The following is a 51503-nucleotide window of genomic DNA, read 5'->3' as shown; positions in this document are numbered from 1 at the left end:
TCTCTTCCCCCCCCCCCCCGAGAAGCGTCTCGTATTTTTGCGTCTCATCGCCCGCCAGCCCCTTGCGATGAAAATTAGATCGGGCTCTACCAGCCGCAGGCGAGCCTCAAGCAAGACTCGGCATGCGTCGATAGGGTGGCAATCAGCACTCACGGTATCGTCCCGATAATTGAGGCTTGCGCAATCTAACCTGGTCGAGCTGGCAGTTCGATGTCAACAAATGCGTCCACCCGACTCGGAGCAGCTGTTCACATTTTATTCGCTACGGATACCAATCAATCTTTCATCCTGTAAATGCTCATCTGGCACCTGCTTGCTGGAAAGTTCGCAAGAAAGATAGCCCTACATTTACCTGAATACTTACCGATTCTTGCGGGTGGTACCGATTTCCGTTTCGCCTTTATGCGCTGACCACAACGGATTGTCTCGGTAGCTGGTCAAATGGAATGCAATTGATTGGTCAGGTCGAATGCGAAGGCTCATGCGAAGTCGCAGCACCGCTGGGACATGATGATCTTTTTGAGTTGATTATCAGGCAAGCGGGGATGTTTGCCACGGAGAAATCAACGATCTATCAAGACCCCTTCAAGTCCAAAAACTGGATGAGGAGATGGCCAGTGCTCACGTTTGCGTCGGCGACGCTACCTCGCATCCCTTCCATCAAGGCGACTTAACCGTACGCTTACCGCTTGGCGACGTGAAATGGCTGAGTATGGAGTCAAGCAGCCCTGGAAAGCGTATTTCAGCTCATCCTTACGAAGAGAGTTCATGTGGGTTGCACCAACGTTGCGAGTGCGCATCAACCCCGCATCACGTAGAACTCTGAAGTGGTGGGAAGCGCTTGGTTTAGGTCTAACTCACTACAGGTCGCTTCACTGACGCCAGCAAGGTGGCGAATAATCTCCATGCGCACAGGGTCGCTTAAAGCATGGAGAACAAGCTCAAGAACGAACTCCTTAGCTTCCGGATGTCTGAATGCCCTCATGAACAGCAATCTATAGCGTAAGATTTACAAGTTGAGTATTTGCTGTTGGAAGCAACTGTCTATTAAGCGATGATGCTCGGTTGGGATAGTCTAAGTTTGCACGCTCGGTCACGCGTTCATGCCTTTGGCTAACCTGCTATATCAACACTTCGATTACAGCTATTCTATTAAATAATATGTGGCTGCCGAGAATGAGCTAAATTCGGCTGCTAAATATTGGCCGCACCTATTTCTTGAATATATCAAGGTTCTCGCGAAGCCAGACGGACAGCGAACGCGGCGGAGTACCGGTGAGGTCTTCAACAGTGAAGGTTCGTTCTGTCAGTACGGAATCATGGAAAATGCGATCAAGGCCCACAAGAATCTCAGCTACAAACGGGGAGAGTCCCTCGGCAACCAATGCAGAGCGATGTTCGGCGGGGGAGCGATGAGTATAGGTGACTGTGTAGCCTAACAGACTGGATAATTCCTCAGCAATTTGCGGCATTGTCCAACTTCGAGGCCCTGTTAGGTGATACGCACGTTGGGAGCCTTCTGCTACCTCTTCCAGTAATGCTATGCGTGCAGAGTCCGCTACATCTCGAGTGTCTACCAGATTTACACGTCCATTGCCTGCGGCGCCGGCCCAAGTGCCCGTAGCAACAGCGTTGCCAGCACGCTTGAGTACGTCCATGAACGTAGTTGGTCTCAATACAGTAGATGCTATAGATTGTTGACCCAGATGTGCTTCTATCAATGAATGCCAAGCAAATGGATTAAGAGGGGTCGATGGCCCCATAACCGAAAGCTTTACGATGTGCTGCACGCCAGTTTCTACGGCAGCGTCAATGAGGGCAATCTCGTTAGCGACTTGTTGCGGGGAAGTGCCGTGAGCAATGAACAGTTTCTCGACACCTACAAGCGCTTTTCTGAGCGTTATCGGCTGATCAAAATCCAACTCTGCAGAGGCCACCCCTTCCGGGAAGGACGTGGATGATTTCTGACGTGTGAGTGCAAGTATGCTGACCGGGTCTTGCACTAACTGACTGATCAACCGCCTTCCTACGCGGCCTGTCGCGCCGGCAATGGCGATGCTGATTGGTTGCGCCCGATTAGTCGATTGGTTGAGCATAGTAAAATCTTCCTATATCATGGAACGATCATTCCATCTATCTTGGTCTGATCGTTCCAGGTTATCAACGGAGGATTTATGAGCGGTAAACCGCAATATGACGAAAATGCAGTACTAAAAGCGGCGACGGGTGTTTTCTGGCGTCATGGGTACGCAAATGCATCTGTTAGCGATCTGACCGAGGCAACTGGACTGTCTCGATCAAGCTTATACCAGCGGTTCCAAGATAAGGATGGGCTCTTCAACGAGTCTCTTCAGCTGTATACCGACCGCGTATTGACGCGAATGAGATCGACCCGAGCACAGAACTCCAAAGCGAGCGTAGAAGCACTGCTACGTGAGTTTCTTCCGAGGGAATCTGACGTAAAGCGCCCCTCTGGTTGCCTGATATCTCGCAGTAACGCTGAGCAAGAAGACCTCACTGCCGCAGGAAAGAGAGCCGCGAACGCAGCAGCTTGCCAGCAGCGGCAGATTTTTTTGGAGATTCTGACTCATGGGCAGTTGGAGGGTGAGATCGAGCAGCATGTCGATTTGGATCTGCTGGCTTGGTATTACTTTGGAGTATTGCAGGCCATCGTAAATCTGCCTTCAGTCGGAGCTCCTAGCCAGACACTTGCCCATCTCATTGACCTTGCAATGTTGACGTGGCCTCAAAGTCATATATAAACAATAGCCGCGTATAAGTTGGGTGACTTAACCTTTATCGCTTGGTGACGCTTGGTGAAGAGGCGTGCGGTGATATCGTTAAAATAGCCTGGTACTTTCCATGGTGCCAACCATCGCTTGACGCTATGGGAGAGGGCGATTCATCCGCCAACTGAGAGAGAGCATTGCGCAATAAATATTATTGACCAAAAAATTTAGCGGATGCTCTTTCGACGCTAAAGAAAAGCTCTGCATCTGGATATTTTACTTTCATGCGCTTTTGAAGCTCTGTGCGGGAGCTTGATTTTGAAAGTTCTTCTTCAAACACTAAAAGATATTGTTTTGTAAAATCAATTGCGCTATGGGCGTCAAGTTTTTTATTTGGGGAATTATGACCTGGGATGACAATATTAGGCTTTAGTTGTGCAAGCACATCGAGATTTTGAACCCAGCGTTTTCGGCTCTCAGGAGTCGTTTCCACGGTATAGACGTGCATTTGGTCATAGGCCATGTCACTCACCACTGCGACGCGCTCTTTTGGAAACCAAAGGTAGGAGTTCTCATCAGTGTCCCCTTGGAGATGTTTGTGAATCTCGATTTTCGTATCTTCAAGGCTGAGTTGGTTCCCATCAAAACTAGTTATGGGAATTTCGCGAGTGGCTGCTTTTGACCCCAGTACGTCATGCCATTTTTCAAGTTTAGCCTTATATACTTCATCGATACGGCTCGCGACCTTAGAATTGGCTAAAATCTCCACATTTGGAAAAGCGTCCTTAAAAACTTCCAATCCTAGGAAATGGTCAGCATGCTCGTGAGTAATATAGATTTGTTTAAGATCTTTTTTAAGTGATCGTATCAAGTTTAGGACGTTAAGCGCGTTCGCTCGGGTAAGTTGCGCGTCAATTAGCAGGAGTTCTTTATCTCCCTCAACAACCACCGAGTTATCAAAAAATCCATCGTCCTCGGAGGTGAATACATGGAAATTTAGATTAAGAACTTTGGCTGATTGGTTGGCGGAAACTGTTCCCGCTCCGAGCAGAAGGGCGCAAGTTAATACTAACTTTTTAACAATTGCTGTTTTTTTCATGTGCAATATGCCTTTCGCTGTATCATCGCTTTCATCAAGACACATGATGGAACGATCGGTACATGATGTCAAGGCCTTGTCACATCGATGACCATGTCGTCCGTCTGGCTCACCTTTTGCGACTCTAAAGGGAAGGCCACCACTACAATGCTGATTCATATCTAGGCAGGCGAGGGTGGCAGGCAACCCACCCACCTAGTGATGGTTCGGTAACATGGATGGCAGCCCGCCATTCTTCGACATCATGTGGACATGGAGACCGGAAAATTATGCGACCCCCATCAGCTCGATCTGAAAAAGACAACGGCGCAAATCCCAATTGTTAGCTGCTTAGGTGTCGGATTCAGCTCGGTGGCTCGAATCATTCAGGCGTCGGCGCAAGCGTCAAAAGCGCACCTCCTTGCCGAGCCGAAGCGTAGGCCGCGTCCATGACCTGCATGATTGCCTCGGCGTCGCGTAATGATGCAATTGGCTTGGCCCCGTTACGGCATTCAGCAAGCACTTGCTTGACGAACAGTGGGTAATAGACGTCAGTGTCCAGTTGTAGTCGGCGGCTTCGAGTGCCGGCGGCAAGGTTCCGTCGATCCCTTATTTCGATTCGGTCGGGACCGGATTTGGCATACATGTGATCGGATGAAAGGGTGAAGGAGAACTCGCGCTGCTCGTCGGCGGTACTGGGGAAACTGTATCCCGTTTCCACAACACCGATCACGCCATCTTCAGTCTGCAGGGTCAATAACGAATAGTCTTCGACGGCCCCTCGATGCGTGAGTGAATTCATGACGGCTGAGACTCGCGAGACCTCCTTACCGGTCAATAGTCTGAAGAGATCTATGAAATGCGTAGCCACGTTGATCGTCGATCCACCTCCTGAAAAAGCGGGATCGATGGCCCAGCCTGAGCCTGCAGTTTCATAGCGAGCGGGCGGACCTACGATGAACCGGAAAGACATGTAGTTGAAGTCCGCGGCCAAACGCCCCTCAGCATCTTGCAGAGCACTCAGCAGTTCACTCATGCGGAAGATCAGCGGTACAGCACAGTAGAGATTGGCTTGTTCGGCCAGCTCGCGTAGCCGTGTGACCTGTGCCATGTTGATGCCGCAGGGCTTTTCCAGGGCAAAGGGGATGTTTCGTGCGATCACGGCCTCTGCCAGCGACGGCATTTGCGAATGCCTGCCGAACACGAAAGCAAAATCGACCTCCTCGCGCTCAAGCAACTCATAGGATGAGCTATACAGCGCACATTTGAATCGCTCAGCAATGGCCTCGCCCTTCACGTGCTCTGAATCCGACACGGCCACCACTTGGACCCCATGGGTCTCAAGGGCATTCAGATACAGTGGGACATGCCAATGGCTGACTTCCAGTAACGCAACTTTCATATGTACTCACTCCTGGCGCGGTGCTGTTACGTTATCGGGGTGGTAATCGAACCCAAGGAAGCGCAGTGCAAGCAGCGCCTGACCTTTGTGCATGGGGCCCCCGTCCTGGGTACGACAACCTCGTTGACGCGCAGCAGTGCAAAGCGGTGTCGAGTCCGGCGAGTTGATGATATCGACGACGAGGGTGCCGGGTTCGAGCCGCTCGGGATCCACAGGCATAGGATCATTCTTGCTCATGCCAAGCGGCGTGGCATTGATCACGATTTCATAGTCATGTGGGTCGGGAGGGCCGGAATGCGTTATGCAACCTGTTTCGGCAGCAACGGCTTTCGCCAGTTCCTCGGCTCGCTGTTCGTCGACATCGGAAATAGTCAGCGATCGAGCGCCCGCCGACGCGACGGCAAATGCGATCGCTCTGCCTGCGCCTCCAGCGCCGACCAAAAGAACGTTTTTGTTCGCTGGATAGTAGCCTTCCCATTGCATACCAAGCACACAGCCGAGGCCATCGAATACAGCGCCGACCCAGCGTCCGTCTGTCTCGCAACGAATGACGTTGATTGCACCGACTTGACGCGCAGTCGGATGAAGTTCGTCGACAACCGCCAGCATCCTTTGCTTGTGAGGCATGGTGACCAGGATGCCAGCGAGATTGTTCAGTGCCCTGGCACCCGTCACGAACGAGGGCAGGTCATCGGCCTTGACCTCCAATGGAACACAAACCGCGTCTGCCTGCTGTTCTATGAAGAGTCGGTTGAATAATTGCGGAGACTTGGCAGCCGTCAGCGGATGGCCGACCAATCCATAAAGCCGAGTTGTTCCTGTGATATGTGAGGCCATGGTTGCCTGATATTTGATGATGGCAGGGGGAGCAGACTTGCTCGGTTTTAGGGAATCTACAGCGTCCGCGATTAGGCATGGGTAATCACCTGACCTATGACGCTGCTCTGCTCGTCCAACCTGTAGGGGGGCGAAAACCTAATGTCGCCCCAACATGATCGCCGGAGTCGTTAGGAGTGCGCTTGGCTAGCCAAGTCTTTTGGCGCGCCTGTCTTGGGCGCCTCCGACATCGCTGCGGCCCGCATACGATCATATTCATCCTTGGCGATAGGCACCGCGCCGCGCTTGCCAAGATCCTCAAGCCGAATCCGGTATGTTTCACGTGTAGTGAGCGCCGCGATCACAGCGACAACACAGATACCTAATGTTAGAGAACCGATTTTCAGTGGGATGTTGTCGGAGCCTGGGGGCGCAACAGTGACGAAAAGTGCCGGAAGAAACGCAGTCATTGCGGTTCCGATGTTCTGTCCGATGGCCATGCCAGTTACACGCACCCGAGTACGGAACAATTCGGGAAAGAGGCTTGGAAATATAGCGTTATAACCCTGATAGGCGACGCCCCACATGAGTACGGACAGAACCAGCGAAAGCCATAGGTTATGGATGCTGATAGCGTACAGATAGGCGTACGAGAGTATCCCTGCGCAGAGCACGCCAACAATGAGTGGGGGCCTGCGGCCGATCTTATCTGAGAGGTTACCAACGAAGGGGATTAGGATCACCGCGCACATGTTACCCAGCAGAGGAATCCACAAATAGACGCCTGCAGGGAAACCGATTCCATAGGCCGGTTGAACCGCATAGGTAGCGCCGAATACCGAGGCGACAATGGCGATCACCGCAGCAAGTGCCATGCAGATCACACGCAAGAGATCACCCCAGCTCTGCCGGATGACTTCGACAACTGGCAGGACAGTAGCTTCGCCTTGCTTTTTTTGTTTGGCAAATACAGGTGTCTCGTCGACCTGGCGGCGAATGATATATCCCATGATGACGACAACGACGCTGAGCAGGAACGGAATCCGCCAGCCCCAGGATGCGAACTGATCCGCAGGCATAAAGTGAGCGAGAGGCAAGAAAACTGCCGCCGCGAGCAACTGCCCGGCCTGAACCCCTTGGAGAGTAAAGCTCGCGAAGTAACCACGGCGACCGGACGGGGCGTGTTCGAGAATCATGGAACTGGCGCAGGAGATCTCCCCGGCCACCGCAAAACCCTGAATCAGGCGCAACGTCACAAGCAGCACCGGCGCCCAGATCCCGATCTGCTGGTACGTTGGCAGAAGTCCGATGCACATCGTAGAGAAGCCCATCAGGAACATGCAGTAAACCAGAACCGTTTTACGGCCGTGGCGATCACCCAAATGCCCTAGGACGACAGCGCCTATCGGTCGAGCAATATAGCCCACACCAAAGCTGGCCAGAGAGGCAATGATGCCGACCGCTGGGTTATCAGACGGAAAAAAGAGCTGTGGAAACAGCAAGGCCGCCGCGGTCGCATAGATAAAGAAGTCGTAATACTCCAGTGCCGAGCCGATCCAGCCGCTGGCTGCGGCTTTCTTTGACTGGCTTTTGGAATGAGCGTCGATCGGTATGCTCTGCTTCATAACGTGTCTCCGGTTTCTCAATTGTTGTTATTGTAACTACGTTCCATCAGTAATTCTGTTACCGAGATTACCGCCCTGTCAAGGGGAGTCGTTCCTTGGTCGATCAAGGGGGACGCAGGTTATTTGTGAGGTGTTGAGGACGTCCTCGCCAAGCCGAGCGAGCACGCTAAAGCCCGCTCGTGCAATTGAGCGAATAGGGTGTAAGAGGAGCAGGGTGACCTTAAGGCGCGCTAGCCCGCGCGCCTTAATCAATCCGTCTACATGCCGTCTTGCACGTTTGCCAACCTACAAACTATCTCGCGAGGGATAACCGTCGACGAGCCTCGAAATGCTCAACGGATTCGCGTTCTTGAGCGCATCGGGAAGCAATGCATCGGGGTAGTTCTGGAAGCAGACGGGTCTCAGGAAGCGGTCGATGGCCACGGTGCCGACCGAGGTGCCGCGACTATCGGAAGTCGCAGGATAAGGGCCGCCGTGCACCATTGAATCGCAGACCTCGACACCCGTTGGGTAGCCATTGATGAGGATGCGACCGACCTTCACCTCCAACAAAGCAGTCAACTCTGCGAATTGCGTTAGGTCTTCTGGTTCACCAATCAAGGTTGCGGTCAACTGTCCGTGAAGGGCATTGATGGCCGCGTTGAGCTGCGCCTGGTCAGTGACCTCGATGAAGATAGATGTAGGGCCAAAGATTTCCTCTTGAAGGACCTTGTCGCCTTTTAGCAGCAACTCTACGTCGGCTTTGAACAATTGTGGTTGGGCCTGGTGCCCCTGTTGGTTGCTGCCAGCCAGATGCACGATGCCTGGGTGCGCGTGCAGGTTCTGCAACCCAGAAGCATAGCTACTCAGGGTGCCTGCGTTGAGCATTGTCTGTGCCGGTTGGTCGTTTATCAACGCTGTCACTCTATCCTGAAAGGCACTGAATGCATCCGAGCGAAGGCCAACCACCAGTCCTGGATTAGTGCAGAACTGCCCACAACCTTGAACCACTGAGGCGGCAAGATCGTGAGCGATACTGTCGGCCCGACGCGAGAGTGCCTCGGGCAGGATCACTACCGGGTTGATGCTCGACATCTCGGCGAAGACTGGAATGGGCTCGGGGCGAGCGGCGGCCATGTCGCACAATGCTCGACCGCCTTTGAGCGAGCCGGTAAAACCAACGCCCTTGATGAGCGGGTGTTTTACCAAGGCTTCGCCTACGCCACTGCCATAAATCATGTTGAAGACACCGGCGGGCATGCCGCTGCGTTCGGCCGCCCGGATAATCGCATTGGCGACCTGTTCCGCAGTAGCCATGTGGCCGCTGTGGGCTTTGAATATCACCGGACAGCCAGCCGCGAGCGCGGAGGCGGTATCGCCGCCGGCCGTGGAAAAAGCCAACGGGAAATTACTGGCACCAAATACAGCAACCGGACCGATTGCGGTGCGGTACTGGCGAAGGTCAGGGCGCGGCAACGGCTTGCGAAGTGGTAATGCCTGGTCGATGCGAGCGCCATAGAAGTCACCACGCCGCAGTACGTTTGCAAAGAGGCGCATTTGACCGCTGGTACGTGCACGTTCGCCCTGGATACGAGCTACAGGCAGTGCTGTTTCACGGCAAACCAGGGCAAGGAACTCATCGTCCAGAGCTTCTAGCTCTTGGGCAATGGCATCGAGAAATTCAGCCCGTCTGCTCGCGCTCAGGCTACGGTAGCTAAAAAAGGCGTTGTTGGCTGCATGGGCCGCGTCCTCGACTTCTTGCGCGGTCGCCTGGTGGAAGGCATAGGGTAAGGTTTCCCCCGTGCTGGCATCCACGCTCTTGACGATGATGGTACCGGCGGCGCTGCGCTGGCCGCCGATAAAATTCTGGCCGGTGATGAGGGACATCGTTGTCTCCAGGATGAATGTGCAAGAGATAGCTGGGCAAGGCATTCCCAGGATTGAAAATCAGGTGACGGCGCCGATCTGCCAAGGCACGAACTCATTTTGTCCGTATCCGTGTTGTTCGCTCATGCTGCGCTCGCCCGAGGCAATGCGTAGCATGGTTTCAAAGATCGCTGCACCGCACGCTTCGATGGTCAACGTGTCTTCGGCTATTTCGCCGCAGTTGATGTCCATGTCTTCTCGTTGACGAGCCCATAAGGCGCTATTAGTCGCCAGCTTGATTGATGGGGCAGGGGCACAGCCATAGGCCGACCCGCGACCGGTGGTAAACGCAATCAGGTTGGCACCGCCAGCGACCTGGCCGGTTGCGGAGACCGGGTCGTAGCCAGGGGTGTCCATGAAAACCAGCCCGTTGGCAGTGACGGTCTGGGCATATTCGTAGACATCCATCAGGTTGCTCGAGCCGGCCTTCGCCACGGCGCCCAGTGACTTTTCCAGAATGGTGGTCAAGCCACCTGCCTTGTTGCCGGCAGAGGGGTTATTGTTTAATTCGGCCCCCATACGCTCGCAGTAACGTTCCCACCAATGAATTCGAGCGATCAGTTTTTCGCCGACTTCACGGCTCACAGCCCGCCGCGTCAGTAAGTGTTCGGCACCGTAGATTTCAGGGGTTTCGGAAAGAATCGCGGTACCGCCGCAGGCGACCAGGCGATCCACTGCATTACCCAACGCAGGGTTGGCAGTAATACCGGAGTAGCCATCCGAGCCGCCGCACTGAAGCCCTACGATCAGATGGCGAGCGCTGACCGATTCACGCTGAATCCGATTGGCCTCGCCAAGCAATTCCTTCACATGGCCAATGCCACTGGCGATGGCCTTGGACGTACCGCCACTGTCCTGAATGTTGAACGTGCGCAAGGTATCACTACGGGTGAGTCCTTGCGTCGTGAGTAATGAGTCGATTTGGTTCGTTTCGCAGCCCAACCCGATCACCAACACGGCCGCAAAGTTGGCATGGGTCGCATATCCCGCCAATGTCCGGCGCAACATGCTCAAACCGTCGCCCGCGGGATCAACGGCGCAGCCGGCGGAATGCGTCAGAGCAACAACACCGTCGACGTTTGGATACGCTTGCAGTGCGGCGGGATTGATGTCCCGACGAAAATGGTCTGCGATGGCCCGGGCTACTGTGGCAGAGCAATTCACTGACGTAAGAATGCCGATGTAGTTGCGCGTCGCGACACGTCCATCCGGGCGTACGATACCCATGAACGACGGGGCTTCACTCGGCTTGACGTTGGGCTTCGCGTCGACGCTGAAAGCATAATCTCGAGTGAATTCCCCCATCGCCAAGTTGTGCACATGGATGTGCTCGCCTGCTTCTATGTCGACAACAGCAAAACCAATGATTTGCCCATAGCGCCTCACCGGTTGACCGGCTTCGATACGGCGGGAGGCAACTTTATGGCCCGGGACGATCGCTTGCCGGATGGTCACGCCTTCTTGCTCAAGGATTTCGCCCGCGAGTAAAGGTCGGCGTGCAATCAGCACATCGTCCAGCGGATTCAAACGCAGCACAGCTGCTGCGCCGGTTTTCATGATCAGTTCCATCGCATCCTCACGGGCTGCTGGGGGGTGGCGCGATCGCTAATAGCGCCGCACTTGTGTGCCGGCACTATAGGATTCATAGAAATGGCTGCCTAATGAGAGCTTTCGATTGCTCGATAACTTTGCCTCATCGACTTTTACTGGGATCGCTGCAGTGCCTCTTCTCTGTAGCAGTTTGCCGCAGTCTGGCGAACTCTAATAAGGTCGCAACAAACATCCGCGTTGGCTCTGACAGGGGCTCATCCTTGCGAGTGATAACCCCGTAATCCTGAGATTCAACTTTGAAGGGCGTATTGAGGATTTGAAGCTGCCCATTTTGCAGTTGCGACTGGACCATGGACTCGGGGAGCATGGCGAGCATTGGCCCAGACTGCAGCAACTGCAGGAAGGTTTGCATCGAAATGGTCTCAACGGTGTTGGTTGGCGGGGCGATCTTGAACAGTGTGAACGCGCGCTCCATGCGTTGTCGGATCGGCGTATTAAAGGGATACATGACCCATGGCCATTCGCTGAGTGCTTCGGTGGGGACTTCCTTCAGTCGGCACAGAGGGTGTGTGCTGTTCACCACAAGACAAAAGGGTTCAGGTCCCAGCGATGTAAATTCGAAAGACTGACAATCCTCATCCGTGAAGCGCGCGATGATCAAATCAAGTTTTTTTTGTTCGAGCATTTCCAGCAGTTGGTTACTGGTTTGTTCGATCACCTCAATAGAAAGCAGGGGGCGATCGCGTTTTATGCTGGCGATCGCTTCAGGCAGCACCACTGATGTTGCGGCGAAAATGGTGCCGATTTTTAAATGGCCATGCCCGCCTTTTCGCAGCTTGTTGACTTGGTCGACGAACGATTCCGCGTCTTCCAAGGTAATACGCGCATAACGGGCCACAAACTCTCCTAGTTCAGTAAGGACCAGGTTGCGCGTTTGACGCTCAAACAGTGGGAAACCCAGGAGTACTTCCAGATCGCGAAGCAATTTACTGATGGCCGGTTGCGTAACATTCATCTGTTCTGCGGTCGTGTGCATATTGCGGGTCTTGGCCAGGCTATTGACCAGTACCAAATGTTTGATCTTCAGCCATCGGGTGACACTGCCAAAAGTAATTTGATCGTTTTCCATTGGATAAGGCCTTGTCTGTCGATAACGAAACAGCATTGATTGGTGAGATTCTTTCATTGGGATTTACGGGGGCGGTCCATTACTTTTACGGCTCTGATGGCTGACTGATCTGGAAGCTCTATGTCGAAGTTGAAACTGACGCGCGAAAACACCCTGCCAGTGGATGGCCTGGCCGGAACGCTGATCGGCCGCGCCTGGATCCCGGGTGCGATTGCAGGCCCCTCGCCGGTGCAGTTGCGTGAGGACGGTGTGTTTGACCTTTCTGAAGTCTTTTCGACAATAAGCGAACTGCTGGAACACGCCTCGCCGTTGTTGGCGGTTCGTCAGACGCCTGGCAGGTACATCGGGACCGTCGAGGAGCTGCTTGGGAACACCGGCATCCATTCCGATCCCGGCAAGGCTTCTCTGTTGCCCCCAGCAGATTTGCAAGTCATCAAGGCGGCTGGGGTGACCTTCGCGTCCAGCATGATTGAGCGGGTAATCGAGGAGCAGGCCCGAGGCGATGCTGCCAAAGCCGAAAGTGTTCGGCGCTTGGTGCAAGAAGCCATAGGCGATAACTTGCGGGCAATCAAACCGGGCTCGCCAGAAGCGATGCGCCTTAAAGCTGTGCTGATCAAGCAGGGTATGTGGTCGCAATACCTGGAGGTCGGTATTGGCCCGGATGCGGAGATCTTCACGAAGGCACCGGTTCTGGCCGCAGTGGGCAGTGGCAGCGAAATCGGCATCCATCACAAGTCTGAATGGAACAACCCAGAGCCGGAAATCGTGCTCGCGGTAAACAGTCGAGGCCAAGTGCATGGCGTCACCTTGGGCAATGACGTCAATTTGCGTGATTTTGAAGGCCGCAGCGCACTGCTGTTGAGCAAGGCCAAGGACAACAATGCGTCCTGTGCGATCGGCCCGTTCATTCGTCTGTTCGATGAAGCGTTTACGCTCGATGACGTGCGCAATTGCGTCGTGGATTTGCAAGTTCAGGGCGACGACGGCTTCATCCTTGAAGGCAGCAGCTCCATGGCACTGATCAGCCGTGACCCGTTGGATCTCGTGGCCCAGACGGTCGGCGGCGATCACCAATACCCTGATGGCTTCATGCTTTTTCTCGGGACCTTGTTTGCGCCTACCCAGGATCGTGAGGAGCCGGGAAGCGGCTTTACACATAAGCAGGGTGATGAGGTCAGCATAGGTAGCCCGTTGCTGGGCACACTGCGCAACACAGTCACCTACAGCCATGAGGCTGCGCCCTGGACTTTCGGCTTGCGGGCGATGATGCACAATCTTGCTGCTCGCGGACTGCTGTAGGTAAGGCGGGGAAGTGAGAGGCATTGGGCGTTCTTCCGCGGAGATTGACCATGCACAGGCGCACGTCTATCGATAAAAGAGCCGGGCCCGAAGGGTTCGGTTTTTTATACCTGTCAGGCGTCCCCACCTTCTGGAGACCGCCTGCGCGTCCAGCTCTGTCTCGATAAGGCCAACCAGATACAAGCGGGTTTGACTTATCGAGTGGCGCCTGCATACTATTGGAACGTCGTTCCAGTACGAACAATGTTGCTCACATTCACCTCATTGTCAAAGATAAGTCGAGAAAAATATGAGAGTCGTCAAAGGTGCTGTTGACCGTTGTCTGGAGGCTATTGAGCTGCTGGCACGTGAAGCTCGCTGGATGCGGATGTCCGATATCGCAGCTGAGTTGGGCCTGGAAAAGGGGCCCGCTCATCGAGTGCTTGCTCAGTTAGTCGAGCAAGGGTGGGCAGAGCAGGATGAAGCCACCTCGCAATACCGCTTGACTCTCAAGCTTGCACTGTTGGGGCAGCGCTATTTACATGGGATTGGCTTGCCTGAATTGGTCCAGCCGATCCTTGAGCAAGTGGCGGTTCAGTGTCATGAGTTGGTGCGGCTGACGGTGGTCAACGAGGGCACCTTGTCCTGGCTGTCTTCGGCCCAAGGCGCTGCGCCGGGGCTCGTGTATTCGCCAGCCATGGATAAACCGATCAATCTCTACGCCACCGCCAATGGCAAGGCCTGGCTGGCATCAATGCCTGATGAGCTGGCCATTGAGCATGCGCTGCGTAGCGGATTGGGGAAAGCTGACGCCGGGATGGGGCCGAAAGCGATCAATAGCATTGAAGGTTTGTTGGCCGAGCTAGCGCTGACCCGAAAGCGCGGGTATGGCTTGGTCATTGAGGAAGCCGAGGCAGGTGTTTGGGCGATTGCCGTACCGGTCAAGCTGGTTCCGTCCGGCACTGTGGTCGGCACGATGAGTATCGCCGGCCCGGTCTTGCGCATGCAGCCTGAACGTTATGACGAATTGCATGCTCTGCTGGAAGATGCAGCCAACAAGCTGGGGACGGTTTGGCCGCGCCAGAACAGCGTGCATACGGAGAACGTATGAGCCAACTCGCACCTGCATGGACCGAGGCGGGGGCAGGGCTGGAAGTCGCCGCTGCCGCTCTGGTCCGTGCACGGCTAGAGGGGGGTCGGCTGGCATCCTTGCCAGGTCCGAACCTGCCAACCAGCCTCGCACAAGGTTTTGCCATCCAGCAGCACGTGGGGCCATTGGCTGGAAAAACCGTGGGGGGGTGGAAGTGTGCGTTACCCCCGGCTGGCAAGTGGATCGTGGCCCCGATCTACAACGACAGCATTGTAAACGGCGAACGTTACCGACTGGCCGCCGACGCCGATAAGGCGCGCATCGAGCCTGAACTGGCATGCGTCCTTGCCCGTGATTTGCCGGCACGTGTCGAGCCTTATACAACTGAAGAGATTGTTGCAGCGATCAGCGATGTGCACCTGGCATTGGAAGTGATCGACTGCCGTTACACCGATCCTCACACACTGCCATTCGAGCAATTGCTCGCGGACGGTCTATTCAATCACGGCCTGGTACTTGGGGCGCCAATCACGCTGTCGAACTCTGCCAGCATGCCCTCTGAACTGGATATCACCCTGAGCGATGCAACGGCAGAGCTTCTGAATATCAAGGGCCGCCATCCGGACGGGGGTCCGTTGTTGCCGATCGTATGGCTGGCCAATTTTCTGTCTACACAAGGGATAGGGCTGCAAGCAGGGCAGGTGATTATCACCGGGTCCTATGCAGGTGTTCTCGATGTGCCCGTCAATCAGCCACTGCATGTTCAGTTCGGCGAAGCAGGCTCATTGTCTGTCCATTTCTCAACGCTGGAGGAGTAACAAATGCGCTTAGTTCGTTTTGGTTTACCGGGGCAGGAACAGCCGGGAATTTTGGACTCGCAAGGGATCGTGCGAGACCTTTCGGGCATTGTCGACGACATCGATGCGTCGGCCCTGAGCCCGACAGTGCTCGAAAAACTACGTGCTGTGGACGTTGAAAAGCTGCCGGTGGTGGCGCCTGGCACACGTCTTGGTCCTTGCGTAGGCAGCGTACCGAACCTGATTTGCATCGGTCTGAACTACTCCGATCACGCGGCTGAAACAAATACACCTATCCCGAGCCAGCCGGTGGTCTTCAACAAACACACCGCGTCCATCAGTGGACCCAATGACCCGGTCATTTTACCAACGGGGGCTCAGAAGCTTGATTGGGAAGTCGAACTGGCCATCGTCATCGGTACGCCTGCCTGGCAGATTGATGAGTCGCAGGCTTTGGATCACATCGCCGGTTATTGCTTGGCCAATGATGTTTCCGAGCGGGCTTATCAACTCGAGTACGAAGGTCAGTGGACCAAGGGGAAAAGCGGCTTTTCTTTCGCACCTCTGGGACCTTGGCTGGTCACTCGCGACGAAATTGCCGATCCGCAGGCACTTGACCTCTGGCTCGACGTGAACGGCAAACGTCTCCAGACCGGTAATACCCGTACGATGATTTTCAGCGTTGCACATATTGTCGCGTACCTCAGTCGCTTCATGCCGCTAATGCCGGGTGACGTCATCATTACAGGAACGCCGCCAGGTGTGGGGCTCGGGCAGAAGCCACCGGTATTCCTCAAGGCGGGTGACACCATGCGTGTCGGTGGCCAAGGGCTGGGTGAACAATTTCAGACCGTGGTTCCTTACGTTGCTGAAATGGGGGCTGCATGGGTCGCCGGTCGCCATCCCAATGTTGACTGACTATCGCTAGAGGAAAACGCTATGAGCTTTGCAGGAACAGGTGTAGTCGCGATCTGGCATGATCTTTTGCCCGAAGCGCGGGACGAGTTCTATGAGTGGCATAACCGTGAACACATGCCTGAGCGGGCTGGAATTCCGGGTTTTTTGCGGGGCCGCCGATACATCGCTTTGGATGCAGGGCCGACCTATTTCAACCTCTATGAGGCTGACACTGTGCAGGTGTTGGGAGGGCAGGATTATTTATCGCGTCTCAACAGTCCGACGGCATGGACCCAGCAGTCAGTGAAGTCCTATCGCAACGTCGCTCGATCCATTTGCGAGGTCACTTACACCAGCGGTGTAGGGCAGGGCGCGTATTTGTTAACGGTCCGTTTCGATGTTGTCGAAGGGCGGCATCAATCGGTGTCAGACGCATTGCGCCAACGCGTGCTTCCTCCCCTTGTTGATACACAGGGTATTACCGGCGTGCATTTGTGTGTTGCTGATGAGGCCGTGAGCAAGGTTGAAACCGCAGAGAAAAAGGCCCGCGCCGAAGGGACCCAAATACCGGCCTGGATCGTCATGATCGAAGGTTGTGCGCCTGACTACGTTCGCGTCGCCGGCGAGTCTTTTGTGGCCGAGTTACAACGGCTGTTGGAGGGGCAATCGATGGGACCAGAAACCACGCTTTATCAATTGGAATACACACGTTGCAAAACGCCGGGGTGTGCGGGTTGATCGCCGAGCGTTCGAGTACGTTTTAACTTTCAGTTGTTGTTCTCACGCAATTTCTCACGAGCGTGCCATTGCAGGCATTGAGTTAGGCTCGCGTCTGCGCACGCTCGGATTTTGCTTAAGGTGATATTAACCAATTATCAAGTTGCTCAATAAAGGGCTGTTAAAAGACAGAAAGGGATTTCCGCAGTTGCTCGATAGTTAACGCTTCGCGCTACCTGTGAGCAAGTTGAATAACGAGCTAAAAATCGCAACAAAACAATAATAACTCATTGTGAGAAAACATCATGCGCTACCCTATTAGTTCCCGCAGCGTGCCTGCACATCAATCCCTGATCAGTCTGACTCTTGCGGTCTGCGCGGGTTCGTCAGTGGCTGTTCAAGCCGATCAAAATAGCGGCTTTGTCGATGGCGCTAAGGCCACCCTCAATTTGCGCAACGCTTACATCAATCGTAACTTCACCAACCCGAACGCCGCCCAAGGTAAAGCTGAGGAGTGGACCCAGAGTTTCATCCTCGACGCCAAGTCCGGTTTCACCCAGGGCGTGGTCGGTTTCGGTGTGGATGTGCTGGGCACGTACTCGGTCAAGCTCGACGGCGGCCGTGGCACGGCAGGTACACAATTGCTGCCCGTGCATGATGACGGTCGTCCGGCCGACGATTTCGGTCGCCTGGGCGTCGCCCTGAAAGCCAAGGTGTCGAAGACCGAATTGAAGGTCGGTGAATGGATGCCAGTGCTGCCGATCCTGCGCTCCGACGACGGACGCTCCCTGCCACAAACCTTCCGTGGCGGCCAGGTGACGTCCACGGAAATCAGCGGCCTGACCCTGTACGGCGGTCAGTTCCGCGCCAACAGCCCGCGCAACGACGCGAGCATGGAAGACATGTCGATGAACGGCCGCGGCGCGTTCACGTCCGACCGTTTCAACTTCGGCGGCGGTGAATACGCCTTCAACGAAAAACGCACCCAGGTTGGCGTCTGGTATTCGGAACTGTCCGACATCTACCAACAGCAGTATTTCAACCTGACCCACAGCCAGCCCATCGGCGACTGGACCCTGGGCGCCAACCTCGGCTACTTCATCGGCAAGGAAGACGGCAGCGCTCTGGCCGGCGACCTGGACAACAAAACCGCGTTCGCCCTGCTCTCGGCCAAATACGGCGGCAACACCTTCTACGTCGGCCTGCAAAAAGTCGGCGGCGACGATGCCTGGATGCGCGTCAACGGCACCAGCGGCGGCACCCTGGCCAATGACAGCTACAACTCCAGCTACGACAACGCCCAGGAAAAATCCTGGCAACTGCGCCACGACTTCAACTTCGCCGCCGTCGGCGTGCCGGGACTGACCCTGATGAACCGCTACATTAGCGGCGACAACGTGCACACCGCCGCGGTCGACGACGGCAAGGAATGGGGCCGTGAAACCGAACTGGCCTACACCGTGCAGAGCGGCGCGCTGAAAAACCTCAACGTGAAATGGCGCAATGCGTCGATTCGTCGGGACTTCAGCACCAATGAGTTTGATGAAAACCGGATTTTCATTAATTATCCCATCTCACTGCTATAAAGCGTCTTTCGATCGCACTCCTTGATAAGTAGGCGTCGTTTAGGCACGCCGCTACTTTTCTAAAACTCTCTGGTTTTCATGAGCGTTGGTTCCAATAATTTCTGCGCCAGCGCCAAGGCCTCATCTTCAGTAGCTGTCATGAGCATGGGATAGCCCCAAAATTTTTCATACACAACTGCGAACGCTTTGCCTGCTAAGCGTTTGGTGAGACTTGATTCGATATGAATCGAGGCTTTGACATACCTCTTGAGTTCGCTTTTATGGCGCTTCATCCACAGAGCCATTTGTTTCATTTCGTCTGGTGAGTGTTCCGGTTGTTCCTTATCTAGACCTTCGTTGCTTAGGAGGACGAAGGGTTCATTGCGAGCAATCAAGGCTTCGAACTTAGCAAGTGACTTTTCTTGGCTATCGCCCAGTGTGGTTTTTTGCAACCAAACGAACGGAAATTGGGTGGCATCGATACGCATTTCTATAGTCCTTCGACGAGTTGCCAAACCTCTGTGATGTCTCGCAGTTTCAGGATACCCTGTAAGCGAGCTGGCGTGATTGCACAGTATTGCCACAATGTTGTTCGAGTCAGCCAGATTTTTTTCTTGGCTTAGCGAAAGGCGCGCACCTGCTATGGCGAACACTGCTAACAAAGACACGTTTACCAAGTGGGACGTCGATAGCTTTTCGCGGCCCGTCGTTGCACTCAGCGCTTCAATGGTTAGCAAGGACTGGGAGCAAGCCAGTCATCAACATCGTAAGGCGCAACTGCTTTACTCCGTGCGCGGTATCCTCAATTGTGAAATAGAAGATGGCGTCTGGATCGTTCCACCGCAATGTGCCGTATGGATACCCGGTGGTTTGTCACATGCGACACGTGGTTCCGGAGAAACAGAATGTTATTGCCTGTTTGTTGAACCTGATGCCGCCCCGGATCTTCCGCGAGGCTGCTGCACGATTGGCGTGTCGCCGCTGTTGCGTGAGTTGCTGCTGAAGGCGGCAGGCTTCTCGGGAAACGCAGTCACTTGCGCGCGCGAAGAACGCTTGATCGCAACGTTGTTGGATGAATTGTCGGCGGCCCCCGTGCAGGACCTGCATTTACCGATGCCTCGCGACACGCGTCTGCGCAGGCTTGCTGAAATGCTCTTGGCCGACCCTGCGGTTAAGATTTCGGTGCACGATTGGGCCACTCGCATCGGTATGAGTGAGCGCAGCATGAGTCGGCTTTTACTGCAGGAAATAGGGATGAGTTTTGGGCGTTGGCGTCGGCAGTTGCATGTGATTCTGTCACTGCAACGTATGACCAAAGGAGAGAGCGTTCAAACGGTTGCATTGGAGCTCGGTTATGAGGGACCCAGCGGCTTTATCACGATGTTCCGCAAAACCGTAGGCAAACCTCCTGTGCAGTATCTTTCCACCCGCTCAGCCAGCGCTCTCATCGCGAGTGAATCATTGCACGTGCCGTCAATCCTGTTTCCTTGATGACGTGTAACGGCGGCTAATCGGACCCCATCGTTTCTGGTGCTGTATTGCGATCTGCCTGTCCCAAGGCATCGTAGAACGATACAGGAAACATACCTCCTTCCTTACCCAATCAAAGTCAAAATTGACGGCGGTTACGCTCAATTCCGGCCAGAAAACGCCCCGTCGCGCACATTGGCTGAACTGGAAAATAATCTGGCCATACCTCGATATCTGGCAATGGCTGCTTGTTGCTAGATTGCGCGACAACGAATGAAAATCAATTTCACTTGAGGTTGATTCCTCACTTCTGTTCTCCGGTCTGGTTCCGGTTGAGTTCTCGGCCTTCCCTCGAATCCGTCTCTCGATGGTCGGCCGCTGTCTGTTTTTTTCTTGATAAGGAATGTCTGATGTGGAGTTCGTTGACTTACTGCGGTGAGAGGCACCATTGCGTGGCTCAGTGTCTGGTGAAAAAACCAGTTGCTGCAGCGCTGATTGTGTTTTTAGGTAGTTCGAGTTGTGTGATGGCGCAGGACACTGTCGAAGCTGATGAGAGCACCCAGTCTCAGGGCGTGATGATCCTCCCATCGGTGACGATAAGCGCGACAGGAACACCCGATGCCACCACGACGGAAGGGACTGGACTTTACACCACTGGCCGGACCACCGCCGCGACTCGCTTGCCGCTGACGCTGCGGGAGACGCCGCAATCAGTTTCCGTGGTCACACGTCAGCGCATGGACGATCAAAAGCTGGATTCAGTCCAGGGAGTGCTGGAGAACACGACCGGCATCTCGTCTTACCAATCTGATAGCCAACGCACGAGCTTTTATGCCCGAGGCTTTCTGATCGACAACATCCAATATGACGGCATACCGGCCGTCATCGGCGACGTCATAAACGGCAGCGGTATCAGCGACCTGGAAACTGCCTTTTACGACCGTGTCGAAATTGTGCGCGGGGCTAACGGACTTCTCACCGGCACGGGCAATCCGTCGGCCGCCGTCAACCTGGTGCGCAAAAGACCAACGCCGGAGTTTTCGGCCTCCACCTCTATCAGTGCGGGGTCATGGGACAGTTTTAGAGAGGTGGGGGATATTTCCGTACCCCTGACAACCGACGGTCGCGTTCGGGCACGTATGGTAGGGGTCAATAATGATGGCCACTCTTACCTCGACGGTTATCAAACACAAAAGCAAGCGCTCTACGGGATCATTGAGGCAGATCTCACTGAAGACACTACTTTGGGTATAGGTTACGACTACCAGAATAGTTCCCCTAAGCGACCGACTTGGGGCGGTACTCCTCTATGGTTCAGCAATGTTTCAGAAGCAGAATGGTCGCGTTCCAAATCTGTGGCTGCGGACTGGAGCCGCTGGGACAGTGCCCGGCAGAGTGCTTTTGCCGAACTGGAACACCGGTTTGATAACGGTTGGAAAGTCCAGGGTGTCGTGAATCAGTACCGTACTAAGTATGACACCCAGCTAATGGGGAGTTCTGGTACACCTGACCAGGATACTGGATTGGGCAGTTTTCCTAATGGCGCTTATCCGAAAGCGTTGGCCGGCGAAGGTAAAAGCCGTCAGAACACCTTTGATGTGATGGCGAGCGGTCCCTTCGACTTGATGGGACGCCAACATGACCTGGTGGTGGGAGGTATGAGTTCTCGATATACCTCGAACAAAGACGACGTCAGCCCCTTTTTTTCAGGGTTCACGCCCGTCAACATCTACGATTGGAATAGTCACTTCCCCAAGCCTGACTTCGATGCAATGACGTCAATACCGACCAATACCGAGATTAAGCAGCGCGGTTTCTACAGTACGGCGAGACTCTCTTTGGCTGATCCATTGAAGTTGATTCTAGGCGGGCGGTTCAATCGATACGAGATCGACGAGACCGCAGGCGGAACACCGTTCAGTTTTAAAAAGAGTAATGAATTTACGCCTTATGCAGGTTTAATATACGACATTGACAGTACGTATTCTGCTTATATCAGTTATACCGGCATCTATAATCCTCAATCATCATTCCGAGACAGCAACGGCAACGTCCTTACGCCTACTGAAGGTAAGACGAAAGAGATTGGCCTCAAGGCTGAATACCTGGGAGGCAGACTGAATGCGTCTGTCGCATTGTTTGACACCGAACTGGACAATGCTGCACAAGCGGACGGCAGTCTTCTTACGCCAGGCGGAGCCCAGGCTTACAAAGGAATTGACGGAAACAAATCCCGTGGGATCGAGTTTGACATGCAGGGTGAGGTTGCTACCAATTGGAATGTCTACGCTGGCGTTGCGGCTTTCACGGCCAAAGATGGTAATGACGCCAGGCTTAATGCTCAGGTGCCACGCACTACCGCTCAGATGTTCACGACGTACACATCACCCGGAATATGGGAGAAGCTAACGTTGGGTGGAGGCATCAGATGGCAAAGCCGCTTTTTGAGCAGTAGTACCAGCACACGGGTAGCGGAACAAGATCCCTATGCGTTGACGTCACTGATGGCCCGTTATGAGATGACAAGTCACATGGACGTATCAATCAATGTTAATAATGTGTTTGATAAAAAATATGCAACGCAGAAGGGCGACTTCGACACGGTAAGTTATGGAGCGCCGCGGAATGCTCTGATGACATTGAACTATAAGCTGTAGCTCGCGTGGGTAAGCGCTGCGACCTAACTATTGGGCACCTCGAATAGATCTTGGAAATAGGCAAGCATCTCAACGGTGAGGTTTCGTGATTTCTCCCGTAGGCGCGCACCTGATAAGTCTGCTCCGTGCTCAAAAGCAGTAAGTAACGGTACGTGGTCATACCGTTACTTACATCCAGGCTTTGGGTTCCGATTTCATCTAACCTCCTCGGGTGTCCCAGCTTAATTGCCTTCAGCGCATAACAATCAGTCCGGCAGCAGGGGCCTGTCAGACGACCCTGCGAAAGCCAACGATCGCTTTGGTTTCGAGAAAATCGCCGAACGCAACCTCTCCCCATTCACGACCGTTACCCGACTGCTTGTATCCCCCGAACGGGGCCGCCAAATCCATGTCGGCATAATTGAGCGTGATTTGTCCGGCCCGAAGTTTACGCGCCACTGCCTCGGCGGCTGTATGTTCGCCCTGAACATAAGCGGCAAGACCGAATACCGTGTCATTGGCGATCGCTACTGCGTCTGCTTCATCGGTATAACCGATGATGACAAGCACCGGGCCGAAGATCTCCTCGCGGGCGATAGTCATGTCATTCGTCACGTTGGAGAAGACGGTCGGCCGGACGTAGAAACCGGTGTCGAGCCCTTCAGGTCGGCCAAGCCCCCCTGCGATCAGCGTCGCACCTTCTTCGATGCCGACCTGGATCAGGTTCTGGATCTTGCTCCACTGCGCCTCGGAGGCGACCGGGCCCATTTTGGCATTGTTCGCCGGGTGTCCCACGACCCACTCCGCTGCAGCTGCACGCGCGAGATCGGCGACTTCCGCCATTCGCTCCGCAGGGACTAACATCCGCGACGGCGCATTACATGATTGACCGCTGTTGAGCATAATTTGAGCCACGCCCGCCGCCACGGCTGACGGAAAATCGGCGCTCGGCAAAAGGATGTTCGGCGACTTTCCGCCCAGTTCCTGGTGTACGCGTTTCACCGTCAGTGCAGCATTGCGCGCTACCTGGATGCCTGCGGGGGTGGATCCAGTAAACGAGACGAGATCGACTTCAGGATGGCTAGTCAGTGCTTCGCCAACACCCTTGCCGTCTCCATGTACCAGATTAAAAACACCGGCAGGTACACCGGCATCGTGCATGATCTCGGTAAAGATCGTCGCCGAGAAGGACGACACTTCAGATGGCTTCACCACCATCGTGCAGCCTGTCACCAACGCTGCGGCCACCTTGCAGTTCAACTGATTGAGCGGCCAGTTCCATGGCGTGATTAACGCACAGACGCCAATCGGCTCGCGTACGATCTCAGTGGTGCCCATCTCGTGTTCGAAACTATATTTGGCTAACGCGGCGCGAGCGATTTGAATGTGGGCGAGGCCGGCCGTGACTTGCAATTGCTCGGCAAGCCATAGCGGTGCGCCCATTTCGTCGGACACTGCTATCGCAAGGTCATGTGCGCGCAACTGGTGGGCTGCGATGATTCGATCGAATAGTGCAAGACGCTCATCAACCGATATCTGCGAGAAGGTCTGGAAGGGGCTCTCGCCGCTGCGACCGCTTCATCGACGTCGATGGTGCCACCGAGCGCGACCTGGCCGGCAACCGTTTCGTCAGCCGGATTAATTACATCTATTACGGTATTAGCTGCGGGCTTCACCCACGAACCATCGATGTAAAACTGAAGATTTTTGCGCATTTTAGTCCTCGTCATATTGGGCTTTCCAAAAAGGTCAGGCCGCTGGGATCAGTGCACCCCGCGTCGATATCGAAGGCGCTTGGCCAATCGAATCGCAGAGAGGCGTCGATCAAAGGTCGCAATGGGGCATCGAGTGAAACCATCATTGTCGGCCATGACAAGGTATACGTGATAAACCTAGAGTCAATTAGGCACTTAATGTAGCGCTGGTAGGTTTAGGGATACCGCCAGCAGAACTATCAAGTAATGCGTTGCAGGGTGGCAGTGGCGGGGAGTCGTTAAAAAGAATCACGTAGTCAGCTTTACGTCCGCGGCCTCGTCAAACTTCAACCGGGCCGCCTCAACCTCGGGCAATTTATCGAGCGTCCATTTATGCAATTCGCGAAATGGCTGCTGCAGTGTTCGACCCAGTTGAGTGATCTCATACTGGACTGCCACGGGCGAGAATGAAATGACCTCGCGCGAGACGAGACCATTTCGTTCCAGCCGCCGCAGGCACTGTGTCAGTGCCTTCTGAGTGACGCCTTCCAGACGGCGCCTGATGGCGTTAAAACGATGCGGCCCGTCATCAAGCACCGCCAGCACCATCATTGACCACTTGTCTGCGATTTGGTCGAACAGCGCCCGGCTTGGGCACTCCGACGAAAAACATTGCGGCTTTAATTCCAGCATCGAAGTTTCCTCATGTATACCTAGGCGACTCTAGGTGCCTAATTGACATTTGGTTTACAAAATATACTTATATGGCTTCCGAAAGCAAATGGAGTCCATCCAGTGTCAAATCCTGATACCAGCGTTTTATTCCGTCCTTTTTCCATCGGCTCGCTTGAGCTGAAAAACCGGATTGTCATGGCGCCGATGACGAGGCAATTTTCGCCGGAGGGCATTCCCGGCGAAGGGAGCGCTGCATACTACCGGCGGCGCGCTGAAGGTCGGGCCGGATTAATTTTGTCAGAAGGGACGGTCATCGATCGTCCCGCTTCACGTAACGGTTCCGGCATTCCTTTTTTCCACGGTGAAGCAGCGCTGGCCGGATGGAAGAACGTGATCGATTCTGTCCACAATGCGGGTGGCCGTATGGGGCCGCAACTCTGGCACACCGGTGCAGTGCGTGACGTCAGCGGCTGGGAGCCTGATGCGCCCGTCGAAAGCCCATCTGGCCTCGATTCGCCAAACGACCCGCGCGGTGTGGCGATGAGCGAAGAGGATATTGCAGACACAGTTGCGGCTTTTGCCAAGGCAGCCGCGGATGCCAAACGCCTGGGTTTCGACACCGTTGAGATCCATGGGGCTCATGGTTATTTGATCGATCAGTTCTTCTGGGCCGGCACCAATCTGCGCACCGATCGTTATGGCGGACCGACGATCAAAGAGCGCTCGCGCTTTGCCGCTGAGATCGTGTCTGCCGTTCGTCATGCGGTCGGCCCCGAATTCCCTATCATCATGCGCGTTAGCCAGTGGAAGCCGCAGGACTTTGGGGTGCGCCTCGCCGAGACCCCTGCATTAATGGAAGACTGGCTGCTGCCCTTGGTCGAAGCGGGTGTTGATGTTCTGCATTGCTCGCAGCGACGCTTCTGGGACCCTGAGTTTCCCGAAATTGATGGTGAGAACGGGCTGAACTGCGCAGGCTGGGCAAAGAAAGTTACTGGAGCCACAACCATTAGCGTCGGTTCGGTCGGGCTGGATAACGATGTGACTCACGCATTCGCCGGCAAGGGATCAACCCCTGCGAGTCTGGATCGGCTCGTCGAGCGTATGGAGCGCGAAGAGTTTGATCTGATCGCAGTAGGGCGTGTTCTGCTGAGTGACAAGGATTGGGTCGCCAAAGTGGAACAAGGCGATTACGCGGACCTGAAGGGCTTCAATCCGGCCTCTTTAGCCGAATTGGCTTGAACCTCGTAACGGAGTGGAGAGTGTGAGGCCACACAGGTTTTAGTCTGAAGGAATCAGAGGTCTCGCCTCGGATTCTGCGAGCTCGAGTCGTAATTCGTTGTTGAGTACAGCTTGCACTGTTTCAATGACCGACCTGTTATGACCACTCAACATCCGCCAGAGTTGGATTGAATTACAGTGGCGCCCGGGCATCTATGTGCGAGTCGTAGATGCCCGTCGGCCAGGTGATACGGCGTCGCCATGGGTATGCCCGTATTTTTAGCCATCGCCGCTACTCGAAGTTTGGAGGCGATGAACAGGACTGATCATGACACCTATAAACCAATCAGTGACGCTCATAAAAAACAACGTCACGCGGTTTACCTGTAACGGGTGCGGAACTTGCTGTAAAGAACGTCTTATTCCTCTGACTCTTCAAGAGGCCGAGGAATGGTTAAATCGCGGTGGCGACATCGCAGTCATACTCGAAGTTTTCGACACATCAGCCTTCCCGTTGCCAGAGCACTACGCCCACAGCGTGCAACGCGCGGTAGACGTCGTCAGTGGAGATGCACGTATTCAGGTAATAGCCATTTTCGCGGGCAACGCACTGACACAGTGTCCAAGTTTAGGGGAGGATAACCACTGCGAGATCTATGAAGATCGACCGCTGGTCTGTCGAATCTATCCGATGGAAATCAATCCATTTCTAACCGTACACCCCGCAGAAAAGGTCTGCCCTCCGGAAGTCTGGGAGACGGGAGAGGTGTTGTGTTCTGACCGTATAGTTGATCCTGTCTTGGAGGATCAGATTCAACGCTCCCGTCAGGCTGACCGTGACGACGCCAAGGCTAAAGTTTTAGTATGCGCGGCGATGGGGATGAGTGTTGCCGCCTGGAAAGGCAACGCGCTGGCTGTTTACTTGGCCGACCGTGCGCAGTTGCAGCGGGCCATCAGTCTCGTTCGCGCGGGGGGCGATGTGCCGGCAAATGTGTCTTGGAAAGTACGTGTCAATGATGCTGACCTCCGCACTCGTCTGCATGAAGCAGGTGTTGAACTGGATCTTCGCGCACAGACTGAATATATCTTTCACTCGATTTAATCGGAGAGTTTAGTGATTTGCCAGGCTTATTAGTCACCTAATGACAGCTTCATGCCGATTACTGGCCTATGTCGGCCTTGAGCCAAACTCGCGGCGAATCAACTTTGCCAGCGTTCGAATATAAACTTCGCCATATCGCGCGCAGGCGTAGCCCGCAGGATATGGCGATGCTGGAAACAGGGCTAATCGACTGCTTTAACCATGTCTTCGATGACCTTCTTGGCATCACCAAAGACCGTCATGGTCTTGTTCAGTTAGAACAGTTCGTTGTCCAGGCCGGCATAGCCGCTGGCCATCGAGCGCTTATTGACGATGAAGGTCTTGGCGTTGAACGCTTCGAGAATCGGCATGCCGTCAACCGGCGATTTCGGATCGTTCTTGGCGGCCGGGTTGACCACGTCGTTGGCACCCAGCACCAGCACCACGTCGGCTTGGCCGAACTCGGAGTTGATGTCTTCCATCTCGAACGTCCTGGTCGTAAGACACTTCGGCTCGGCCAGCAGCACGTTCATGTGCCTGGGCATGCGCCCTGCCACTGGGTGGATCGCTTACTTCACGGTCACGTCACGATGGGCAGCTTCTCGGTCAGCTCTTTCAGCGCATGTTGCTCCCGCACTACCGCCAAGCTATAGCTTGGAACGATGATCACGGTGTCGGCGTAGGTCAGCAGGAAGGTTGCGTCGTCAGCCGAGCCGGATCTCACCGGGCGTGCTTCTTTCGAGCCTGCTGCGTCGGCCGCGTCGGCGCTGTTGCCGAAACCACCGAGCAGCACACTAAAGAAGGAACGGTTCATCGCCTTGCACATGATGTACGAGAGGATCGCGTCGCTGTAGCCAACCAACGAACCGGCGATGATCAGCATCGCGAAAAGTCAGTCCCGTGGATGTTCAGCACATCAACGCACAAGTGACCTCCACACAGGTCCGTGACAAGGGCGAGTTGGCTTGCGATTCGTTCGGTGTGCGGGAGTGGCTCTGGCGTGGCGATCAGCTTGACCAAGTCTGCCACCGGGCATCTTCTGGGTGCGGCCGGAAGCATCGAAGCGATCTTTACCGTATTGGCGCTTCCCGACCAGATCGTATCCCCTACGCTCAACTTGAATCATCCCGATGAGGCGGCTGATGGGCTTGACTTGGTAGGCCTCAAGTCCCGGGAGATGGCGATCACGAACGCACTCTCAAATGGGTTCGGTTTTGGCGGCGTTAACGCGAGCGTGCTGTTCCGCCGCTGTGCGCCTGAGTTTGAAGTGTGATGGCAGATTATGCCCAGAAGGCAGCAGATGAGTCGCTGTAAAGGCAGCAAGGCAGATGCGACGCGCGCTCTGATTTTGGACGCAGCGGCGAGGTTGTTTTTCAAAGTTGGTGTGAACGAAGCCAGCATCATGCCTGAGGTAGGCATGACCAATGGGGGGCTATAAGTACTTCAGTTTCAAGGAAGTGCTTGCGGCTGAAGTCTGCCGTCTTTCGTTTCGTAAGACGCAAGGTATATGGGAGGCGCAAGCCGCGCGGGCTGGATTGACGACTGAAAACCCCTATCGATATTTGATCTTCCGGTACCTTGCTTTTGCTGGAGAGGGCCGGTGTGCAATCGTTGCGTTCAGTCATGACGCGGTGGGGCGCGTCCCCGAGCAATTGTGTTCGCAATCCTATCGAGAAGGGACAAGGGTTTTGTTTGACACTTTACTTAGTGTGGCCCAGGCGTCGGGTCCTAGAAGAATGAAGGAGCAAGTGCTGGTCCACCTCTCTGCAATGCTGGGAACAGCGCTTCTGCATAGAACTTTCGGGGCCGAGCAGTGGGGGTAGGAGACTGAGAGGGCTTTGCTGGATCAATTGGACTGATGTTCCTAGACAGCGTGCTGATAACCGCTAAGTCGTCACCGGGTCCGAGCCCACGCCGCTACCCGGCGTAGACATCGACAACAAACGCATTTTGGACTCTACCGGCGCGTTGTCTCTGACCGAAGCACCTAATCATCTGGCGGTCATCGGCACGGGCGTTATTGGGCTGGAATTAGGCTCGTTGTGGCGGCGCCTGGGCGCGAAAGTCACGGTGGTGGATACCTTGACCACGTCGCTCACGGGACAGATCTGGAAGCAGGCAAACCCAGCAACGCTCACTCTCACTCCAGGGCATTACGTTCAAGCTCAGTTCAAAAGTCACCACCCCAACCACGTCGAATCACGGCGTGAATCTCAGCGTGGAACCCGCAGACGGTGGCGACGCTGAGCTGATCGAGGCTGATGGCCGCGCCTACAAGATTGGGAAATTCCCGTTCAGCGCCAACAGTCGCTCGAAGGTCAATCACGAGACTGATGGCTTCGCCAAAGTTCTGGCCGATGAGCGAACAGACGAAATCCTCGGAGTGCATCTGCTAGGGCCGAGTGTAAGCGAAATAATCGCCGAATTTTGCGTCGCCATAGAGTTTACGGCCTCCTCCCAAGACATTGGACTGATCAGCCACGCCCACCCCACTCGCTCCGAAGCGATGCGCCAAGCTTCGATGAGCGTGATTGGGCTGCCGACGCAGTTTTGATGGCAGCGCAAGCCATAATAGGTCAACTTTGCGGGGAGGGTGCCTTTGGTGATGCTAGAAAACTCCTGTGCGTCGCGTTGGAAGATGTGTCACAACTGCGGTCCAAATGGCTTTGCCTTCCAACGTGGGCTCAACCAATCCGTGATACTGCGGCTCGTTGAACACCGCGAGGTTGGGCGACGGACCGCCCTCAATCGATTGCGTTTGACGTGGCGCCGCGTTGGCCTGGGCTGTGAGAGCGAAGGGTTCGCGGTGCCGCAGCATACGTTTTCGCATCGCTTGCCGCGAACAGCGACTGCACGAAGGTGTTGCCCAAGTCAAGGTTGGCTCCGTTCACCAGCGCCACGCTACCTTTGATCTGTATACTGATTCTCCCGTTGTTGCTTGTTACGGAAACGAGACGCAAAGCCTCAGTAACTTCGCTTTTATTTCGCGAGATTGCCTCGTAGAAGGAACAGCGCAAGCGCGATCAGGCACGCTGTCGTCTGTACACCGCCCAGCGTCGTGACCGGCGCAAATGTTAGTACCGAGACTAGCCAGGTTGTCAGTGCAGCCGCCCCCATGGAAAAAAAACCCAGCAGGGCGGAAGCCATCCCGGCTTCTTTGCCGAAAGGCCCCATGGTGATGGCTGTGCCCAGTGGATTGGCCAGGCCCATGCCCCAAAGAAACGTGACCATTGAAAGGGCATACCATCCAAGGCTCGGATCGGTCGGACCTGCGAGGAGTAGTCCTGCGCCTGTCATGGCACAGGCAATGCCGAGTGTGGTAATGAGTCTTGGGCCGTAACGATGCGCCAGGCGCGGGGCCGCCATGCCAGCTGCGAACACAACGAATACCGTGCAGGCGAAGTACAGGCCTGTCTGCAACGACGTCAGGCCGATCCCTTTCATCAAAATAGCGGGGGCAGCGGCGAACGACGCGAACAGTCCGCTCATCAGCAGGCTCATCGAAAGAGCAGGCAGGATGAAGCGCTTATCCAGCGTCAACCGCCAATAGGCTCGCATTACACTCTTGGCTGAATGCGGCGCGCGTCGGTCGGCTGGATGGGTTTCACCGAGACCGCGCACGTAGAAAAAGGCGAGCGCTATGGCGGCTAGCCCTACTAGGATAAAAATTGCCCGCCATCCAAGCGTGACCGACAGCAGGCTCCCCGCCAGTGGTGAAAAACCTGGCGCTGCTGCGGTGGCGATCATGGTCAGCGACAAGGCACGAGCGAGTGCCTCGCCCTCAAACAGATCCCGTGCAATTGCGCGCGACAACACAGAGGCGGCGCACACGCCCAACGCCTGGATGACGCGCCCTGCAATTAGCGTATCGAGTGTGGTGGCGAGGCCTCCAATGACGGTGCCCACCACGAAGATCGCGAGTCCGCCCAGCACCAGCTTCTTGCGTCCGTAGCGGTCAGCCAGTGGCCCGACCACCAACTGGCCCAGTGCAAAGGCGATGAAGAAGCTGGACAGCGTCAGGCCAAGCTCGCGAGCGTCTACCCCCAAGTCTGCGCCGATGACGGGGAACGCCGGCAGGATGATATTCGTGGACAGCGTGCTGATAGCCGCTAAACCTGCAAGCAGTGCCACAATTTTCCCGGTCAGTGGCTGGTTGAATGGTCGCGATTCCGCTCCGATAACCGCCAATGTGCCCTTAGCCTCCATGCGTAATCTCCCGTGCACGCTGTATACAAATAATGTGAGCGGCGTCGCCTTGGAGGCCAGCCTTTCGATAGGTAAAGGATGTATTTTTGACGTCGGCCGCCCGAGTTGAAGGGCGGACAAAAGTTGTCGTCATGGATTTAAATCCTTTGGCTTTTTTTTCAAGGGCGTTTAGGTTCAAGCTTGCGCGCGAAAAAATCATGCCACTGATGTGTCATCGGCATCGTCGCCAAGGCACTCGATACAGGCATCCAGAAGATCGTGCAATTCGGCCACGCGCTCGATGCCTAATAGCTCGTTGAGTGCCGTTTGCGCGATCATCCAGGCGCGCTGTCCTTCAGCTCGCTTCGCGTGTCCAGCCTCAGTCGCCTCGACAAGACGGCTGCGAGAATCATCGCCTGCACCCACCTTCAGCAAGCCTTGGGCAGCCAAAGGCTGAAGGTTCCTGGTCAAAGTCGAAGCATCCATCTGCATGCGCTTTGCCAGATCACTTGGACGAATTGGCCCTAGTCTGACGACATGCGATAGCAGCGCGTACTGCGTGTTTTTCAACCCGGTCTCTGCGATATAGTGGTCGTAGTGACGCGTCACCATGCGTGTGAGCTGGCGAAGCTTAAGGTTGGTGCATCCTTGTGGCTTGATCGGTCTCTTCATGCGGTATATTGTACCTGCAACTATTGCATATACAAGTATGTGGGGAAGGAGTAGCTGATGGATGTTGATCAGGTTGTTGCGCAATGGATTGAGGAGGAGCAGACCGTCCGTGCTCGTCTTCAGGTAACTGATGTTATGCCCAGAGGGCAGGCTTTCAGCCTTACGGGGATGGGCGTCTTTGAGGCTATCTTTGCCGGGGAGTTGCCACCTCCACCTATCGGAGACACCCTCGACTTTGTGCCGATTCACATGGAACCCGGAGTCGCTGTCTTTCAAGGTCGGCCCGGGCGCAGGCATTACAACCCTTTGGGCACCGTGCACGGTGGCTGGTTCGCAACGCTACTGGACTCGGCGGTGGGCTGCGCCGTGCATACAACTCTGGCTGTTGGCAAAGGCTACACCACGCTTGAACTGAAGCTAAATGTGGTGCGTGCCTTGACCGATGCGGTGCCGTTGGTGCGTGCTGAGGGCAAGGTGATTCATGTCGGGAGCCGGGTCGCCACGGCTGAGGGGCGGATCGTCGGCCCTGACGGAAGGCTATACGCGCACGCCACCACGACATGCCTGATTTTCGATCACCCTACAACCACTTCGATGCGCTCTGATGGCCAAGTCTGACATCGTTTTTTGTGCCCCAATCCGGACGCCGATCGGCACCTACGGCGGCGTACTAAGAGACATCCCTGCGCCGGCCCTTGGCGCAATGGCGGTAGCGCTATGGGGCCGGCCCGGCTAGCCGCCCCCGGGGCTGGTCTGCCAGTGCAGCTCTACTCAATGTAAGGCGATTTGGTCGGATCGCTCCCCATCTGATTAACGGAGAAAACATGAGTAGCGTCAACCTGTCTTAACTCGTGCTGCGTTTTGCCGCAACTGATCTAAATAGTCAGCCCATTGCTGAGCAGCCTCCCGGCGCTGCACTAGCAGTTGTGCGCGCGCATATACAGCTCCAAGAGCTCCTGGCATTCGGTGAGATAACGATAGTTCGAGCACGATTGGATCGATACCCAAGTGCTCGTGGGCAATGGTCCGGTAGGTCGCGCGAAAGCCGTGGGCTGTGATGTCGTACTCTGGCCAGATGCGTTGAAAGGACTTGAGCATGGAGGTCGGGTTTATGGGACGTCCCGGATAAACCGGTGAGACGAACACCCAGCCTTTACCTTCTTCATCCACCACGCGGGTTTTATGTAGCTCGCGTAACAGAACCAAGGCTTGTTCAGGCAACGGCACGATATGTTTGCTCTTGTCCAGATGCTTGGTCTTGCTCACCACATAACGCCAATCGGCGCCCACCAAGTCGACATCTTCCCAGCGCATCTGCACCAGTTCGCCTGGGCGGACCGGCAACATGACCAGCAGGCGCATTGCGGTGGCAACGCTGCCGTCGTTGCAGTCATCAAGCCGTAGAAGAAACCTGCCCAGGTCGGCTGGCCTTTCGATCGCCGGGTTGCTGGTCACGACATGGCGGATCTTCAACTCCTCAATGTTGCTAAGCGCCACATTGCGTTCCACCCATCCGCGCCCCTCGGCAAAGCCCAGGACGGCACGGATGATGGTACGCACGCGCCGGGCCATGGCCATGGTGCGCTGGCGGCGCAACTCCGTAATGATTGTAGTGATGTGCTCCAGCTTGATCTCGCTGACAGGTTTGTTACCGATCGCGGGCAAGATGTGGTTGTTCAGCGCTCCGTTAAACCCCGCGATGGATTTGGTTACCAGCTCGGCAGACTTGAACGTTAACCATTGCTTGGCTACGTATTCGAAGGTGCGCACCTCGTTGAGCAGGTGTGCTTCGATCTTGGCGGTCTTGGCCTTGAGCGGAGCGGTGTGGTTAGCCACGTCGCGGCGTGCGCCGCGGGCAATCTCGCGCGCCTCCTTGAGACCAATGTCGGGGTAAGCGCCGATGGAGAAGCGGTTTTCCTTACCATGCAGCCGATACTTCAATCGCCAAACCTTGGAAGGGGATTTGCCGACCTTGCTCGACGTCCTTACCTCCAAGTAGAGGCCAGGGACTTCGCCATCGGCGTGTTTGCCGGGTTCGGTCAGTGAGCGGATCAAGGCATCGCTGAGTTTTCGTTTGAAAACGACCGCATTATCTGGGGGCATCGGTGGGGGCATCCTTTTTAAGGAACCGAAATTTGCCCCCAATTATGCCCCCATGAGTCGTGGAATCCATTGGATTTAGACAGGCGGCAGTGGACTTAAATTATCAATAAGCGGTTGTTATAAAACGGTTTTATGGAATTCAGTGGAATTCCATTACAGGCTATCGGGGTCCCCGAAGAACATCTGGATCCGCGACCGCAACCAGCGCTCCCCCGGATCATTATCCTGCGACCCGCGCCAGGCCATATGCAGTTCGAAACTGCGCACCGGCAACGGCGGATCTTCAGCCCGTACACCGCCCGCGGCAGTCAGCGCATCGGCTGTGTAATCCGGCACCGTCGCCACGATGTCAGTTCCGGCGAGCAAGGTGCTCAGCCCGTTGAACTGCGGTACGGCGAGCACCACATGCCGTTTGCGCCCGAGTTTTTCCAGCTCCTCATCGATGAAGCCGCTGAGGTCGCCGGCGAACGACACCAGTGCATGGGGGCGAGCGCAGTAATCGTCCAGGCTCAACGGCCCCGGCACGGTGTCGGCGCGCAACAGCTTCGGCTGGCTGCGGCGCAGTACCTTGCGCTTGGCGTTGGCCGGCAGGTCGGTGGTGTAGCTGACACCGATGGATATCTCGCCGGATGCCAGCAACCCCGGCATCAGGATGTAGTTGACCCGGCGCACCACCAGCACAATCCCCGGCGATTCGGCACGCAGGCGCTTGAGCAGCATGGGCAGCAAGGCGAACTCGACGTCGTCCGAAAGGCCGATGCGGAACACGGCGGTACTTGTGGCAGGATCGAACTCGGCCGCACGGCTGACGGCGGTGGAAATCGAATCCAGTGCCGGCGAGAGCAGGGCGAAGATCTCGACCGCCCTGGCGGACGGCTCCATGCTGCGGCCGGTACGCACAAACAAAGGATCATCGAACAAGCCGCGCAGGCGCGAGAGCGCCGCACTGATGGCTGGCTGGCCGAGGAACAGTTTTTCCGCAGCACGGGTCACGCTGCGTTCGTGCATCAATGTTTCGAAAACGATCAACAGGTTCAGGTCGACACGACGCAGGTCATTACGATTCATCTGGAGTCCTGGCAGAGTCAGCAAGCTTGACGTGGGCGGCCATATGAGAACAATGGCCAGCAGGAATATTACGGGGAAAGGCTGGTACTCTGCACCGGGTAATTCAGATTTCCTGTAAAGGCGGCTTCGGTTTCTCACGGCATTTGACGATATCGCCGCCGCTGCGGAATCAATGACAGGCATGTCGACTATTAATAGCCACAGATAGTGTTGGGTTGAAAGCCCAGCTAGAGTTCAAGGCATTAGAGGTTCATTTGGCGAGGTTTGCGATGTCCCGCACGATCCGTTTTCACAAGTTTGGTCCTGCCGAGGTGCTCAAATGCGAAGAGCATGCGGCGTCTTTGCCTGCACCGGGCGAAGTGCAGGTGCGCGTCGAGGCGATAGGCATCAGTTGGTATGACACTCTCTGGCGCCAGAACCTGGCCCCGTCCCATGCTCGTCTGCCTTCAGGCCTTGGCCAGGAGATGGCCGGTATCGTCACCGCTGTCGGTGATGGCATCGATGACCTGGAAGTGGGTGACAAGGTTGCCAGCTTTCCGGCCCAAAGCCCGAACGACTACCCGGTCTACGGTGAGCTGATCGTTCTGCCACGCTCGGCAGTCACCCGTTATCCGGATGTGCTCAGCCCGATTGAAGCCAGCGTGCACTACACGCCGTTGTTGATCGCCTATTTCGCTTATGCCGATCTGGCTCGGGTCAAGCCCGGGCAATTCGCCCTGGTGACCGACGCGAGCCATTGCGCCGGACCTTCGTTCGTACAACTGGGCAAGGCCTTGGGTGTTCGAGTGATCGCCGCGACCAAGACCGCGGAGGAACGTGAATACCTGCTGTCGCTGGGTGCCGAGAAAGTGATCGTTACCGAGGAAGAAGATCTGCTCATGCGGATCAACAAAATCACCGATAACCGCGGTGTGGACGTGGTGTTCGATGGTTTGGGCGGTCCGCAGATGTCGTTGCTGGGCGATGTGCTGGCACCTCGCGGCAGCCTGGTGCTGTACGGCCTGCAAGGTGGCAACCAGACGCCTTTCCCGGCCTGCGCAGCCTTCCAGAAGAACATTCAGTTTTTCGTGCACTGCATCGGCAACTTCACTGGCAAGCCGGAACTGGGCATCACCCAGGACCAGGCCGCACTGCAACGTGCCTTGCGCGACATCAATCAGCTGACTGCCGACCGCGTTCTGCTGCCGCTCAAGACTCGGGTCTTCCCGTTTGCCGAGTTTGTCGAAGCACACCGCTACATGGACGAATGCCCGTGTTACGAGAGGGTCGCGCTGCAGGTCGAACCGGCATAACAACTGCCGCAATAACCCACCCAAGAGTCCGTGCCCGCACGGACTCTTTCGTTTCAGCCCCACCCTCCCCAAAAAAAGCCGTCGACCCGCAGGCCGGTCCAGCAACTGAACTGGTTTTTGCCCGTAATCTGTAGCTTCTAATCAGCCACTAAGCCCTGATAATTGAATGATTACTTTCATCTCAAGGAATGAGTCATGGCTGGGTGTCAGGCTGAAACTTTTCAATGTGCGCCGTCGGTGCAAATCTCCAAATTAGTTTGTTGTTGTTTAGTTGCCAAAAACACAGCGACTACTTCCTTCTTTATTTCTTGTATTAAGTGTCTGTGGGACTTTGTCGGACATTTCCTAGGACTTCGCTTTCAATCGGGAAAACCCCTGCCAGCCGGGCACTACAGCCTTACCTCCGTTGTTAAACCGAGGAGGTGTTGCGATCGTTTCAAATGATTTCAAGAAAATTCAAGTGTTAGCATTTGGCAATAAAGTCCATGACTCCATTCGCCCCGACAGTCCAACGGGATTTGCTGTCTGCGCGATGTTGAACTTACGAGTATCAGGTAAATAAAGATGACCAGCATCCATGACCAAGCGATGAACCATGTCTATCAACAAGTGCTGCAGCGATTGCTGGGTTTCTTCTCCCGTGCCGAACGCACTGCATTGCAATTGTTGATTCAGCGTCTGGCGGTAGCGGCGGGGGGCATGGAGCACATTGGCGATTACAAGGTGTTGGCGATCCAGTCCGGGGCCCGTGACAACTGCTACACCCTGGCACTGTTGCGTGCTGCGCAGTTGACCATTGCCACTCGGTCGCCGGCGACATTCCAGTTGCGCATCGCCTCGTTGCGGTTGAACGGGGCAAACTGCGCGGCCGTGGAAAACATGCACCGGACCAACAGCGCATTGTTTGTCTATGACGATCCCCGGGTCGAGGTGTTGATGGTCGATGATCGGGAAGTCTTGCCGTTCAACCACCTGACGCCGATCTCCGACGCCGGTCGCGAGTCCAGTCGCCTGAACCTGCTGCTGATCGGCCATCGACGGGAGTGGCGTGGCGGGTTCGACCTGTGGGATGACGGTTATCTGGCCACGGGAGAGTTCTACGGACAAATCGCCCGCTGGGACTCTGGTGTCGACGCCTTGCTCAGCAGTGACACGCCGCGTCAGCAGAAGCAGTTCATCGACGGTTTGAAGCGTGCCGCCACCAAGGCAGGGCTCAAGCCTTCGCCCGCAGGCGAGGCCGGTTATGCGGGGTTGTTTGCATTGCTCGATGAACTGGGCAGCGACTGTTATCACGCGTTCTACGCCGATTACGGCCAGGCCCGGTGGCGTCCGCAAGAGCGTTTTGAGACCTGTCGTCGTACGGCCTGCATCGACATTCACGACCTGCTGGTCAGCAACCTGGAAGAGCGCTGGCCATTGCTGACTGAGTTTCTCCGGTTCCAGCCTGACGAACTGTCCGCGCAGATCAGCGACAACGAATTCGTCAGCCCGTCGATCTCGGCGCACGTCAGGGGGTTGCAGGCGTGCTACGTGCAAGGCCGCAATTACGAGTCCGGCATTGCGCAATACCTGCAACGCGCCTTGGTGATGATGCGCCGCAAGCGCTTGCCCGAGCGCTTGTGCGAGCAGGCCATCGAGGTCTTCGGTAACCCGGCGACACTGACCGAGCAGCGCGCCCGAGCGGCGGCCGAAGCGCAAAAGAATCTGGACCTGAGTGAAGCACAACTGGTGTGCCTGCTTTTTTCTCCTTTCATCGAACAAGGTGCGGGGCTTGAGCGTTTCCTGCGTCAGTGCCATCCCGGCATGCTGGTGGCCATGCCCGAGTTGCATCGGGCCATGCAGGGGCATCCGGTCGCCGAACAGATCATGCAATGGATGACTGATGTCAGCGGATTGCCCGTCAGCCTGATCGGCCAGCTTTACCGCATGGAGTGGACGCCCGCAGGCGCTGGCGGGGCGGCTGAAGCAAACAAACGGAGGGCCGCGTCGCAAAATACGCTGGGCGATCCTGATGCTGACAGCACGTTGGCGGATGAATGGTCAGCGGGTCACTGAGCGTGGGCGGATTTTCAGCCAGTGCGGTTGGCCTTCGCCCATGAAAGGTCCACGAGAAACGGATTTCGCCTATCAGGCGGTTTATCGATACCTGGTCAGCCTGATCAACGAGTCTGAAGGAGATTCGCGCATTCGCCTGCCGTCGCTGCGGCATCTGGCGGAGCGTCTCAATGTGTCGATCTCGACCATTCAGTACGCCTATTCGCTGCTGGAGAAAGAAGGGCGCGTCTATTCGGTAGCCAAGTCCGGTTACTACGCATTGCCAGTGTCCTCAATCAACCTGCAGGACAGCGGCAGCGATCTGCTGGAAGCGGTCTACGTCAATGCCAGGCGTCCGGGGATGCTGGTCTTGAGCGCCGATGAACCGGCGTTGCTGCAGCCGCTCGACAGCCCTTTGTTGTTGCTGGAGCGGGAGTTGCTGCGCCAGTATCCCCGACAGCCGCAGTCGCCTTCGCAACCCTGTGGCGAACTCGAACTGCGCACCGCCCTTGCAGCACGCTACACCACGTCTCCGATGCGTTACTGGCACGCCGATGATGTCTACATCGGCGCCGACCTGCGCGGTGTACTGGAAATCCTGATCGCCGTGCTGGGCTTGAAAGACGCCACGATGGTGGTCGAATCGCCGTGCGACTGGACGATCCTGCGTTTGCTTCAAGCTGCCTGCGTGCGGGTGATCGAGTTGCCTGTGCAGGCCGATGGCTGCCTGGATCCGGAACGGCTCAACATGCTGCTGGATACCGAGCCGGTAAGGCTGGTGATGCTTTCATCGGCCCTGAACATGCCCCGCGGCAGCCAGGCGCCTGACGAAAACAGGCAGGCCATTGCCCGGCTGTTGGCCGCGCATGACAGTTGGGTGCTGGAGAACGACTGTTATGGCGAACTTGGATTCGACCTGGGTGGCGTGCGCTTTCGCGACTTGCTGGACCCTGAACGGCTGATGGTGTTTTCCACGTTCGAGAAAATCATCGGGCCTGAAGCGCCCTATGGTTATCTGCTTTCAAGGCATTTGAGCGCTGAACTGCAACGGCACTTTCTGCTGCGTTCCTTCCGTCTCTCGCCGATTCGCCAGAAAGCCATCGCCCGCTTGTACAGCAGCGGTCGCATCGATCAACACCTGCTGGTGCTGCGCCGGCTACTCAAGGAGCGCAAGAGTCAAATGACCCTGTTGTTGCAGGAGCGATTGGGGGATGCCTTGCATTTCGTCGAGCCAGAAGGTGGTGCAACGATCTGGGTGCGCTCGTTGCGTCGGGTCAATGTCCGTCGTGTGTTCCAGCGCCTGTTGGCCCACCAAGTGGTCATCGCGCCGGGCGAACTGTTCAGCCTCCAGGGTCTGCACGGACAGCATCTGCGCTTGAGTCATACCTTCGGCGGCGATCACAACCTGGCGACCGCACTGGGACTGCTGGGGGATGCGCTGCGCCTGGAATCAATCGAGTGAGCGAGACAAAAAATAACAACCTCCGCTGTGTTGGATCGATCCCATCGCCTTGCGGTCAAACTGCCAGTAAACTGCGACCCAATTCCTGAACCACTCTATTCCAGAGGTTTTGCATGACACTCAGTCCTTTTGCGGGTAAACCGGCACCGGTAGAATTGTTGGTCGACATCCCGCGACTGGTAACGGCCTATTACACCGGCCAGCCTGATGCCGCGATTTCGACCCAGCGCGTTGCCTTTGGCACGTCCGGGCACCGGGGCAGCTCGTTCGACTTGAGTTTCAACGAATGGCACGTGCTGGCGATCAGCCAGGCGATCTGCCTGTACCGCGAAGCTCAAGGTATCGATGGCCCGCTGTTTGTCGGTATCGACACCCACGCGCTGTCCACGCCGGCCGGCGCCAGCGCCCTCGAAGTATTGGCGGCCAACGGCGTGACCGTGATGATTGCCGCTGGCGACGAATACACGCCGACACCGGCCATTTCCCATGCGATTCTCTGCTACAACCGCGGTCGCACCAGTGGCCTGGCGGACGGCATTGTCATCACGCCGTCCCACAACCCGCCGCAAAGCGGTGGCTACAAGTACAATCCAACAAACGGTGGTCCGGCCGATACCCACATCACCAAGTGGATCGAAGCCAAGGCCAACGAACTGCTGGCCAACAAGCTCGCTGGCGTCAAGCGCATCAGCTACGAGCAGGCACTGAAGGCCAGCACCACCCATCGTCACGATTACCTCAACACCTATGTCGCCGACCTGATCAACGTGATCGACTTCGACGCCATCCGCGATGCCAAGCTGCGCCTGGGTGTCGATCCGCTGGGTGGAGCGGGGGTGCGCTACTGGTCGGCGATTGCCGAGCATTACCGCCTGGACCTGGACGTGGTGAACAAAGAGGTCGACCCGACCTTCCGCTTCATGACCGTCGACTGGGACGGCCAGATCCGCATGGACCCATCGTCCAGTCACGCCATGCAAGGCCTGATCGGCCTGAAACAACGCTTCGACGTGGCATTTGCCTGCGATCCGGACCACGACCGCCATGGCATCGTCACGCCGTCCGGTGGTCTGCTGGCGCCGAACAACTACCTCGCCGTTGCCATCGACTACCTGTTCCAGAACCGTCCGCAATGGCGCGCCGATGCTGCCGTGGGTAAAACCGTGGTCAGCAGCGGCCTGATCGATCGCGTGGCCAAGCGCCTGGGTCGTCGCCTGTACGAAGTGCCGGTCGGTTTCAAATGGTTTGCCGATGGCCTGTTCGATGGCTCCCTGGGTTTCGGCGGCGAAGAAAGCGCCGGTGCCTCGTTCCTGCGCAAGGACGGCGGTGTCTGGAGCACCGACAAGGACGGTTTGATTCCGGCCCTGTTGGCCGCCGAGATGACCGCCCGCACCGGGCGCGACCCGAGCCAGGCTTATCGTGCCTTGACCGACGAACTGGGTGAGCCGTTCTCGGTGCGGGTCGACGCCAAGGCCAATCCGGAGCAGAAAGCGCTGTTGAGCAAGTTGTCGCCGCAACAGGTCACCTCGACCGAACTGGCGGGCGAGCCGATCCAGAGCATCCTCAGCCACGCACCGGGCAATGACCAGGCTATTGGCGGCCTCAAGGTCATGACCGAGAACGGCTGGTTCGCGGCGCGTCCGTCGGGCACGGAAGACATCTACAAGATCTACGCCGAAAGCTTTGTCAGCGACGACCACCTCAAGCAATTGGTGGCCGAGGCGCAAACGTTGGTGGATGGGGCCATTTCCGCGAAGTAAACGACGTAACTCCTAATGGAGCTGCAAATAATCCTGTGGGAGCGAGCTTGCTCGCGATGGCGGCAGGTCAGTCGACATAATTGTTGAATGTCAGACCGCTATCGCGAGCAAGCTCGCTCCCACAGGGGGGGGCGCTGCCGCCACAAAAAAGGGGCGACCAATACGGTCACCCCTTTTTTTGCGTTTGCGTTCAGCGAATCAAGCCAGATCCACCAGAACAATCTCGCTGTCCTCGATGGCCGTCACCCGCAGCACATGCTCATCGGCAACCGCGACACCATCTCGAGCTTGTGCACGCAAGCCATTGACTTCAATGACCCCGGTGGCCGGCACCAAGTACGCACGACGGCCCTTGTCCAGCGGATATTCGGCAGACTCGCCGGCCTTCAGGTTGGCCGCTACCAGCCGGGCATCGGCGCGGATGCGCAGGCTCTGATCGTCGCCTTCCTTGCCGCTGGCCAGGGTGACGAAACCTTCGCGGTTGCCTTTCGGGAACGGCTTGGCGCCCCAGGACGGCGCCAGGCCGGACTCGTTCGGGATGATCCAGATCTGGAAAATCCTGCTCGGTGTCGCTTCCAGGTTGTACTCGCTGTGAGCGATCCCGGTACCGGCGCTCATGACCTGGACGTCACCGGCTTCGGTGCGGCCCTTGTTGCCAAGGTTGTCCTGGTGGGTAATGGCGCCTTCGCGGACATAGGTGATGATTTCCATGTCGCGGTGCGGGTGTTGCGGGAAACCGGTGCCGGGAGCGATCACGTCGTCGTTCCAGACCCGCAGGTTGCCCCAGTTCATGCGCTTGGGATCGTAGTACTCGGCGAACGAAAAATGGTGGTGAGCATCCAACCAGCCGTGGTGAGCGCCGCCGAGCGAGTTGAAAGGTCTGAGTTCAAGCATGATCGTCTCCAGAAAAGGTTCGTCATGGGGCCAGGTGCCAGAGCCACGAAGCGAGACCGGTGAGTGATGACGGCCATCATCCAACAGGCAACAATCGATAAAAAGCGTAAAAAATGCAGCATTCCCATCGAATGGATTGATATAAAACGAACTCGAAAGTTTCTCATCCAGCTTTCACTTCATCGCATAAGCCAATGAGTCATAAGCAATTGACTAGAACTCGACGGCAAATGCAGACACCATAGCGCTCAACAGCCTCACACCCTGGAGTCAGTCCGCGTGCCGCAACACACCCCCGATCTTCCGCCTGAACTTCGCCCCCTGGCCGAGATGCCGCTGATCAAGCGATTGCTCGCCCGGTTCTTCGGCTACAGCCTGACCCGCCTGCACGCACAACATCGTGCGTCGTGGCTGCATGGCCAGGCCGACGGTTTTCGCAGCGGTCACAGCGCCGGGGTCGATTACGGCTACAAGGAAGGCAAGCTCGAAGGGCTGGAGGAGGGCCGGCAGGTCCTGCTGATCCGCGACTCGCGCAGCACTGAACACCGACCGCCGAATGTCGATGACCTGCTGTTCGACGACTGGCGCCTGCCGTTGAGCGCCGAGTTGAAGAAGCGCATGAAGGCCGATGTCGCCCGCTTGTTGCCGGCCCATGCCCAACCCAGCGCCGCACAGTGGAAAATGATCTTCAGCGACACCCCGTCCACCTCGGTGATCGCGGGTGCCGGTGCAGGCAAATCGACCACCCTGGTGCTGCGTATCTTGCTGTTGACCCATTACCTGGGCTTCGAACTGAGCTCGATGACGGTGGTGACCTTCACCCGCGAGTCGCGCAAGGACTTCATCAACAAGCTGATCGAACTGTTTGCGCTCTGGGGCCGCGCGATCAGTTTCAAGGAGGCGCGGGATCTGGTGCGCACCTTTCATTCGCGAATCCTGCCGATGGTGCGCAGCCTCCCGGGTTTCGAGCGCCTGCAGGCTTTCGAGAACCTCAGCCTGCGGGCTGCACAGGGTGATGAGGAGGTCGACAGCAATCCGTTCGATCTGCGCATCAACGACGCTCAACGCCAACAGCTCAACGCCTGTTATCACCGCCTGCACAGTGACAATGAGCGTTTTCGCGAGCTGATCAAGCCATTGTCCCGGCATGCCCTGCAACTCAAGGAACTGGAGCGCGATCACCCGGATGTGCAGAAACGCATGGGCGTTACCGAGCTGGCGGCCAAACGCGATGAAGAACTGTGCGACGCCATCGAGGACCTGTGGTTTCGCGCCGGTGCCTGGCCCATCAAGGGCATCGAACCGAATCGCCAGGCGTTCGATATCAACGGTTCGACATTCCATTGCCACGGCTACATCCCGTCCCTGGATGCCTGGGTGGTGCTGGGGTTCGATCCTCGGGAAAACCCGCAGGTCACGCGACCGAACGCCAAGCTGACGGTGCGTGCAGAGTGGGCAGTAAAGCGCACCCTGTTTCAAGCTTTCTGTCGTAAGCCATTGATATGGCTTGATAGTTACGATTCATCAAAGCGTGTCTTGGCCTCGCTCGCCGGCGATGCCAGCGCCGGGCCGGGCTTCGATTACAAGGTCAAGGGCGAGCTCGCTTCAGCGCCGCTGCTGGATTGCTTTGTCGCCGCCGCCGGGTTCATCGAAAACCTCGGGCTGGATGTGCCGAGTGCGGTAGGCCAGATGAGTTTCGCCAAGGACGATCCCGACCGGTTCTTTTTCGAGGCATTGAGCCTTTACTGGCGCGCGCTGGAAGATCATTTGCTGGATCAGAAGCCACCGATCATGACCTACAACCGGATGTTCGCCCTGTTCAGCGAGCATTCGCCGGAGAACCTCAAGCTGCTCGGCGACGAGCTGCTGCGGCCACTGTCACACCTGATGATCGACGAATTCCAGGATGTCTCGCCGCAGATCGTCTCCTGGATCAGGGCCAGCCTGGCAGAGATCCGCAGTCGCGGGCCGGCCATGCACGTCGGGCGCGGAGCCCAGCGCTCCTCGCTGCTCTGTGTGGGCGATGACTGGCAGTCCATTTATGGGTGGCGCGGCAGTTCGCCGACCTACTTCATGGAGTTCAACAAGGAGTTCCCGTCGCCGAGCACCACCAAGGTCATGCTCAGCGACAACTACCGCAGCCACCAGCACATCATCGATGCCGCCGAGCACATCGTGCGTGCAGCACCGGCGATTGCCGGGAAGAAAGCCAAGGCCAGCGGTGAGCCCAAGGCATTGCTGCCGGTGAACGTCCTCTATCGTGATGACCAGGGCATGGCCCAGCGCTTGATGGAGCATTACCGAAAGGGCGATTCGATCTTGATGCTTTATCGAAAAAGTAGCGATAAGGCATTGATAGAAGAGCATATTCAGCCTGTTGTTAATGTTGATTCGAGCTTGCCGTACGAGGCTCGCAGGCTCAAGCAACTGACGTATCACAGTGCCAAGGGCCTCCAGGCCGATGCGGTGTTTTTGCTGGGCGACTGTCAGCACCTGACCAGTTCACCTTACAAGAATCAGGTTTACCGGCTGGCGGGCCTGGGCAAGGCAGGTGACAGTGAGCCCTACGACAACGCCCAGAAGGACGAGATCCTGCGGTTGGCCTACGTGGGTATTACCCGCGCTGTAAGCCATTGCTACTGGTACGTCGATGCCCAAGACACCCAGGCCGCGAACATGCCCAAGGCTTCCGACCGGATCGGCAAGGGCAAGGCGTTCTTTGTCGATCATCGACAGGGCAAGGCTTCAGGCTGAGCGTTTAAACGCTGCCCACAAAAAAGCCCACCTGATGTGGGCTTTTTTCGTGGACCGCCTTCAGGCATAACTCCTGAACGCTTCTGGTGGAACGAAGGCTTCAAGTTCATCCTCCACCGCTTCGATTATCAGTTCTACATCCGCAGCATTCATGACGGTGGCGCAAGGAATACCGGCAATGGCGATCATGGTCTCGCCAGTGGCACGATCAAAAAGACGGGCAATCATGCTGCCCGGGGCGTCCATGCTCGCCTCGAAACCCATGGGATGAAAATGCCAGCGCATCAGCTGGCAGGCGTTTGGAAACGTAACCTTACTGAACCCTTTATTCATGTGTTGCCCGCCTTCATTATCGAGCGCGTCCGTTAGCTCATGGTAGGAGGGAAGAACCTTCATTGGTTCAACCAGTGACAGTTTTTAAAAGTAGCATCCGGATGTGAAAATAATGTGGAGTTTTCAGGCCGTTTGGCGATTGCCGCCATTTTTTTTGATCCAGCTCACGCTTATCGACCATTTGCCGGCACCTGCCTTCATCGGTTTAGTCGTTGAAGACAAAGCGCAAGTTGGGCAAGCTCGGTCTTTTCCCGTCGAGATGTTCAATGCACGCCGATGATGATGGCCCGCTGCAAACCCAGGCCACGGGCGAGACGGTCATGCGCTATCACTTGCGCTGGAAGCACCGGGATCTGGACGGCGTCATGGCGCTTTATCACCCTGAAGTCCAGTACAACGATTTTTTCCAGAACAAGGTCATGGGCCTGGCCGAGTTGCGCGAGTATGTGCGCAGCAGCATGCCCCGGGATCCGGATGAAGCGCTGGAGCATTCCGACCGTATTCGACTGGACGGCAACACCGCGTTCATTCAGTACCGCATCACCTTGCGCGGCGGTGAAGGGCTGGTGTCGTTTCGCGCCAGCGAAGCGATCACCGTCAAGGACGGGCTGATCTGGCGGGTCAATGAATATGCGTCATTGGTCCACGAACAACCCGGCAGTAAAACGTCCGGCAACCAGCGCCCGGCGGTCAGCCGTCTCGGCCTGTCGCCGCGCCAATTGAGCTTCATGGCTGATGACCTGCAGCAGTATTTCCAGGAGCAGCAGCCTTATCTGGACCCGGAGCTGGATCTGCAACGAGTGGCGAAGGAGTGTGGCTACAGCCGCAACCAGATTTCCTACCTGTTGAATCAGGTGCTGGGCCAGAGCTTCTACCGCTACGTCAACCAGGCACGCCTGCGACATTTGCTTGCAGCGCTGGACGCCGCCACACCGCCAGTGCGTATCGATGAGCTGGCCTTCGCTGCCGGGTTCAATTCGCTGTCGGCGTTCTACAGCTGTTTCCGCCAGCACACCGGCCAGTCCCCCAAGGCCTACGTCAAACAAATTTCTTTGCGTGCACGCGCGCAAGACAACCCCTGAGCCCACGCACTAGGATCAACGCCATCGAAGTTCGAGTGGCGGAGTCTTGCATGCCGGCGTGGCGCACTATCAGTTTGTGGATGGACCAGCTCGACGAGCCGCTATTGGCGCGTCCGGCGCTGGAGCGGGATCTGGATGTCGACGTGGCGATCATCGGCGCGGGCTACACCGGGCTCTGGACCGCGTACTACCTCAAGCAACACAAACCAGACCTGAACATCGCCATCGTCGAAGCGCAAACCGCCGGCTTCGGCGCGTCGGGGCGCAATGGCGGTTGGTTGATGGGCAACTTGCTTGGTGAGGATCGCCTGCTGGCCAACCTGCCGGCCGAAGAGCGCCGCGCCTCCTACGCTTTGTTGCACAGCATTCCCGATGAAGTGAAAATTGTCCTCGAACGTGAGGGGATCGACTGCGATTACCGTAAAGGCGGGGTGCTGTATTGCGCCGCGCGCTATCCGGAGCAGGAGGCCAGTCTGCGTCACTACCTGGACGATCTGCACCGCCAGGGCCTCAACGACAGCCACTATCGCTGGCTGAACCCGGAACAACTGGCGCAACAGATTCGCGTCGCCAAACCCTATGGCGGTATCTACGCACCGCACGTGGCGACCATCCACCCGGCCAGGCTGGTACGGGGGCTGGCCCGGGCGGTGGAGCGCCTGGGCGTCAGAATCTACGAAAACAGTCCGGTCACCCATTGGCAGTCCGGCAGCCTGCGCACGGCGAAAGCTTCGGTGCGCAGTCGCTGGGTGGTGCCGGCGGTAGAAGGCTACTCCGTCACGCTGCCGCCATTGGGGCGTTATCAGATGCCGGTGCAGAGCCTGATCGTCGCGACTGAGCCCTTGTCGGCGGCCACCTGGGACGAAATCGGCCTGAGTCGCGGCCAGGCGTTCAGCGAGGCCAGTCGCCAGGTCACCTACGGTCAGCGCACCGCTGACAACCGATTGATCTTTGGCGCCCGTGGCGGGTACCAGTTCGCCGGCAAGCTGCGCCACGACTTCGACCTGACTGCTGACGAAATACAGCTGCGGCGCTATCTGTTCGGCGAACTGTTCCCGCAGTTGAAGAACGTGCAGATCACCCATTCCTGGGGCGGCAACCTGGGCATGTCCCGGCATTTCCAGCCGCACATGCTTTGCGACCGGGCCAACGGCATCGCCCTTTCTGGCGGTTATGGCGGGGAGGGTGTTGGTGCCAGCAACCTGGGAGGCCGCACGCTGGCCGACCTGATCCTGGGGCGCGACACCGATCTGGTACGCCAGCCGTGGGTCATCCCCCAGCGCGGCCTCGACGCACTGCGGGCCTGGGAGCCGGAGCCGATCCGCTGGCTCGGCTACAACGCGATCATCCGCAGCTTTGTCCATGAAGACCAGACCCTGGCCAACCCGGCCACTGCGCCCTGGCGGCGCAAGCTGGCCAGCGGGGTGGCCGGTTTCATGGAAGGCTTCATGCACTAAACGGTGCGTTCTTCATCTACAGGCTACATCGACAGGTATTCCCATGAGCATCACGCAATTCAAGAACACCGCAACCCTGAAACTGGACGAATCCAATCCGGTCGCCGCGCCCCTGGGTACCCCGGTGGCCGTGGCCTCGACCACCAGCGTCGAACGCGACGACGGCGTCGAGACCGGCGTCTGGGAATGCACCCCGGGGCGTTGGCGCCGGCAGATCGTCGCCCAGGAATTCTGTCACTTCATCCAGGGCCGCTGCACCTTCACCCCGGACGGCGGCGAGCCCCTGCACATAGAAGCCGGCGACGCACTGATGTTGCCGGCCAACAGCCTCGGCATCTGGGACATCCAGGAAACCGTGCGCAAGACCTACGTACTGATTTTTTGAATTTTCAATTCTTTGAAATTTGAAAGCTGATCCTTTGATTGCCTGCCAACAAAAAAAACCTACAGGAATCGACCCATGCTACGAAAGACACTGACTCTGGCCCCGCTGATGCTGGCTGCATCGATCAGTCAGGCCGCCGAAACCGTCAAGATCTACAACTGGTCGGATTACATCGCGCCAGACACCACGAAAAACTTCCAGAAAGAAACCGGCATCGGCTTCACCTACGACGTCTACGACAGCAACGAAACCCTCGATGGCAAGTTGATGACCGGCAAATCCGGCTACGACGTGGTGTTCCCGTCCAACCACTTCATGGCCCGGCAGATTCAAGGCGGCGCGCTGAAGAAACTCGACAAGAGTCAGCTGCCGAACTGGAAGAACCTCAACCCGGTGTTGCTCAAGGCGTTGCAGACCAACGATCCGGGCAACGAGCACGGCTTCCCGTACCTGTGGGGCAGCACCGGCATCGGCTACAACATTGCCAAGGTCAAGGCCGTGCTGGGGGACAACGCCCCGGTGGATTCCTGGGACCTGATCTTCAAGCCGGAGAACATGCAGAAGTTGCAGAAGTGCGGCGTGGCCATCCTCGACAACGGCCCCGAACTGCTACCGGCGGCGTTGAACTACCTCGGGTTGCCGCATCACAGCAAGAACCCGGAAGACTACAAGAAGGCCGAAGCCCTGCTGATGAAAGTGCGGCCGTATGTCAGCTATTTCCACTCGTCCAAGTACACCAGCGACCTGGCCAACGGCGATATCTGCGTCGCGGTCGGTTTCTCCGGTGACATCCTGCAGGCGGAAAACCGCGCCAGGGAAGCCAATAACGGCATCGACATCGGCTACTCGATTCCCAAGGAAGGCGCAGCGATCTGGTTCGACATGGTGTCCATGCCGGCCGATGCCCCGGATGAACAGGCCGGCTACGCCTTCATGAACTACCTGCTGCGCCCGAACGTCATGGCCGGCATCAGCAACCATGTGCATTACGCCAATGGCAATGAACAGGCCGACAGCCTGATCGACCCGGCGATCAAGAACGACACCAAGGTTTACCCAAGCCCGGAAATGATGGGCAAGCTGTTTGCCCTGCAAGCCATGCCGTTGAATATCGACCGGATTCGCACGCGAGTGTGGAACAAGATTCGCACCGGCAGCTGAAGACTTGGTCAGGCGAACGGGACAGGACGTCCCGTTGCCATCGTTATCAGCCGACCGGCTCGGCTGCGCAACTCATCTGCCCTGAGCCGGGTATCTGGAAAAAAACGTCATCGTCGATTTGCCAGAAGCTGTAGCTGCCTTTGTAATCCTTGCCCGTGTACTGGGTTCCGGAATTGTTCGGCACCTGGTTCAGCGTCACCGAGGTGTTGGCCCATTTCAGGAACACCACGCCCGGTTCGACCGTAAAGAAGGTCGCGGCAACCAAAGCGTTAAACCCTGCGCAACGATAAGCCAACGGGCCTTCGGTGAGCCTGCTGGGGTCCTTGGTTCTCGCAATGGCCGAGCCCTGGCGCAGTTGGAACGCACGCTCGGCATAACTTCGCACGACGCATGCCTTGGCTTGAGTCCCGCCACCACACTGGTTACGGGACTCAAGCCAGAACCGCTGATCAATCTCGACTTTATTCGGGCGCGGCACTGAATGGTCGTCGCTGAGCGCCAGGAGATAAAGGCGATTGAGTTCCAGATCCATGCGCGCCAGTTGAGCGTCGTGACAGATTAGCTTTTCGGCGGATGCCTGGGTCGTGGTGCAATCGAAACTGGTTTTGTACGTTGGCAAGGGCTTGGGCTTGGCCTTTTTGGCGGCGTCACACACGCTCGCCGTCACGCATGCGCTGACGGCGAGCACAGAGGCCAGAAGTGGCATGACCATTTTCATTTCGGCGTCACCTGAGTCTTTGCGTGATGCCCGTATTGCAACGCCTGTGTCGAAGCGTTGCACAGTCATTCGGTCGCACGGGGTCTATCGAGTGTAAAGCAGTGCTCGAAACCTGCCACATCGTGCCAGGAGAAACGTCAGTCTTCTTCTTCGCGAATCGTCGCCACTTCATCGGCCCTGACTTTCACCATCGCACCGGAAATGTCCTCAAACTCAAAGAAGCCGTCCTTGGTTTTGGTTTTCGGTATGTCTTTGGTCAGGTATTGAGTGCCGTTCTGCAGCGTCACCACCGTTGGCGTCGAGCAACCGGCCAGCGCCAGCAGGGCCGCTGCAGCCAGGGGCAAGCCCAATGTCTTGATGTCCATGATCAACCTCCCGTTCGTTTAAAGCAGCGCCATCAGCCCGAGGCTGTCACTGCACCTGTATGGCGGTTGGTGCCGCCAGGGGGCAGAAAGTTCTACTGCCCGGAGAAAATTCCGTACAGCGCCGCCATTTATCCTTTTCCGATTGCGCCACGCAGCGTGGAACTGGTATCTGTATGCATAACCAGTACCTCTCGCCATGGCCCATTTTCCAGTGACCGCAAATCCCCTCGACGATCCGTTCTATTACTTGAACAACTTCATGCAAGTGCTTGACTGGCTTGAGCAGCGCTTTGCCGATGTGCTGAGCGTCGACGAGCAGCGTTTCATTAATCAGTTTAAGCGGTTGCCCCGTGAATCGCAGGCACTGCTGGTCAGAATGGTTATGCGCAAGGGTGTTCATTTCAGGGCGAGCAAACTGCACTACG

General features: G+C 56.6%; 41 protein-coding genes and 5 pseudogenes (1 of these 46 only partly in view). 25 read left to right on the top strand and 21 right to left on the bottom strand.

Annotation, left to right across the window (positions count from 1 at the left end; all coding sequences use genetic code 11):
* The first annotated feature begins 356 nt into the window (after window positions 1–356).
* Complete coding sequence (locus tag KGB28_RS01845; RefSeq protein WP_317853282.1) at window positions 357–674, top strand: nucleotidyltransferase family protein; 318 nt, start codon at window positions 357–359, stop codon at window positions 672–674.
* Here the strand turns inward: KGB28_RS01845 and KGB28_RS01840 are convergent.
* Both KGB28_RS01840 and KGB28_RS01835 read right to left on the bottom strand, forming a co-directional pair.
* Window positions 661–985: pseudogene (locus KGB28_RS01840) on the bottom strand (ArsR/SmtB family transcription factor). The gene KGB28_RS01845 and the pseudogene KGB28_RS01840 overlap by 14 nt on opposite strands.
* Before the next feature lie 226 nt (window positions 986–1211).
* A complete protein-coding gene (locus KGB28_RS01835; protein ID WP_223441663.1) occupies window positions 1212–2096 on the bottom strand; it encodes an SDR family oxidoreductase in 885 nt (294 codons plus the stop codon).
* A gap of 78 nt (window positions 2097–2174) precedes the next feature.
* Between KGB28_RS01835 and KGB28_RS01830 the strand changes: the two genes are divergently transcribed.
* Window positions 2175–2762 (top strand): TetR/AcrR family transcriptional regulator, encoded by a 588-nt coding sequence (locus KGB28_RS01830; protein ID WP_223441662.1) that lies wholly within the window; start codon window positions 2175–2177, stop codon window positions 2760–2762.
* Between the two features lie 178 nt (window positions 2763–2940).
* Here the strand turns inward: KGB28_RS01830 and KGB28_RS01825 are convergent, their stop codons facing one another.
* The 7 genes from KGB28_RS01825 to KGB28_RS01795 form a co-directional block, all read right to left on the bottom strand.
* Entirely contained in the window at window positions 2941–4014 is a 1074-nt protein-coding gene (locus tag KGB28_RS01825) for an MBL fold metallo-hydrolase (protein ID WP_223441661.1), read from the bottom strand.
* Window positions 4015–4189: 175 nt separating this feature from the next.
* Window positions 4190–5209 carry a Gfo/Idh/MocA family protein gene (locus KGB28_RS01820; RefSeq protein ID WP_223441657.1) on the bottom strand — a complete coding sequence of 340 codons (1020 nt, stop codon included), beginning with the start codon at window positions 5207–5209 and terminating at the stop codon, window positions 4190–4192.
* Window positions 5210–5215: 6 nt separating this feature from the next.
* The gene (locus tag KGB28_RS01815; RefSeq protein WP_223441654.1) at window positions 5216–6046 is read right to left on the bottom strand and encodes a shikimate dehydrogenase family protein; all 831 of its coding nucleotides are present in this window, start codon (window positions 6044–6046) and stop codon (window positions 5216–5218) included.
* 170 nt (window positions 6047–6216) lie between these two features.
* Window positions 6217–7650 carry an MFS transporter gene (locus KGB28_RS01810; RefSeq protein ID WP_223441652.1) on the bottom strand — a complete coding sequence of 478 codons (1434 nt, stop codon included), beginning with the start codon at window positions 7648–7650 and terminating at the stop codon, window positions 6217–6219.
* Between the two features lie 285 nt (window positions 7651–7935).
* A complete protein-coding gene (locus tag KGB28_RS01805; RefSeq protein WP_223441650.1) occupies window positions 7936–9516 on the bottom strand; it encodes an aldehyde dehydrogenase (NADP(+)) in 1581 nt (526 codons plus the stop codon).
* Window positions 9517–9576: 60 nt separating this feature from the next.
* On the bottom strand, window positions 9577–11124 hold the full coding sequence (locus tag KGB28_RS01800) for a UxaA family hydrolase (protein WP_223441639.1): 1548 nt from the start codon (window positions 11122–11124) through the stop codon (window positions 9577–9579).
* A 124-nt stretch (window positions 11125–11248) separates the two neighbouring features.
* Window positions 11249–12235, bottom strand: a complete 987-nt coding sequence (locus KGB28_RS01795) for a LysR family transcriptional regulator (RefSeq protein ID WP_223441637.1) — start codon at window positions 12233–12235, stop codon at window positions 11249–11251.
* Between the two features lie 120 nt (window positions 12236–12355).
* Here KGB28_RS01795 and KGB28_RS01790 point away from each other — a divergent pair, with 120 nt between their 5' ends.
* The 6 genes from KGB28_RS01790 (at window position 12356) to KGB28_RS01765 (ending at window position 18600) form a co-directional block, all read left to right on the top strand.
* Window positions 12356–13534 (top strand): fumarylacetoacetate hydrolase family protein, encoded by a 1179-nt coding sequence (locus tag KGB28_RS01790; RefSeq protein WP_223441634.1) that lies wholly within the window; start codon window positions 12356–12358, stop codon window positions 13532–13534.
* A 289-nt stretch (window positions 13535–13823) separates the two neighbouring features.
* Window positions 13824–14624, top strand: a complete 801-nt coding sequence (locus KGB28_RS01785) for an IclR family transcriptional regulator (RefSeq protein WP_223441631.1) — start codon at window positions 13824–13826, stop codon at window positions 14622–14624.
* The gene (locus KGB28_RS01780; RefSeq protein WP_223441628.1) at window positions 14621–15421 is read left to right on the top strand and encodes a 2-keto-4-pentenoate hydratase; all 801 of its coding nucleotides are present in this window, start codon (window positions 14621–14623) and stop codon (window positions 15419–15421) included. The genes KGB28_RS01785 and KGB28_RS01780 overlap by 4 nt, the downstream gene beginning before the upstream one ends.
* Before the next feature lie 3 nt (window positions 15422–15424).
* A complete protein-coding gene (locus KGB28_RS01775) occupies window positions 15425–16318 on the top strand; it encodes a fumarylacetoacetate hydrolase family protein (protein ID WP_223441625.1) in 894 nt (297 codons plus the stop codon).
* Window positions 16319–16339: 21 nt separating this feature from the next.
* Complete coding sequence (locus KGB28_RS01770; RefSeq protein ID WP_223441623.1) at window positions 16340–17035, top strand: DUF4286 family protein; 696 nt, start codon at window positions 16340–16342, stop codon at window positions 17033–17035.
* Window positions 17036–17319: 284 nt separating this feature from the next.
* Window positions 17320–18600 (top strand): OprD family porin, encoded by a 1281-nt coding sequence (locus KGB28_RS01765; RefSeq protein WP_223441621.1) that lies wholly within the window; start codon window positions 17320–17322, stop codon window positions 18598–18600.
* 59 nt (window positions 18601–18659) lie between these two features.
* Here the strand turns inward: KGB28_RS01765 and KGB28_RS01760 are convergent, their stop codons facing one another.
* The gene (locus KGB28_RS01760) at window positions 18660–19067 is read right to left on the bottom strand and encodes a hypothetical protein (RefSeq protein ID WP_223441619.1); all 408 of its coding nucleotides are present in this window, start codon (window positions 19065–19067) and stop codon (window positions 18660–18662) included.
* Window positions 19068–19221: 154 nt separating this feature from the next.
* Here KGB28_RS01760 and KGB28_RS01755 point away from each other — a divergent pair, with 154 nt between their 5' ends.
* Window positions 19222–20070, top strand: a complete 849-nt coding sequence (locus KGB28_RS01755) for an AraC family transcriptional regulator (RefSeq protein ID WP_223441617.1) — start codon at window positions 19222–19224, stop codon at window positions 20068–20070.
* Window positions 20071–20459: 389 nt separating this feature from the next.
* Entirely contained in the window at window positions 20460–22706 is a 2247-nt protein-coding gene (locus KGB28_RS01750) for a TonB-dependent siderophore receptor (RefSeq protein ID WP_223441615.1), read from the top strand.
* A 267-nt stretch (window positions 22707–22973) separates the two neighbouring features.
* Here KGB28_RS01750 and KGB28_RS01745 read toward each other — a convergent pair.
* Window positions 22974–24400 (bottom strand): annotated as a pseudogene (locus tag KGB28_RS01745) (aldehyde dehydrogenase family protein).
* A gap of 288 nt (window positions 24401–24688) precedes the next feature.
* Window positions 24689–25072: a winged helix-turn-helix transcriptional regulator gene (locus tag KGB28_RS01740; RefSeq protein ID WP_223441613.1), complete on the bottom strand. Its 384-nt coding sequence runs from the start codon at window positions 25070–25072 to the stop codon at window positions 24689–24691.
* Between the two features lie 102 nt (window positions 25073–25174).
* On the opposite strand from KGB28_RS01740, the gene KGB28_RS01735 reads away from it, so the two are divergent.
* Together KGB28_RS01735 and KGB28_RS01730 are read left to right on the top strand one after the other, a co-directional pair.
* On the top strand, window positions 25175–26293 hold the full coding sequence (locus tag KGB28_RS01735) for an NADH:flavin oxidoreductase (protein ID WP_223441610.1): 1119 nt from the start codon (window positions 25175–25177) through the stop codon (window positions 26291–26293).
* Window positions 26294–26600: 307 nt separating this feature from the next.
* Window positions 26601–27374 (top strand): YkgJ family cysteine cluster protein, encoded by a 774-nt coding sequence (locus tag KGB28_RS01730; protein ID WP_223441607.1) that lies wholly within the window; start codon window positions 26601–26603, stop codon window positions 27372–27374.
* 182 nt (window positions 27375–27556) lie between these two features.
* On the opposite strand, the pseudogene KGB28_RS01725 reads toward KGB28_RS01730, so the two are convergent.
* Window positions 27557–28239 (bottom strand): annotated as a pseudogene (locus KGB28_RS01725) (NAD(P)(+) transhydrogenase (Re/Si-specific) subunit beta); the annotation flags it as partial.
* 5 nt (window positions 28240–28244) lie between these two features.
* Here KGB28_RS01725 and KGB28_RS01720 point away from each other — a divergent pair.
* Both KGB28_RS01720 and KGB28_RS01715 read left to right on the top strand, forming a co-directional pair.
* A pseudogene (locus tag KGB28_RS01720) lies at window positions 28245–28626 on the top strand (beta-ketoacyl-ACP synthase II); the annotation flags it as partial.
* Window positions 28627–29243: 617 nt separating this feature from the next.
* Window positions 29244–29907, top strand: a pseudogene (locus KGB28_RS01715) (FAD-dependent oxidoreductase); the annotation flags it as partial.
* A gap of 425 nt (window positions 29908–30332) precedes the next feature.
* On the opposite strand, the gene KGB28_RS01710 reads toward KGB28_RS01715, so the two are convergent.
* A complete protein-coding gene (locus KGB28_RS01710) occupies window positions 30333–31559 on the bottom strand; it encodes a multidrug effflux MFS transporter (protein WP_223441604.1) in 1227 nt (408 codons plus the stop codon).
* A 195-nt stretch (window positions 31560–31754) separates the two neighbouring features.
* The gene (locus tag KGB28_RS01705; protein ID WP_223441602.1) at window positions 31755–32210 is read right to left on the bottom strand and encodes a MarR family winged helix-turn-helix transcriptional regulator; all 456 of its coding nucleotides are present in this window, start codon (window positions 32208–32210) and stop codon (window positions 31755–31757) included.
* A 57-nt stretch (window positions 32211–32267) separates the two neighbouring features.
* On the opposite strand from KGB28_RS01705, the gene KGB28_RS01700 reads away from it, so the two are divergent.
* Entirely contained in the window at window positions 32268–32828 is a 561-nt protein-coding gene (locus KGB28_RS01700) for a PaaI family thioesterase (protein WP_223441600.1), read from the top strand.
* Window positions 32829–33044: 216 nt separating this feature from the next.
* Here the strand turns inward: KGB28_RS01700 and KGB28_RS01695 are convergent, their stop codons facing one another.
* Together KGB28_RS01695 and KGB28_RS01690 are read right to left on the bottom strand one after the other, a co-directional pair.
* On the bottom strand, window positions 33045–34313 hold the full coding sequence (locus KGB28_RS01695) for a tyrosine-type recombinase/integrase (RefSeq protein ID WP_223441598.1): 1269 nt from the start codon (window positions 34311–34313) through the stop codon (window positions 33045–33047).
* Between the two features lie 153 nt (window positions 34314–34466).
* Window positions 34467–35381 (bottom strand): LysR family transcriptional regulator, encoded by a 915-nt coding sequence (locus KGB28_RS01690; protein ID WP_095942189.1) that lies wholly within the window; start codon window positions 35379–35381, stop codon window positions 34467–34469.
* A gap of 269 nt (window positions 35382–35650) precedes the next feature.
* Here KGB28_RS01690 and KGB28_RS01685 point away from each other — a divergent pair, with 269 nt between their 5' ends.
* From KGB28_RS01685 to pgm, 4 genes are all read left to right on the top strand, one after another.
* Window positions 35651–36673 (top strand): zinc-dependent alcohol dehydrogenase family protein, encoded by a 1023-nt coding sequence (locus tag KGB28_RS01685; RefSeq protein ID WP_223441596.1) that lies wholly within the window; start codon window positions 35651–35653, stop codon window positions 36671–36673.
* A 564-nt stretch (window positions 36674–37237) separates the two neighbouring features.
* On the top strand, window positions 37238–38728 hold the full coding sequence (locus KGB28_RS01680) for a hypothetical protein (RefSeq protein WP_223441594.1): 1491 nt from the start codon (window positions 37238–37240) through the stop codon (window positions 38726–38728).
* A 40-nt stretch (window positions 38729–38768) separates the two neighbouring features.
* Window positions 38769–40169: a PLP-dependent aminotransferase family protein gene (locus KGB28_RS01675; protein WP_223441591.1), complete on the top strand. Its 1401-nt coding sequence runs from the start codon at window positions 38769–38771 to the stop codon at window positions 40167–40169.
* Window positions 40170–40282: 113 nt separating this feature from the next.
* Window positions 40283–41929 (top strand): phosphoglucomutase (alpha-D-glucose-1,6-bisphosphate-dependent), encoded by a 1647-nt coding sequence (pgm, locus tag KGB28_RS01670; protein WP_223441588.1) that lies wholly within the window; start codon window positions 40283–40285, stop codon window positions 41927–41929.
* A 198-nt stretch (window positions 41930–42127) separates the two neighbouring features.
* Here the strand turns inward: pgm and KGB28_RS01665 are convergent, their stop codons facing one another.
* Window positions 42128–42823 carry a pirin family protein gene (locus KGB28_RS01665; protein WP_223441585.1) on the bottom strand — a complete coding sequence of 232 codons (696 nt, stop codon included), beginning with the start codon at window positions 42821–42823 and terminating at the stop codon, window positions 42128–42130.
* Between the two features lie 279 nt (window positions 42824–43102).
* Here KGB28_RS01665 and KGB28_RS01660 point away from each other — a divergent pair, with 279 nt between their 5' ends.
* On the top strand, window positions 43103–45577 hold the full coding sequence (locus KGB28_RS01660; RefSeq protein ID WP_223441583.1) for a UvrD-helicase domain-containing protein: 2475 nt from the start codon (window positions 43103–43105) through the stop codon (window positions 45575–45577).
* A gap of 60 nt (window positions 45578–45637) precedes the next feature.
* Here the strand turns inward: KGB28_RS01660 and KGB28_RS01655 are convergent, their stop codons facing one another.
* Window positions 45638–45910, bottom strand: a complete 273-nt coding sequence (locus tag KGB28_RS01655) for a DUF1652 domain-containing protein (protein ID WP_150755521.1) — start codon at window positions 45908–45910, stop codon at window positions 45638–45640.
* Between the two features lie 266 nt (window positions 45911–46176).
* On the opposite strand from KGB28_RS01655, the gene KGB28_RS01650 reads away from it, so the two are divergent.
* From KGB28_RS01650 to KGB28_RS01635, 4 genes are all read left to right on the top strand, one after another.
* Complete coding sequence (locus KGB28_RS01650; protein ID WP_223441581.1) at window positions 46177–46992, top strand: helix-turn-helix transcriptional regulator; 816 nt, start codon at window positions 46177–46179, stop codon at window positions 46990–46992.
* 50 nt (window positions 46993–47042) lie between these two features.
* The gene (locus KGB28_RS01645; RefSeq protein WP_223441580.1) at window positions 47043–48449 is read left to right on the top strand and encodes an NAD(P)/FAD-dependent oxidoreductase; all 1407 of its coding nucleotides are present in this window, start codon (window positions 47043–47045) and stop codon (window positions 48447–48449) included.
* Window positions 48450–48492: 43 nt separating this feature from the next.
* Complete coding sequence (locus KGB28_RS01640; RefSeq protein WP_223441578.1) at window positions 48493–48834, top strand: cupin domain-containing protein; 342 nt, start codon at window positions 48493–48495, stop codon at window positions 48832–48834.
* A gap of 75 nt (window positions 48835–48909) precedes the next feature.
* Complete coding sequence (locus tag KGB28_RS01635; RefSeq protein ID WP_223441576.1) at window positions 48910–49995, top strand: polyamine ABC transporter substrate-binding protein; 1086 nt, start codon at window positions 48910–48912, stop codon at window positions 49993–49995.
* A 46-nt stretch (window positions 49996–50041) separates the two neighbouring features.
* Here the strand turns inward: KGB28_RS01635 and KGB28_RS01630 are convergent, their stop codons facing one another.
* Window positions 50042–50713: an MliC family protein gene (locus KGB28_RS01630; RefSeq protein ID WP_223441574.1), complete on the bottom strand. Its 672-nt coding sequence runs from the start codon at window positions 50711–50713 to the stop codon at window positions 50042–50044.
* A gap of 137 nt (window positions 50714–50850) precedes the next feature.
* Window positions 50851–51078: a YgdI/YgdR family lipoprotein gene (locus tag KGB28_RS01625; RefSeq protein WP_150723809.1), complete on the bottom strand. Its 228-nt coding sequence runs from the start codon at window positions 51076–51078 to the stop codon at window positions 50851–50853.
* Window positions 51079–51274: 196 nt separating this feature from the next.
* Between KGB28_RS01625 and KGB28_RS01620 the strand changes: the two genes are divergently transcribed.
* Window positions 51275–51503: the 5' portion of a VRR-NUC domain-containing protein gene (locus tag KGB28_RS01620; protein ID WP_223441572.1), read on the top strand. It continues 1439 nt past the right edge of the window; only the first 229 of its 1668 coding nucleotides appear in the window; its start codon is at window positions 51275–51277; its stop codon lies beyond the right edge, outside the window.

Origin of the sequence: Pseudomonas sp. BF-R-19 (assembly GCF_019956445.1) — a bacterium.
Classification (GTDB): domain Bacteria; phylum Pseudomonadota; class Gammaproteobacteria; order Pseudomonadales; family Pseudomonadaceae; genus Aquipseudomonas; species Aquipseudomonas fluorescens_BH.
This window is presented reverse-complemented; position numbering and strand designations above follow the sequence as displayed.

Coding starts and splice junctions, on each gene's coding strand:
- KGB28_RS01835 (WP_223441663.1), bottom strand. CDS start 2,096: ATGCTCAACCAATCGACTAATCGGGCGCAACCAATCAGCATCGCCATT.
- KGB28_RS01830 (WP_223441662.1), top strand. CDS start 2,175: ATGAGCGGTAAACCGCAATATGACGAAAATGCAGTACTAAAAGCGGCG.
- KGB28_RS01820 (WP_223441657.1), bottom strand. CDS start 5,209: ATGAAAGTTGCGTTACTGGAAGTCAGCCATTGGCATGTCCCACTGTAT.
- KGB28_RS01815 (WP_223441654.1), bottom strand. CDS start 6,046: ATGGCCTCACATATCACAGGAACAACTCGGCTTTATGGATTGGTCGGC.
- KGB28_RS01810 (WP_223441652.1), bottom strand. CDS start 7,650: ATGAAGCAGAGCATACCGATCGACGCTCATTCCAAAAGCCAGTCAAAG.
- KGB28_RS01805 (WP_223441650.1), bottom strand. CDS start 9,516: ATGTCCCTCATCACCGGCCAGAATTTTATCGGCGGCCAGCGCAGCGCC.
- KGB28_RS01800 (WP_223441639.1), bottom strand. CDS start 11,124: ATGGAACTGATCATGAAAACCGGCGCAGCAGCTGTGCTGCGTTTGAAT.
- KGB28_RS01795 (WP_223441637.1), bottom strand. CDS start 12,235: ATGGAAAACGATCAAATTACTTTTGGCAGTGTCACCCGATGGCTGAAG.
- KGB28_RS01790 (WP_223441634.1), top strand. CDS start 12,356: ATGTCGAAGTTGAAACTGACGCGCGAAAACACCCTGCCAGTGGATGGC.
- KGB28_RS01785 (WP_223441631.1), top strand. CDS start 13,824: ATGAGAGTCGTCAAAGGTGCTGTTGACCGTTGTCTGGAGGCTATTGAG.
- KGB28_RS01780 (WP_223441628.1), top strand. CDS start 14,621: ATGAGCCAACTCGCACCTGCATGGACCGAGGCGGGGGCAGGGCTGGAA.
- KGB28_RS01775 (WP_223441625.1), top strand. CDS start 15,425: ATGCGCTTAGTTCGTTTTGGTTTACCGGGGCAGGAACAGCCGGGAATT.
- KGB28_RS01770 (WP_223441623.1), top strand. CDS start 16,340: ATGAGCTTTGCAGGAACAGGTGTAGTCGCGATCTGGCATGATCTTTTG.
- KGB28_RS01765 (WP_223441621.1), top strand. CDS start 17,320: ATGCGCTACCCTATTAGTTCCCGCAGCGTGCCTGCACATCAATCCCTG.
- KGB28_RS01760 (WP_223441619.1), bottom strand. CDS start 19,067: ATGCGTATCGATGCCACCCAATTTCCGTTCGTTTGGTTGCAAAAAACC.
- KGB28_RS01755 (WP_223441617.1), top strand. CDS start 19,222: ATGGCGAACACTGCTAACAAAGACACGTTTACCAAGTGGGACGTCGAT.
- KGB28_RS01750 (WP_223441615.1), top strand. CDS start 20,460: ATGTGGAGTTCGTTGACTTACTGCGGTGAGAGGCACCATTGCGTGGCT.
- KGB28_RS01740 (WP_223441613.1), bottom strand. CDS start 25,072: ATGCTGGAATTAAAGCCGCAATGTTTTTCGTCGGAGTGCCCAAGCCGG.
- KGB28_RS01730 (WP_223441607.1), top strand. CDS start 26,601: ATGACACCTATAAACCAATCAGTGACGCTCATAAAAAACAACGTCACG.
- KGB28_RS01710 (WP_223441604.1), bottom strand. CDS start 31,559: ATGGAGGCTAAGGGCACATTGGCGGTTATCGGAGCGGAATCGCGACCA.
- KGB28_RS01705 (WP_223441602.1), bottom strand. CDS start 32,210: ATGAAGAGACCGATCAAGCCACAAGGATGCACCAACCTTAAGCTTCGC.
- KGB28_RS01700 (WP_223441600.1), top strand. CDS start 32,268: ATGGATGTTGATCAGGTTGTTGCGCAATGGATTGAGGAGGAGCAGACC.
- KGB28_RS01695 (WP_223441598.1), bottom strand. CDS start 34,313: ATGCCCCCAGATAATGCGGTCGTTTTCAAACGAAAACTCAGCGATGCC.
- KGB28_RS01690 (WP_095942189.1), bottom strand. CDS start 35,381: ATGAATCGTAATGACCTGCGTCGTGTCGACCTGAACCTGTTGATCGTT.
- KGB28_RS01685 (WP_223441596.1), top strand. CDS start 35,651: ATGTCCCGCACGATCCGTTTTCACAAGTTTGGTCCTGCCGAGGTGCTC.
- KGB28_RS01680 (WP_223441594.1), top strand. CDS start 37,238: ATGACCAGCATCCATGACCAAGCGATGAACCATGTCTATCAACAAGTG.
- KGB28_RS01675 (WP_223441591.1), top strand. CDS start 38,769: ATGAAAGGTCCACGAGAAACGGATTTCGCCTATCAGGCGGTTTATCGA.
- pgm (WP_223441588.1), top strand. CDS start 40,283: ATGACACTCAGTCCTTTTGCGGGTAAACCGGCACCGGTAGAATTGTTG.
- KGB28_RS01665 (WP_223441585.1), bottom strand. CDS start 42,823: ATGCTTGAACTCAGACCTTTCAACTCGCTCGGCGGCGCTCACCACGGC.
- KGB28_RS01655 (WP_150755521.1), bottom strand. CDS start 45,910: ATGAATAAAGGGTTCAGTAAGGTTACGTTTCCAAACGCCTGCCAGCTG.
- KGB28_RS01650 (WP_223441581.1), top strand. CDS start 46,177: ATGCACGCCGATGATGATGGCCCGCTGCAAACCCAGGCCACGGGCGAG.
- KGB28_RS01645 (WP_223441580.1), top strand. CDS start 47,043: ATGCCGGCGTGGCGCACTATCAGTTTGTGGATGGACCAGCTCGACGAG.
- KGB28_RS01640 (WP_223441578.1), top strand. CDS start 48,493: ATGAGCATCACGCAATTCAAGAACACCGCAACCCTGAAACTGGACGAA.
- KGB28_RS01635 (WP_223441576.1), top strand. CDS start 48,910: ATGCTACGAAAGACACTGACTCTGGCCCCGCTGATGCTGGCTGCATCG.
- KGB28_RS01630 (WP_223441574.1), bottom strand. CDS start 50,713: ATGAAAATGGTCATGCCACTTCTGGCCTCTGTGCTCGCCGTCAGCGCA.
- KGB28_RS01625 (WP_150723809.1), bottom strand. CDS start 51,078: ATGGACATCAAGACATTGGGCTTGCCCCTGGCTGCAGCGGCCCTGCTG.